Below are 56,862 nucleotides of genomic sequence, written 5' to 3'. Positions count from 1 at the left end.
GCGTTCACCTGCGAACGCAATCGCAGCGCGCGGGCAGGCCCCTCGCGACGCAGGTCGAGGTACCGGTAGTGCAGACGGGCCTCTTCGCCGGGGGCCTCGTCGAGCTGGAATGGCAGCGGTGCCGACGCGTTCAGCACCTCGAGGCCCACCGCGTTGATCTCGATCTCGCCCGACGACAGGTTCGGGTTCTCGCTACCGGCGGGCCGTTCCTCGACGACGCCGGTGACGGCCACGCAGAACTCGGCGCGGAGTCGGTGGGCCGCCTCGGCGACGGCCTCGTCACGGAAGACGACCTGGACCAGTCCGGAGCTGTCGCGCAGATCGATGAAGACCACGCCTCCGTGATCGCGACGACGGGCGACCCAACCGGCGACGGTGACGGTCTGCGAGGCGTCGGCGCGGCGAAGCGAACCGGCGAGATGCGTGCGGAGCACTCAGTGTCCTTCCCAAGCGGATACGTGGTGAATCTGCGCCAATCCTACTTTCGTGACCTCGGCCGACCTGCACCCGGCCATCCCGGCCTCCCACGGGGGATCGGCACCGTCGACACGAACCCGGCATCGGGTCCGATCAGGTCACCACCGGCGCGTCGGCGAATAAGCTCGACCGTGCCGATCTCCGACTCACACCGGCTGTGGGCGTGGGACGGTGCGGAGGCGGACAAGGAGCGACATGGTTTTTCAGGGCGACGGTCCACTCGACACGAGCGGCGTCTCCGGCGGCGGAGGTGGCGGGGTCGGTCGTATCGCTCTCGGCGGAGGCGCCGGGCTGATCATCACGCTGGTCGCGTTGTTCTTCGGCATCGACCCCGGCTCGATCACCGGGGGCTCCGGCCTCGGCAATGACACCGTCAGCAGCCAGAACGCCTCCGAGCTCGACGACCACATCCAGTCCTGCACCATCGAGAAGGCCAACACCGACGCCATCTGCCGCATCGTGGCGACCACCAACAGCCTCAACACGGTGTGGTCGGCAGAAATGCGCGGCTATACCCCACCCAAGACCAGGATCTTCACCGGTTCGACGAGCACCGGGTGCGGCGCGGCCACGTCGGCAACCGGCCCGTTCTACTGCCCCGCCGACCAGACGGTGTACATCGACCCGTCGTTCTTCGCCCAGCTCGAGCAGATGGGCGGCAGCGACGGACCTCTCGCACAGGAGTACGTGGTCGCCCACGAGTACGGCCATCACGTCCAGAACCTGACCGGCGCGCTGCAGAAGGGCAATCGGATGGGCTCGCAGGGCCCGTTGTCGGGTTCCGTGCGCGTCGAACTGCAGGCCGACTGCCTCGCCGGCGTGTGGGCCTATCACGCCGACAAGGGACCGGACGCGATGCTCGAACCGCTCACCCAGCAACAGATCGCCGGCGTCATCCAGACCGCGAAGGCGATCGGCGACGACACCATCCAGGGCGCGAACTCGAACCCCGAGGGCTGGACCCACGGCTCGGCCCAGCAGCGCTCGCGCTGGTTCACGATCGGTTACCGGTCCGGCGACCCCCGTCACTGCGACACGTTCGCGACCAACGATCTGTGAGCGCCCAGGCATCCGGCGCCGAGCGCCTCCCGACCCCTGTCGACCGTCTGGCCGAGGCCCACCTCGCCGACCAGGCCCGGCTCGACCCGCTCTTCGCGACCGAGATCGGTATCGACGGACACGATCACCTCCTGACCGACTTCTCCCCCGACGCCTGTGCGGCCCGCGCCGCCCAGGCACGCAGCACGATGCACGCGTTGGCCGATGCACCCGTGACCGACGACGTCGACCGGGTCACCGTGGCGACCATGACGGCATCGTTGCGCCGGGAGATCACCCTGGCGGACGCCGGTGAACGTGTCGGCGAGTGCAACGTGATCGCGTCGCCACTGCAGGCGATCCGCGACGTCTTCGACCTGATGCCGACGGAGTCGCCGGAATCACGGGAGATCTTCGTCGCACGACTGCAGGCGGTCCCCGGATGCGTCGACACCGTGATCGACGGTATGCGCCACCGCATCGAACACGGCCCGCCTGCGACACGACGACAGGTGGGACTCGTCGCCGACCAGGCCCAGGGCGCGGCCGCCGCCATCGGAGCCGACACCACGGCCCTCGCCGACGACCCGGCTCTCGCCGGTCCGCTCCGAACGGCTCTCGACGACGCCGCCGCGGCGTTTGCGACCCTGGCAGCGGTTCTCCGCAGCGAGGTGATGGCCGCCGCGACATCCGCCGATGCCGTCGGGCGCGAACGGTATCTGCGGTTCCTGCCCGCCCATCTCGGTGCCGACGTCGACCCCGACGAGGCCTACGCGTGGGGACTGGACCATCTCGCCGCCATCGTCGACGAGCAATCCACCATCGCCCGCGGTCTCGTTCCGAGTGGTGACGTACGCGAGGCGCTGGCACATCTGGACACCTTGCCGCAGTACGCCATCCACGACCGTCACGCGTTCGTCCGGTGGATGCAGGACCTCTCGGACCGGGCCGTCGAGGGGCTGGCCGGCTCGCATTTCGACATCCCCGCCCGGCTCACCCGCCTCGAGTGCCGTCTCGCCCCGTCGTCGACGGGGATCATCTACTACACCCAGCCGAGCGCGGATCTGTCACGCCCGGGCCGGATGTGGTGGTCGGTACCGCCGGAGCAGACCGTCTTTCACACCTGGCAGGAGACGACGACGGTCTTCCACGAGGGCGTGCCCGGCCATCACCTGCAGCTCGGTTCGGCCGTCGTCGGCGATCTCAATACGTGGCGCAAACTGGCCTCATTCACGTCGGGTCACGGTGAGGGGTGGGCGCTCTACGCCGAGCGCCTGATGGGCGAACTCGGCTGGCTCGACGACCCCGGCGATCGGATGGGCATGCTCGACTCGCAACGACTGCGGGCCGCCCGCGTCATCGTCGACATCGGTGTGCACTGCGGGCTACCCGCGCCCGCCGGCCTCGGCGGCGGCACCTGGGACGCCGACAAGGCGTGGCGGTTCCTCACCGACTCGGTCGCGATGGACCGTGCGGTGTTGCGGTTCGAACTCAACCGCTACCTCGGCTGGCCCGGTCAGGCGCCGTCGTACGCACTCGGACAACGGGTGTGGGAGCAGACCCGCGCCGCGGCGCGATCCGCCCACCCGGACTGGACCCTGAGAGACTTCCACGGGGCTGCCCTCGCGCTGGGCGGTGTGTCGCTCGATGTGCTGGCCGACGAACTCACCCGCATCTGACCCGCCCTCTGCCGCGCCGCCGGTTCGCTCGCCGGATGCGATCAGCGCAGGAGGCGCAGCACCTCGCCGGTGATGTCGTCGAGTGAGACCTGGTGCTGCTCGCCATTGCTCAGATCCTTGACCTCGATCCGGCGTTCGGCGAGCTCACGGTCGCCCAGCACGAGCGCGAGACGGGCGCCGGAACGGTCCGCGGCCTTCATCGCGCCCTTCAGACCGCGATCGCCATAGGCCAGGTCGACACTGATCCCGGCGGCGCGCAGTTGCCCGGCGACACCGACCAGTTCGGCTTTGGCGTCACCACCGAGCGGTACTCCGTACACCTGACAGCGGGCGGTGTCGGCATGGGCGACACCCTCCGCTTCCATCGCCAGCATGGTGCGGTCGACGCCGAGACCGAATCCGATACCGGACAGGTCCTGCTTGGCGCCGAGCAGTGACATCAGCCCGTCGTACCGACCACCGCCGCCGATCCCCGACTGCGCGCCGAGCCCGTCGTGGACGAACTCGAAGGTGGTCTTGGTGTAGTAGTCGAGCCCACGAACCAGCCGCGGATTCGGTTCGTAGTGGACGCCGAGCCGTTTGAGGTGTGTCAGCACGGCATCGAAATGTGCGCGCGCATCATCGGAGAGATGGTCGATGAGCAGCGGTGCGTCCGCGGTGGCCGCCTTGATCTCGGGGCGCTTGTCGTCGAGCACCCGCAGTGGGTTGAGTTCGGCGCGTTTGCGCGTCGCCTCGTCGAGATCGAGCCCGAACAGGAACTGCTGCAAGGCTTCCCGATACGGCCCTCGGCTCGCGTCGTCGCCGAGTGAGGTGACCTCGAGGCGGAAGCCGGAGAGACCGAGACGCCGGTACCCCTCGTCGGCGACGGCGATGACCTCGGCGTCGAGAGCCGGGTCGTCGACGCCGATGGCCTCGATGCCCACCTGTTGCAACTGCCGGTAGCGGCCGGCCTGCGGCTTCTCGTACCGGAAGAACGGACCGGCATAGCAGAGCTTGACCGGCAGCTGACCCCGGTCCAGTCCGTGCTGGATGACCGCCCGGACCACCCCCGCGGTCCCCTCGGGTCGCAGGGTCACCGAACGGTCGCCACGATCGGCGAAGGTGTACATCTCCTTGCTGACGACGTCGGTGGATTCACCGACGCCGCGGGCGAAGAGCGCGGTGTCCTCGAAGACGGGCAGCTCGATGTGGCCGTAACCCGCGCGGCGCGCCGCATCGGTCAGGGTGTCCCGGACCAGCCGGAAATCCGCCGAGTTCGGCGGGAAATAGTCGGGGATGCCCCGCGGCGCGGCGAAGTCGGCGCTCACAGTCCGTATCGTCCCTTCTTCACTGTGCCCGAGATGTCGGCCAGGAACGGATTGCCCGCCCGCTCCGCACCGATCGAGGTCTGCGGTCCGTGGCCCGGCAGCACCTGGGTCTGGTCGGGCAACGGGAGGAGTCTGGCCGCAATCGAGTCGAGCAACTGCTGATGATCACCACCGGGCAGATCGGTCCGCCCGATGGACCCGGCAAACAGTACGTCACCCGAGAAGCACACCGGCACCACCTCCGGCAACGCCTCGCCCTGATGGTCGGGCTCCGCGTCGACGGGGACCTCGATGCCGAGCAGCACCGACCCCTGCGTGTGTCCGGGTGCGAGGTCGACCGAGATCCGGATTCCGGCCAGATCGACATCCTCACCATCGACGAAATCGACGACCTTCTCCGGTTCACGGAATTCGAGGGTGCCGATCACCGATTCGAGGGCCCGTCCCAGGCCGCGGCCCGGGTCGGCCAGCATCGGGCGGTCGGCCGGATGGATGTAGGCCGGGATGGAGTACTCGTCGCACAGCTCGGCCGCATTCCAGGTGTGGTCGAGGTGGCCGTGGGTGAGCAGCACGGCAACGGGCGTCAGGTCGTGTTCGGCCAGCAGTTCACGTACCCGCACGGCGGCGTCCTGCCCGGGGTCGACGATCACTGCCTCCGAGCCCGCCTCGGTGGCGAGCAGGTAGCAGTTGGTCTGGAACATCCCCGCTGCGAATCCGGTGATCAGCATCCGTCCATTGTGACAAACGGCCCGTCCAGGGTGTGCGGCCCGCCCGTACGGTCGCGCGCCCCGGCCATGGATCTCTCAGGTTCGGCTGGCACACTGGCCTGTCGACGTAGCATCAGCGACGACCGCATGCCTCGACACCACGTCCGGCGTGCCATCTCCCGGGGGGAGTCACGGCACACGAGTTCAGGAGGGTCTAACCGCGTGTCCACCAACGAGGAACGCCGCGAAGCCGCCAAGCGCAAGCTCGAAGAACGCCTCGAACGGGAACGGCAGCAAACACGCCGTCGCAAGATCATCATCGCCTCGGTCTCGACCGTGGTGGTCGTGGCCATCGTGGCGACCGCGACGACCCTCATCGTGAAGAAGGTCCTCGACGACCGTGAGGCCGCTCGCTGGACGGCATGTTCGTACCAAGACCAGCCGAGTCGTTTCGAGCAGCTCCCCAAGGAGGTTCCGGCCGAGGTCCCGGCGAATCAGCGCGCACAGGCGCAGGCCTACCTCGACGAGATGAAGGCGGGCGAGGCGAAACAACGGACCTCCCCCAAACCCGACTCGAAGCAGCTGAAGGAGGGCACCGCCGACATGGTGCTCGACACGAGTCAGGGCGCCATCCCGATCACGTTGCAGCGCACCGGGGCACCATGCAACGCCGGCGCAGTGATCTCGTTGGCCGAGAAGAAGTTCTACGACGCCACGCCGTGCCACCGACTCACCAACAGCCAGACCCTGAAGGTTCTGCAATGCGGCGACCCGACCGGGACCGGAGCCGGCGGCCCGGGGTGGTCGAGCCCCGACGAACTGCCCACCGACCTCAAGCCCGCCGGGCAGCCGGATCCGAGTTCCGGTGAGGCACCCGTGATCTATCCGCGCGGGACCGTGGCCATCGCCAACAGCAACAATCCCCAGACGGGTCAGTCGAACACCGGCTCCAGTCAGTTCTTCCTGGTCATGCAGGACAGCCAGCTGGCAGCGAACTACTCGGTCGTCGGCAAGGTCGACCCGGACGGCCTGACGGTGCTGGACAAGATCGCCAAGAACGGCCTTACCCCCGGCCCCAATGGCAGCGCAGAGGACGGCAAGCCGAAGCAGCCGGTGGACATCACCACCGCCACCGTCGACAGCGGCTCCGCCGCCTGACGCGGACGCGAGGGGGTCAGGCGGCCGAGGTCACCCGGTACACGTCGTAGACCCCCTCGACGTTGCGCACCACGTTCAGCACGTGCCCGAGATGCTTCGGGTCACCCATCTCGAAGGTGAACTTGCTGACCGCCACCCGATCACGGCTGGTGGTCACCGACGCGGACAGGATGTTCACCCGCTCGTCGGCGAGCACCTTGGTGACGTCGGAGAGCAACCGGTGACGGTCGAGCGCCTCCACCTGGATGGCGACGAGGAAGACCGATGACGGTGAGGGTGCCCACGACACCTCGATGATGCGTTCGGACTGTTCCTGCAGGGACGTGGCGTTCGTGCAGTCGGTGCGGTGCACGCTGATCCCGCCGCCACGCGTCACGAATCCCAGGATCTCGTCGCCAGGCACCGGTGTGCAGCACTTGGCGAGCTTCGCCATCACGTTGTCGAGACCCTCGACGACGACGCCGGCGTCGCCGCCTTGTCGGCTGCGGGTGGGCAGGGTCGACGGCGTCGACCGCTCGGCGATCTCGTCGACCGCATCGTCGATGCCGCCGAGCGATGCGACGAGGCGGTTCACCACATGCCGGGCCGAGACGTGGCTCTCCCCGACCGCGGTGTACAGGGCGGTCAGATCGGTGTACCGCAACTCCTTGGCGACGGCCGCCATGGATTCGGCACTCATCAAGCGCTGCAACGGTAGTCCGCCCCGCCGCACCTCCTTGGCGATGGCGTCCTTGCCCGTCTCGAGCGCTTCTTCCCGGCGTTCTTTGGCGAACCACTGGCGAATCTTCGCCTTGGCTCGAGGCGACACGACGAAGTTCTGCCAGTCCTTCGACGGTCCGGCGTTCGGCGCCTTGGAGGTGAAGACCTCGATGACCTCGCCGTTCTCCAGCTTTCGTTCCAGCGCCACCAGCCGGCCGTTCACCCGGGCACCGATACAGCGGTGTCCGACCTCGGTGTGCACCGCATAGGCGAAGTCGACCGGGGTCGACCCGGCGGGCAGGGTGATCACGTCCCCCTTGGGGGTGAACACGAAGATCTCCTGGACCGCCAGGTCGTAGCGCAGCGACTCGAGGAACTCGCCCGGATCGGCCGCCTCACGTTGCCAGTCGAGCAGCTGGCGCATCCAGGCCATGTCGTCGATCTCGGCGGCGTCGGTGGACCTGCGTGGATTCTTGCCCTTGCGTTCCTTGTAGCGCCAGTGCGCGGCGATGCCGAACTCCGCGGTCCGGTGCATCTCGTGCGTGCGGATCTGCACCTCGAGCGGCTTACCCTCCGGGCCGATCACCGTGGTGTGCAGGGACTGGTAGACCCCGAACCGGGGCTGGGCGATGTAGTCCTTGAACCGACCGGCCATCGGCTGCCACAACGAATGCACCACGCCGACAGCGGCATAGCAGTCGCGGACCTCGTCGCACAGAATCCGGATGCCGACCAGGTCATGGATGTCGTCGAAGTCGCGACCCTTGACGATCATCTTCTGGTAGATCGACCAGTAGTGCTTGGGCCTGCCCTCGACGGTCGCCGCGATCCGCGAGCCCCCCAGCGCATTGTTCACATCGGCGCGCACGCGGGCGAGATAGGTGTCACGCGAGGGCGCGCGGTCGGCCACCAGCCGGACGATCTCCTCGTACCGTTTGGGGTGCAGGATCGCGAACGAGAGATCCTCGAGTTCCCACTTGACCGTCGCCATGCCGAGTCGATGTGCCAGTGGCGCAATGACTTCCAGGGTTTCCCGGGCTTTTCGGGCCTGCTTCTCGGGCGGGAGGAAGCGCATGGTCCGCATGTTGTGCAGCCGGTCGGCCACCTTGATCACCAGCACCCGCGGATCCCGGGCCATGGCGATGATCATCTTGCGGATCGTCTCGGCCTCGGCGGCGCTGCCGAGTGCCACCTTGTCCAGCTTCGTGACGCCGTCGACGAGGTGCATCACCTCGGCGCCGAAATCCTTCTCGAGTTGTTCGAGGGTGTACCCGGTGTCCTCGACCGTGTCGTGCAGCAGCGCCGCCACCAGGGTCGTGGTGTCCATACCGAGGTCGGCGAGGATCGTCGCCACCGCCAGTGGATGTGTGATGTAGGGGTCGCCGGACTTGCGCTGCTGCCCCTCGTGCTTTTCATCGGCGACGTCATAGGCGTGTTGCAGCAACGCCACGTCGGCCTTCGGGTAGATCTCCCGGTGCAGCGTCACCAGGGGTTCCAGGACCGGACGGACTGTGCTGCGGGTGGCGGTCATCCGGCGCGCCAGCCGCGCGCGCACACGTCGGGACGCCGACGACGACGGGGTCCCGACCGCATCGGCGCCGGGGAGCGGCTGGTCCGACGGGTTCCGTACATCGGGCACAGCCGGTCCCGTCGTCTCAGCGGATTCCCGCCGGGCATCGGTATCGACCTCGTCGTGCATCGTGACCTCCTCTCCTCGTCCGGGCGTCGCCGCATCTCAGCGGCGGGTTGTCAACCATCGGTGTCCTCGACCACTCTGGACAACGCCGGATGAGGGCGAGTCTAGTCCGCCCGATACGGACCGCGGTTCGCTCAGCCGCTGACGACGGCATGGACCGGCAGATCCGCGCCGAGGCCCTCGGCGATGGTCGCCCGTCCGCCCAGACCGTCGAGCTCCATGATCACCGCGACGCCGACCACCTCGGCGCCGGCCCGATCCAGCAACTGCGCGGCCGCCACGGCGGTGCCACCGGTCGCGAGCACATCGTCGACCAGCAACACCCGCATACCGCTGATGTCGATGCCGCTCGCCGGGATCTCGAGGACCGCGGTCCCGTATTCGAGCGTGTAGCTGGTGCTGTGCACCGGCGGCGGCAGCTTGCCACCCTTGCGGACGGCCAGCACCCCTACCTCGAGTTCACGGGCGACCGCGCCGCCGAGGAGGAAACCCCGTGCATCGATGCCGGCCACCAGATCGATGCCGCGGCAGCCGTGGGTGAGCGCGGTGACGACGGACGACAGTCCCACCGGGTCCGCCAGCACCGGCGTCAGATCTTTGAAGTCGATACCGGGCGCGGGGAAGTCGGCCACCATCCGGGCGTGTTCGTCGATGGCCCGACGGGCCCGGTCGAGCGCCCGCGTGGTGATGTCGTCGTCGGGAGCGGACCCCGGCTGCTGCGCGTCGTCAGTCACGTACTGTCCACCGATCCATGTTCCAGCCGGTTCCGTTACGGCCCAGCCCGGCCACCACATTATCGACCCGGCCGCCCCACCGCTGCACGCGCGGGGCCGCGAACAGCGGGATCGACGGCACCGCCGCCCAGGCAGCGTTCTCGATGGTGCGGACGAGTTCGAGCCGGTCGGCGGCCAGGTCCGCCGCCGCCAGCCGGTCGATCGCGGCACTCACATCCGGATCCTGAAATCCACCGAGGTTCAACGGGTCCCCGCCGTGCAGCTGATACGCGTCCCGGGACGGATTGGCCGCTCCGGCCGCGGCGAACGAGGCGCCGGCGGCGACCAGCAGCGCATCGACATCCTTGCCCAGCGCGGACGGAGCGAGATCGGGTGAACCAGCGTCCACCACGTCGATGCCGGCCCGACGACACGACTCGGCGATCGTCGCGACCATCTGCTGCCGCCGCGCCGCCGGCGCGAGATATCCGACCCGCACGCGCAACGGACCCGAACGGGTCGATGCGGTGGTCTCGGCCAGCGCGCGGGCGCGGCCCACATCCGGCCTCGCGTAGGCACGGCCGAATGCACCGTTGAGTTGGCCTGCGAGGTTGTCGGCCGGGGCGAGGACACGCAGATTCCACAGTTGCGCACCCTGACCGAACTGGCGTGCCAACACATCTCGGGGCACACAGGAGGCAAAGGCCTGCCGGGTCCGGACATCGCCGAACACCCCGCGTTGAGCAAGCACCAGTTCCTCGACGGCCAGCGCCCGATTCGGTTGCGGCAGCGGCTGGATCGTCTCGTCTGTCGATCCCGACGGCGCCACCTCGTCGGTCGTCATCCCCCCGGTCAGATCGGCGACATCGAAGGATCCGTCGGAGATGCGCTTCTCAGCGTCGGTTCCGCGACCCCAGATCGCGATCCGAGAGGTCTTCGGCGCGTCGCCCCACCACTTGTCGTTGGCCACCAGCACGAGCCCACCGGATTGCGAATATCGGTCTATCCGATACGGTCCCGACGACGGAAAACGCTGTTCATCGACCGATCCGGGGGTCAGCGCGAACCCGGTGTTCCAAGCCCGGGCGAGCTTTCCCACGACGGCCTGATCGCCGGTGCGGATCGGATCGACGATGTCTGCGACGCCGGCCATGCGCGCCACCACATGCGCAGGCAACATCGTGCCCGCGCCGAACAACGACAGCCAGTCCCGGTAGTCGCGCCCGCGGGCGAATGCAACGGTCGCGGTTGCCTCCCCCGGAGCGCAATCCACCCGTTCGATGTCGCGGTAGCCCGCGGTCGTCGCCGGACGGAACCCGGGGAACCGACCACTCATCGCCGCCCACGCGAGAACCAGATCGTCACAGTCGACGGCCTGGCCGTCCGAGTAGCGGGCTGCCCGGTTGAAGTCGTAACGCAGGGTCAGCGACGACCCGGGAACCGGTGTGACGGTTCCGATGTCGCGGTCCGGGGTGACCTGGCCGTGTGCCCCCAGGTAACTGAAGCCGGGCAACATCCGGGTGGTGGCCATCAGCACGCCGTTGGCGTTGCCCTCGACGGTGTTGGCGTTGTAGCTGTCTATCCGCGCGTCGACCGCGTAGTCGATCGTGGGCGGGCCGTCCTCACCGCAGCCGGCGAGCAGTCCGGCGAGGACCACCACCACGCCCACCAGGGCGATCGTTGTCAGGGGCAGGCCGATTCGTCGCCGGGCATCCGACCCGGTGCGCACAGTCACGACCCGTAGACTAGCGCGACCGTCGACGTTTTCCGGTCGGGCTCGTCGGTGCGTCCTCGTCGGACCGTTTCGCCGACCGGCTCCCCGCCGAGCGGCCGCGGACCGGTCGATCGTCCGAGACATCCTGCCCGGCCGCCACCCGCGCACGCCGGTCGAGGACCCGCTTGGTGTGGCGCGCGATCTCGGAACGGCGCTCCTTGAGTGTGACGAGTAGCGGCGCCGCCAAGAAGATCGACGAGTAGGCGCCGACGACCACGCCCACGAGCTGGATGAGCGCCAGGTCCTTGAGCGTGCCGACGCCCAGCAACCACACGGCGATCACCATCAGCGCGATGATCGGCAGCACCGAGATGATCGTGGTGTTGATCGAGCGCATGAGGGTCTGGTTGATCGCCAGGTTGGTCTGCTCGGCGTAGGTTCGTCGCGTCGTCTGCAGCACCGATCTGGTGTTCTCGGCCACCTTGTCGAACACGACGACTGTGTCGTACACCGAGAAGCCGAGGATGGTCAGGAGGCCGATGACGGTGGCCGGGGTCACTTCCCATCCGACCAGCGAATAGATGCCTGCCGTCACGATGATGTCGAAGAACAGCGACGCCAATGCGGCCAGCGACATCTCCCGGTCGAAGCGCACCGCGATGTAGACGAACACGATGATCAGGAACACCGCCAGCGCGATCAGCATCTTCTTGGTGATCTCGCCGCCCCAGGTGGAACTGACATCGGATGAGCTCACCTCGGCCGCGGTCAGCTCGGGTGCGAATTTGTCCGCGAGGGCACTCGTCACCTGCTGGGTCTGCTGAATGGTGAGGGTCTCGGTGCGCACCTGGACGGTCTCGGAGCTGCCGGAGCCCGCGGTCTGGACGGACTCGGGCTCGCTGCCCAATGTGTCTGCGAAGACCTCCTCCACGGAATCGCTCGTCACACCGGCCGAGACCGGGATGGAGACCTGCGTGCCGCCCTCGAAGTCGATGCCCAGGGTGAAACCGCGGATGGCGATCGAGGCGATGCAGATGGCCAGGATCACGGCGGTGACGATGTACCACGCGCGACGGTGACCGGCGAACTCGAATGCGCCCGTACCCGTGTAGAGCCGGGACAGGAACGACCGGTCGGATTCCGCGACGAAATTCGCCTCCGACGTCGGGCTCATCTCTCTCGTCACATCGGTGTCGTCGACCGCCACGTCGGGCTGCGCCGCGCCGCGGGAGCCGTCCGATCGACCGGAATTGGGGCGTTGCGTACTGCTCATTTCGCCGTTCCTTCCGACGCCTCGACCTTGGCCGTACGGGCCGACAGTCTCCGCTGCCGCGCCACCTCACTCACGGCGCCGAGCCCGTTGACCTTCGGTCTGGACAGGAACTCGGACCGGCTCGCGAGGACGACCAAGGGATGGGTCACCAGGAAGACCACCACGACGTCGAGGATCGTGGTGAGACCCAGCGTGAATGCGAATCCGCGTACCTCGCCGATGGCCAGGACATAGATGACGACCGCGGCGATGAAGCTGACCGCGTTACCCGACCAGATGGTGCGCCGCGCGCTCGCCCAGCCGCGCGGCACCGCGGACCGGAAACTTCGGCCCTCCCGCATCTCGTCCTTTATTCGCTCGAAGTAGACGACGAAGGAGTCGGCCGTCATGCCGATACCGATGATCAGACCCGCGATGCCGGAGAGATCCAGGGTGAAGCCGATCCACCGGCCCAGCAGGATGATGATGCCGTACACCATCAGTCCCGACAGCACCAGCGACAACATCGTCAGGATGCCGAGCATCCGGTAGTAGAACAGTGCGTACAGAAGGACTGCGATCAGTCCGACGAGGCCGGCGATGAGTCCGGCCTGCAGTGACGCGAGACCCAGTGTGGCCGAGACCGTCTCGGCGTCGGAGGCCTCGAAGGAAAGCGGCAACGAACCGTACTTGAGGACGTTGGCGAGATCCTTCGATTCCTGCTGGCTGAAGTTGCCGCTGATCTCGGTGGACGGAGTGGTGATCGCGCCCTGGATCTGAGGTGCGGAGACCACCTTGGTGTCGAGGGTGAACGCGGTCTGTTTGCCGGTGTTCTGGGCGGTGTAGGTCGGCCAGAATTTCTGCGCCGCGCCCTTGAACTCGACCTGCACGATCCACGATCCGGCCTGCTGCGTGGTGCCCGCCGTCGCGTTCTTGATGTCCCGGCCGTCGATGATCTCCGGCCCGAGGAGGTAGACCTCCTTGCCGTCCTGGGAGCACGCCACCAGGTTCTGGTCGGGCAGATCGTTGCCCAGCAACGGATCGTTGGCGCCCGGCGAGCAGTCCATCTTGGTCATCTGCGCCGTCAGCGCGTCGAGATTGGCCCCGGCGGGCGCCTGCCGAAGCTTGCGCTGCTCGGCGATCGCGGCGGCCGAGGTGTCGCCGGACTGCTTGTCTTCCTGCTGCTTCTGCTCATCGGTCTTCGGCTGCGGGGTCGCGGGTTGCACCTTCTCGACCGGCCGCACGAACAGTCGGGCGGTCTGGCCCAGCGAGCGCGCCTGCTTGCCGTCGTCGCCCGGCACCGTGATGACCAGGTTGTTGCCGTTGACCACGACCTCCGAGCCGGACACACCGAGCCCGTTCACGCGCTGCTCGATGATCTGCTTCGCCTGATTGAGCTGGTCACGCGACGGCGGTTGACCGTCCGGGGTACGGGCGGTCAGCGTCACGCGGGTGCCGCCCTGCAGATCGATACCCAGCTTGGGTGTCGGCGATCCGCCTCCGGTGAAGAAAACCAGCCCCCAGACGACGGCCAACAACACGAAGAAAGCGGTCAGGGGTCTCCACGGCGGAATCTCACGTGGAGGTCCCGACCGCTTCGCCGACGCCCGGCGAGGTGTGGTCACTGCTGTTCTGGTCTCCTAGGGAATGCGCGCCGGGCACCATGCGGCCCCGCCGCGCGGTCGTGGCGGTCGGTCGCCCACTCTACTGACTGCGCGGTAGCAACCGTCCTCCGGTGCCACCGCGCTCGGTGGCCTGCGGGCGCGTTCACGCGCCCGCAGGTTGATCACTTCTCGTCGGAGGGGGTGTCGCCCGGACGTTCGGTCCACACGCTGTCGTCGGTGCTGGAATCTGCACCGAGCGACGGCGACGGATCGTCGACGATCTCCTCGGGCCGCCCGATCAGAGCGCCCGGATAGGTCTCGGCGGCGTCCTCGGTCGGCACCACCCGCACCACAGCGGCGCGATTGAAGCGGGCCACGACACCGGTCGCGATCTCGAGGTCGACGAAATCGCCGGTTCCTGCCTCGACGACGGTGGCGAACATTCCCGAGGTCAGCTGCACACGCGCACCGGTGGCCACGGAGTTCTGCATGTCCTGCATCTCGGACACGCGCTTCTTCTGCTTGCGGATGCTCAGGAACATGAAACCGGCCAGCAGGGCCAGCAGAAGGGGGAAGAAGAGAGACTCCATGATTACAGCAACAATCCTTGTCGGTTCGGTCGTGTTGTGGGCGTTATGTCGGGTTCGGCCGGTCAGCCGAGTGCCGCTCGCAGGCGCGCGTGATCGCACCAAGTCCTCCGGCGGGCTCTCCCCAGTGTGCCATGCCCGGGAAAGTCGCCACGATCCTCGGGTTCGCGGCAGGTCTAGAGATCGTCGAACAGGCTCTCGGTCAGGGTGTCGCGGGTGCGGACGCCGAAGCTTGCGTTCATCGCGCCGGCCGGCGGTGTGAGACCGAGGTGATGCCAGGCCGCGGCCGTCGCGACGCGGCCACGCGGGGTCCGCGCCATCATCCCGGCGCGCACCAGGAACGGTTCACACACCTCCTCGACGGTGGTGGGCTCCTCACCCACCGCGACCGCCAGTGTGGACACCCCGACCGGTCCGCCACCGAACCCTCGGACGAGAGCGTTGAGGACGGCGCGGTCGAGGCGGTCGAAACCCAGCTGATCGACGTCATAGACGGTGAGCGCTGCCCGTGCGATGTCCAGGGTGATGACACCATCGCTGCGCACCTCGGCGTAGTCGCGGACCCGGCGCAGCAGCCGGTTGGCGATGCGGGGGGTGCCGCGTGACCGACCGGCGATCTCGACCCCGGCGTCCTCGAGCAGCCGGATACCCAGAATCCCCGCCGACCTGCGCAGCACATGCACCAGCTCGTCGTTCTCGTAGAACTCCATGTGCGCGGTGAACCCGAACCGGTCACGCAACGGACCCGTCAGCGACCCGGATCGGGTGGTGGCGCCAACGAGGGTGAACGGTGCCACGTCGAGCGGGATGGAGGTGGCACCGGGCCCCTTCCCCACCACCACGTCGACCCGGAAATCCTCCATCGCGAGGTAGAGCATCTCCTCGGCCGGGCGGGCGATCCGGTGGATCTCGTCGATGAAGAGCACATCGCCGTCGACCAGGTTTGACAGCATCGCCGCGAGATCGCCGGCACGCTCGAGCGCCGGACCGGACGTCACGCGGATCGCGGCGCCCATCTCGCCGGCGATGATCATCGCCAGTGACGTCTTGCCGAGCCCTGGTGGTCCGGACAGCAGGATGTGATCCGGGGTACCGCCGCGCCCCTTGGCACCGCGCAGCACGAGCTCGAGTTGCTCGCGGACCCTGGGCTGGCCGATGAAGTCGGCCAATGACCGTGGACGCAGCCCGGCATCGAATTCGCCGTCCGAGTGCAACTCCGCGGCGCTCATGTCGCGCTCCTCGGGCCCGGGCACCTGATCGTCGGTCATGCGGTCTTCCCCAAGAGCGCCAACGACTTCCGGAGAAGGGTGGAGGCATCCACATCGGGCGCGTCGGCGAGTACCGCGGCCAGGGCCCGGTCGGCGGGTGCGGCCGTGAACCCGAGACCCAGCAACGCTTCGGCCACCTGGTCCCGCACCGTGCCGCCGATCGCGGTGGTCGACGCCACACCGTCTCGTGCCGCAGGCGCCTCGACCTTGTCCCGAAGTTCCACGACAAGTCGTTCGGCCACGCGTTTCCCGATCCCCGGAACGGTGGTCAGCGCCTTCACATCGGACTCGGCCAATGCGCGGCGAAGCGCGTCTGGCTCCAGGACCGCCAGGGTCGCCATCGCCAGGCGCGGGCCGACCCCGGTCACCGTCTGCAGAAGGGTGAACAATGACCGCGCATCGGCATCGGTGAAACCGTAGAGCGTCATCGAGTCCTCGCGCACGATCATCGAGGTGAGCAACGTCGCCTCCTCGCCGCGCCGCAGCGACCCGACGGTTCCGGGCGTCACGAGGACGCGGTAGCCGACGCCCGCGCAATCGATCACCACGTGGTCGAGGGCGACGTCGACGACGGGACCCCGCACCGAGGCGATCATGCCGCTCCCCCGGCCCGCGACCGTCGTCGCGACGACGTCGCACGATCGGCGGACGCCTGCGCCACGCGCTCACGATGGCGCCGTGCCAGTTCCTCGGCCTTGCGTTGTGCCTCGATCATCTTCTCCGTGGTGGCTCCTCGCCAGCAGTGGCAGATCGCCAGCGCCAGGGCATCGGCGGCGTCTGCCGGTTTCGGCTTCGTCTGCATCCCGAGGATGCGGGTGACCATCATCGTGACCTGCGCCTTGTCGGCCCGGCCACTCCCCGTGACGGCCGCCTTGACCTCGGACGGGGTATGGAATCGCACGGGCACATCGCGTTGACCGGCAGCCAACGCGATGACCCCGCCCGCCTGTGCGGTCCCCATCGCCGTGGACACCTGATTCTGTGCGAACACCCGCTCGATCGCGACCACGTCCGGCTGGTGCACATCGAGCCAGTGACTCGCAGCCGTGTAGATGGCCAGCAACCGGTTCGCGAGTTCCATGTCGGTGGGCGTCCTGACCACGTCGACGTCGAGCGCGGTCACGTTCCGTCCCCGACCCGACTCGACCAGGGCGATCCCACAGCGCGTCAGGCCGGGATCGACTCCCATCACACGCACGTACACCTCCACCGTGCAAGCATTTCCGAACAGTTGTTCGAGATTCTATCGGCAGGCGCCGACGACGACGGACAACAACACGCGACAATCGAAGGTGCCATGCCCACGTACACGCCGACCACGCCCGACGGGCTCGTCGAACTCTGCCTCTCCCACGTCGCCGCCCGCGACGGCCGTGTGGTGGTGGTGATCGACGGTGCCGACGCCGCCCGGCCCGACGACCTCGCCGACCGTCTCGCTGCCCGGCTCCGGGTCGTCGGACGTGCCGCGGCCGTCGTCAGGATGGCCGACTATCTGCGGGCGGCGTCGCTGCGGTTCGAGTACGGACATACCGACCCGGAGAGCTTTCGATCCACGTGGTTCGACTACCCGGCGCTCGATCGGGAGGTCGTCTCCGCGCTCCGCGTCGCAGGCCGATGGCTGCCGCGTCTGTGGGATGCCGAACAGGATCGTTCCTTCCGCGACCGACGACAGGACGCGGCGTCCGACCAGGTGCTGATCCTGGCCGGGCCGATGCTCGTCGGCAGGGATCTCGACGTGGATCTGGCGATCCGGCTCCGGATGAGCGAGGCCACCCTCCGCCGGATCTCGTCGCCGGACGCGCAGTGGACCGTCGAGCCGATCCTGCGATACGCGGAGGCATCGGGCGACGCCGACATCGAGGTCCGTTACGACCACCCGGACCGCCCGGCCGTCGCCGTCGACCATCCACGCACGACACGCCACCGGGACCGGATGTCCTGACGTCCGCCGAACGATTCGCGACGGTCCTACTCGTCGAGTTCGGCGAGCACCTCGTCACTCACGTCGACGTTGCTGAACACGTTCTGCACGTCGTCGGAGTCCTCGAGCGCATCGATGAGCTTGAACACCTTGCGCGCGCCGTCGGCGTCCACCGGCACCTCGACCGACGCCCGAAAGTCCGCCTCGGCGGAGTCGTAATCGATGCCGGCCTCTTGCAACGCCGTCCGGACCGCGACCAGATCCGTCGGTTCGCTCACCACCTCGAAGGACTCTCCGAGGTCGTTGACCTCCTCGGCACCGGCATCGAGGACGGCCATCAGCAGGTCATCCTCGGACTGGCCGTTCTTCTCCAGCGTGACCACACCCCGACGGGTGAAAAGGTATGCCACCGAACCGGGATCGGCCATGTTGCCGCCGTTGCGGGTCATCGCGGTCCGCACCTCGCCTGCGGCGCGGTTCCGGTTGTCGGTGAGGCATTCGATGAGGATCGCGACGCCGTTCGGGCCGTACCCCTCGTACATGATGGTCTGCCAGTCGGCGCCGCCCGCCTCTTCACCGCCACCACGCTTGCGGGCCCGCTCGATGTTGTCGTTGGGCACCGACGACTTCTTGGCCTTCTGGATGGCGTCATAGAGAGTGGGATTGCCGGCCGGATCACCACCTCCGGTGCGCGCCGCCACCTCGATGTTCTTGATCAGCTTGGCGAACATCTTGCCGCGCTTGGCGTCGACGACCGCCTTCTTGTGCTTGGTGGTGGCCCACTTGGAATGGCCGCTCATGAGACTCCCACATCCTTCTCGACGTCAGTACCACGTGGCGCGACCATCCGATGACGATCGGCCCAACGTCAAGATCTTACCGGTGCGTGCCGACTCAACTGCCGCTACGCTCCCGGCGCCGTGATGATCAGGCCCGCACCATGTCGACGAAGTACTGGTGCACCCGCCGGTCGCCGGTCACCTCCGGATGGAACGACGTCGCGAGGACGTCACCTTGCCGCACCGCGACGATCCGTCCCTCGGCGGGACCGTCCGGCACCTGTGCAAGTACCTCGACCTCCGGGGCTATGGACTCCACCCACGGCGCCCGGATGAACACCGCCCGCATCGGGGCATCCCCCGGCCGGTCGGTAATACCGGTGAACTCCAGGTCTGTCTCGAAGCTCTCCACCTGCCGACCGAAGGCATTGCGCCGCACCGTGATGTCGAGGGCGTCGAGGTGGCGGGCGTCGGCGCGCGTGTCCAGGATCGTGCTCGCCAGCATGATCATGCCGGCGCAGGAACCGTAGGCGGGCATGCCCGCGGCCAGCCGCTCCCGCAGTGGGTCGAACAGATCGAACACGTTCAGCAGATGACTCATCGTGGTCGACTCCCCTCCTGGGATGACCACCGCGTCGACGGCCGCGAGTTCGGCCGGGCGGCGAACGGCCTCGGCCTGCGCGCCCGCCTCGGTCAGGGCGGCGAGATGCTCCCGGACGTCACCCTGGAGTGCCAGGACCCCGATCCGCGGAGTGTCGACGCCGCTCACCGCGCCTGCCCGTCGTACCGATCCGCGGGCGCTTCCCGCCCGATGCGGGTCAGTCCCTCCTGGGTGACCGCGGCGACCATCCGCCCGGCGTGGTCGAAGATCCGGCCCTGGGTGAGCGCTCGCCCACCGAAGGCCGACGGTGAGGTCTGGTCATAGAGGAGCCACTGATCCGCCCGGAAGGGACGCATGAACCACATCGCATGGTCCAGGGAGGCCGCCTGCAGATCGGCATCGGGATGCGGCACCTTCGAGGAGCCGAGCAGGGTCATGTCGCTCATGTACGCGAGGGTGCCCACGTGGAAGACCTGGTCGTCCGGGAGCCGGTGACGGTAGCGGAACCACACCCGCTGCTGCGCCGCGAAGTAATCGGAGGTGGCGAGGCGGTCCGGTGGCACCAGCCGGATGTCGAAGTTCTTCCACTCTCGGAAGATCGCCTTGGCATCCTCCGGGAGTTCGTTCGCCTCATCGGGCAACTCCTCGGGAGCCGGCGCGGGTGGCATCCGGTCCTGATGTTCGATGCCGTGATCGGTGCGCACGTGGAACGACGCCGACATCGTGAAGATCGCGACGCCGTTCTGGACCCCGGTCACGCGCCGCGTGACGAACGACCGGCCGTCCCGGATCCGGTCGACGAGGAACAGCGTCGGCTTCTCCGGGTTCCCCGGCCGCACGAAGTAGCCGTGCAACGAATGCACCGCGTACTCGGCAGCCACCGTGCGGGTGGCCGACATCAGTGCCTGCCCGGCCACCTGACCACCGAAGGTCCGCTGCATGAGCGTGGGAAACGCCAGCCCTCGATAGATGTCGGTCTCGATGGGCTCGACCTGGAGGATCTCTTCGATGGTTGCCACGGCCCCAGTATCGCGCACCAGGCGGTCTGCGAGCGTGCTGCCCGCGCGGTCTGATCGGCCGTGTTGCCGACCTCACGTCCCGCGGCGCAGGTGATTCGTCAGAGTTCGTCGAGCAAGATCAGCCCGTCCTGAACGGCGCGTGCCACCAGCGCGGCCTTGGTGGACGCGGTCCGCCCGGCCTCCGAGTACTTCGCCCGAATTCTTGTCAGGTGCGTGTTCACCGTGCCGAGCGAGATGAACAGCGCTTCTGCCACTGCGGTTTTGGAGTCGAGCATCAACCAGGTGCGCAGCACCTCGATCTCGCGGATGGTGAGCGCCGGATGTTCGGTGTCCGCGGAGTCGGTGCCGCACGAGCAGTGCGGACGATTCGAATCCGCGCGTACCTCCGACGTCACCAGCGTCATGTGCGCACGGCCGGGCCGGGTGCGGCGCGGAGTGACCACGGTTCCATCGAGCGGCTGACCGGGGAGCGGCATCCGTCGTTGTGCGAGGCGCGCGAGCGCCTCCTGCCGACGACGTGTCGCCTCGGTGTGTCGGCCCGCATCGTGCACGGGCCGATCGTCGGCAGCGACAGACGAGTGACGCTGCGAAGCGTGCTGTGCGGTGACCGTCATGGTTGTCCTCACTCATTCGAGGGGCATCCGGTGTGTGCCCTGCTGTCGTGAGTTAGACGCGACGAGTCGCCGCAAGGTTCCGCGATTCTGACAGGGAAATATCGACGCGTCGAGGCGGCGGGTCAGTCGGTGACGTCGGCGTCGGTGTCGGTGTCGCCGACCTCGCTGTCCTCGACGTCACAGCCATCGACAAGACCGCCATCGACTCGGCTCCCGTCGACCGCTGCGCCGTCCCGACCGGTCCCGTCGACGTCACCGGCGTCGGTCGCCGCCTCGTGGACGACGATGACGATGACCGTGACATTGTCGTGTGCACCGAGCGCGAGGGTCGCCTCCACCAGCGCCTCGGCACCGTCCTGCGCGGTTGCCGCACTCCGGAGGAGGTCTGCGATCTCCTCGTCGGGCAATTCGCCGGTGAGGCCGTCCGAACAGATCAGGAGCGTGTCGCCGGGCAACGCGCGTAGCGAGAAGAAGTCCGCCTCCGGCTCTGCCATGCCGGCCCCGAGCGCACGTGTGATCACGTTGCGCCGCGGGTCGACCCGGGCCTGTTCGGGGGTGAGGAAGCCCGCGTCCACGAACTCCTGGACCTGCGAGTGATCGACCGTGAGTTGCTCGAACTCGCCGCTCTGGAGGCGATAGGTCCGTGAGTCGCCGATGTTGAGGACCAGCCAGTGTGGCTCACCGTCGTGGGTCACCAGCACGGCTCCGGTCGCGGTGGTACCGGCGCGGCGCTCGGACTCGGTGTCGATCTCCCCTATCCGGATCTGGGCGTCCGACAGCAACTCGATGAGTGCCAGCTGGGTCTCGGTCTGGTCTCCCAGTGCCTCGACCGCGGCCAGCGTCTCGAGGGCGGCCTCGCTGGCGAGTTCACCGCTGTCGTGACCGCCCATGCCGTCGGCCAGCAGGTAGCGCCCCGGTTCCACCAGCGCGGCATCCTCGTTGGCCTCGCGTACTCGGCCGACGTTGCACACCGCCGCCCACTCGAGCTGCAGGCCCGCCAGTGTGTCGGTGCCGCAACGGGATGCGTCCCGAACGATCGTCGCCGCGTCCATGATCAGCAGATCCTACGGCAGATCGGACTTACCAGCCCCGCTCTGCGAGTCGGTGTGGCTGCGGGATGTCGTCGACGTTGATCCCGACCATCGCCTCTCCCAGGCCGCGCGAGACCTTGGCCAGCACATCCGGATCGTCGTGGAACGTGGTCGCCTGCACGATCGCGGCCGCCCGCTGCTCCGGATTGCCCGACTTGAAGATGCCCGAACCGACGAACACGCCCTCGGCGCCGAGCTGCATCATCATCGCGGCGTCGGCCGGGGTGGCGATACCGCCCGCGGTGAACAGCGTGACCGGCAGCTTGCCTGCCTCGGCGACCTCGACGACGAGATCGTAGGGCGCTTGCAGTTCCTTTGCCGCGACGAACAATTCGTCCTTCGGCAGCGACGTGAGCCGCCGGATCTCGTCGCGGATCTTGCGCATGTGCGTCGTCGCATTCGATACGTCGCCGGTACCGGCCTCGCCCTTGCTGCGGATCATCGCCGCGCCCTCGGTGATCCGTCGCAACGCCTCACCGAGATTGGTGGCACCACACACGAAAGGCACCGTGAACTGCCACTTGTCGATGTGGTTCGCGTAGTCGGCGGGTGTCAGGACCTCGGACTCGTCGACGTAGTCCACGCCGAGACTCTGGAGGATCTGCGCCTCCACGAAATGACCGATCCGCGCCTTGGCCATCACCGGGATGGAGACCTTCGAGATGATCTCGTCGATCATGTCCGGGTCGCTCATGCGCGACACGCCGCCCTGCGCCCGGATGTCGGCGGGCACGCGCTCGAGGGCCATGACCGCGACCGCTCCGGCGTCCTCGGCGATCTTCGCCTGCTCCGGGGTGACGACGTCCATGATGACGCCACCCTTGAGCATCTCCGCCATGCCGCGCTTCACCCGGGCCGTTCCCTGCCCAACGGTCGGTGCCGGATCGCGATGTCCGTTCCCGTCCGTGCCGTTGAGGGTGTTCGGGGCGTCCGGTCCGGGAGTGTTCCCTGACTGGAATTGACTCACTGTGATGTCTCCTGATGTCGTCATTCCGGCACCGGGTGCCGGGTCCGCATGACGCGGTTGCCCCACAAGTCTAGGCGAGCCACAGGACAGCGGTCATCGTCGGTCACCCATCCGACCTGGTACGGCCGCACACCCCCTGCGCCGCCTCTCAGCCGGGGCCGCTGGGGGTGACGCGTTCGATGATCTCGAAGTACTGCGGCAGCTCGGCGGTACCACCGAGGCGCAACCACCGGACCAGCCGACGTTCGGCCAGGTTGCGGGTGTCACGCACGGCGTCGTTGTAGAACCGTCGAGCCATCATCACGCGGGTCTCGGAATCGGCCAGCTCCACGACCAGGCCCTGCGGCCTGGTCTGTGTGTCGGTCTGCGCGAGGAGCGCCGACACCCGGTTCTCCGACTGTTCACGGGCGTGCGCCGGCGCATGCTCGGCATGGTCGGCCGCCGCGGCCAGCGCTTGTCCTGCCGACCGTGTCTCCTCGTCGTAGCTGACGACCATTCCCGACGCGATCGCCCGCGCCACCACCGCCCGCCTCGCCAGCGCCGCATCGAGCGCCTGACGTGCGAGATCCACCCGGACGTTGAGCCGGTCGAGACGATTCGCGGTCTGGAACGCCCACCCGCCGGCCAGGACGGCAAGCAAGATGATCACCCCGATCACGAGGATCGTGAGGCCCGATATCGTCATCTGCCCACCTCCTTCAATCGGACACGACGACCGGCCCGGTGCCGACCGTCACCGTGTCGTAGACACGTAGGATCTGGTCGGCCACCCGCGACCAGTCGTACCGGTCGGCACGTCGTCGGCCGGCTCTCACCAACTCTTCCCGGGCCTCGTCGTCGCCGAGCAGTTCGATGACCGCGGCGCCCAGCGCATCCGGTGATCCGGTCGACACCAGTCGTCCGGCCCGACCGTCGTCGAGGACGCGCCGGAACGCATTCAGGTCGCTGGCCACCACGGCCGCCCCCGCGGCCATGGCTTCCACGAGCACAATGCCGAAGCTCTCCCCGCCGAGGTTGGGGGCGCAGTAGACATCCGCCGAACGCAGCGCACGCGCCTTGGTCGCATCGTCGACCTGGCCGAGGAAGACGAGATGTGACGCCAGTGATCCGGCACGGCGCCGCAGTGCGCGCTCGCTGCCGCCACCGACAATCAGCACCCGCACGTCGGGGAACTCCACCACGATCGACGGCAGCGCGCGCATCAGGATGTCGATCCCCTTGCGCGGCTCGTCGTAGCGCCCGAGGAACAGGATCGTGTGCCCTGGCCACGGATAGCCGTCCAGCGGTTCGGCATCGGCGAACCCGCCCACGTCGATGCCGTTGGGGATCTCCACCGCGTCGGACCCCAGCGACTCCATCTGCCAGCGGCGCGCGAGTTCGGAAACGGCGATCTTTCCCGAGATCCGCTCGTGGTACGGCCGAAGGATGCCCTGGAAGACGGTCAGCCACATCGAACGCGTCGTCGATGTGTGGAAGGTCGTCACGATCGGGCCGGACGCGACCATCAACGACAACATCGAGATGCTCGGTGCGTTCGGTTCGTGCACGTGCAAAACGTCGAAGCCGCTCTCGTCGACCCACTTACGCAGGCGCAGATAGCCCGTCGGGCTGAAGCTCACCCGGGAGACGGACCCGTTGTACGGGATCGCGAGCGCGGGACCCGCCGAGACCACGTAGTCGGGCAGGCGCCCCTCGTCCGCTGACGGCGCCAGCACGCTGACCTCGTGTCCGCGTCCGATGAACACCTGCGCGAGTTCGACGACATGCGCCTGCACGCCACCGGGGACGTCGAAGGAGTACGGGCAGACCATCCCTATTCTCACCGGCCCGACTCCTCGGTCGCGGAGTCGCCCTCGATACGCGCCCGTCGTTCCGACGACCAGTCGGCCTCCCACAGCGGCTGGAGCATGTGCCAGTCCTGCGGATGTGCGGCGATGTTCTTCTCGAACACGTTCGCCAACGCCTGCGTCGCCGGTCCCACACCGCCCGACACGTCGATCGGGGTCCCGACGGAGATCATCGAGTTCGGTGCGTCGGTGAACCAGTGGTGCACCGGTAACAGCGCCGCGCCCGTCTCGATGGCCAGCTTCGCCGACCCCGCGGGCATCCGAGTCTTCTCACCGAAGAAGGTCACCGGCACCCCGTGCCGCGCGAGATCCCGTTCGCCCAGCAGGCAGATGACGCCACCCGCCCGCAACCTCTCGGCGAGGCGCGCGAACGGTGGCTCCTCGCCGCCGCTGAGCGGGAAGATCTCGAATCCCAGGGATTCCCGGTATTCGACGAACCGTCTGAACAGCGACTCCGGTTCGAGGCGCTCGGCGACCGTCGCGAAGTCTCCGCGGTTCTGCACGAGCCAGACCCCGGCCATGTCCCAGTTCCCAGTGTGCGGGAGGGCCAGGATCACCCCCTGCCCGGCCGAGATGGCGGCATCGAGGACGACCTGGTCGGGTCCGGGGACCGTCACCGTCGCCGCCGTCGCGGCGAGATCCTGGACCGGCAGCCGGAATGCCTCGCACCAGTACCGGGCATAGGAACGCACCGCGGCGGCGACGAGGTCGTCGGGCACTTCCTCCGGCGTGGTGCCCACCACCCGGGCGAGATTCCGGCGCAGTTGCGCGGGCCCGCCCTTGCGACGTCCGGCGAGATCGCCGAAGCGGTCGAACAGCCCCCGTGCCACCGATTCCGGCGCATAGCGCACCGCTGCCCAGCCGGCCGCGTACCCCAGGCCTGCCATCGTGCCCGTGACCGAGCTCATCGGGCCCTCTCCCCCGTCACCATGTGTGTCAGTGCGCTCCGGCCTGCGGCTGCGTGCCCGTCGTCGGCGGTTCGTCGTCGTCGGCGTTCTGGGTGGCGAGCGGGATCAGATCCCGCGCGCCCGGCGAGGAGTAGATCGACCACATCCGCTGGCCGACGGTGATGACCGACAACCCGGCGAGCGCCCAGACCGCCACGTGCACAGCCCAATCCAGCCCCAGCCCGGTGAGGCCGGTGCCGACCAGGACGATGATCAGCCGGTCGGGACGCTCGATCCACCCACCGTCGCCGTTGAGCCCGCTCGCCTCCGCCCGCGCCTTCGCGTACGAGATGACCTGGGAGGTGACCAGACAGATCAGGGTGGCGATCAGCAGCAGTCGATGCGGCTCGGTCACCGCGCACCACCATGCCAGTCCGGCGAAGATCGCTCCGTCGGCGACACGATCACAGGTGCTGTCCAGCACCGCACCGAACCTGGTGCCGCCACCGCGGGCACGGGCCATCGCGCCGTCGAGCATGTCGAACATCACGAAGAGCCAGATCACCAGGGTGCCGGCGAAGAGATACCCCATCGGGAACAGTGTCAGCGCCGCCGCGATGGTGGCCGCGGTGCCGATCAGGGTCATGATGTCCGGACTGAGGCCGGTACGAAGCAGTGCGCGTCCGAGGGGCAATGTCACCTTGGATACCGAGGACCGGCCCCGGATGCTCAGCATCTGACCGCTCCTTTCCTCCCCCGCCCGGCCGGAATCGACGCTGTCGGTGTCACGGCTGGTCCAGCCACGCGTCGGCGAGCAGCGAACGGGTGTCGCGCAGCAACTGTGGCATGACTTTCGTCTCCCCGACAACCGTGATGAAGTTCGCGTCGCCGATCCAGCGCGGCACGATGTGCTGATGGAGGTGTTCGGCGAGTGAGCCGCCTGCGGCGTAACCGAGGTTCAGACCGACGTTGAACGCGTTGGGATTCGACACCGACTTGATGGTGCGGATCATCCGCTGCGTGAACGACATCAGTTCGTCGGACTCTTCGGCCGTCAGGTTTTCGAGGTCGGCCACCTGGCGATACGGGACGATCATGGTGTGGCCCGGGTTGTACGGATAGAGATTGAGCACCGCGTAGACCGCGGCCCCCCGTGCCACCACCAGCCCGTCCTCGTCGGACATCAGCGGGATGTCGAGGAACGGATGTCCCGTCGATTTCGCCGAGGGCGGCGGATCGGACGTGATGTAGGTCATCCGGTGCGGGCTCCAGAGACGCTGCAGCCGATCCGGGTCCCCGGTTCCGCAGTCACGGATCTCCCGATCGCCGGCGGCGTCGGCCTGCTCAGCCATCGGCGGCATTCGATCCGTCGACCCCGTGGTCGAGGCTGTCCGACGTGGGTGAGTCGTTGCGGCGCTCGGTCACCCAGACCGCGATGAGTTCGACGGCACTGGCCACCGGCACCCCGTTGACCTGGGAGCCGTCGCGGAACCGGAAACTCACCGCGTCGGCGTTCACGTCGCGTTCGCCCGCGAGGAGCATGAACGGCACCTTGCCCGTGGTGTGGTTGCGGATCTTCTTCTGCATCCGGTCGTCGGAATGGTCGACCTCGGCGCGGATGCCCCGCTTCTTGAGCTCGTCGACGACGGCCTGCAGGTGATCCGCGAAGGCCTCGGCGACCGGGATACCGACCACCTGGACAGGCGCCAGCCACGCCGGGAAGGCGCCCGCGTAGTGCTCGGTGAGGACTCCGAAGAAGCGCTCGATGGAGCCGAACAGGGCGCGGTGGATCATCACCGGCCGATGCTTGGCGCCGTCGGAACCGGTGTACTCGAGTTCGAATCGTTCGGGCTGGTTGAAGTCGAGCTGGATGGTCGACATCTGCCAGTTGCGCCCGAGCGCATCTTTCACCTGAACCGAGATCTTCGGGCCGTAGAACGCCGCGCCGCCGGGATCCGGCACCAGGTCGAGGCCCGATTCGCGGGCCACCTCGGCGAGCGTCTCGGTGGCGATCTCCCACGACTCGTCGTCGCCGACGAACTTCTTCGGGTCCTTGGTGGACAGCTCGAGGTAGTAGTCGTCGAGGCCGTAGTCCTTGAGCACATCGAGCACGAACGTCAGCAGTGACCGCAACTCGTCGCGCATCTGGTCGCGGGTGCAGTAGATGTGCGCGTCGTCCTGGGTCATGCCGCGCACCCGGGTCAGACCGTGGATGACGCCCGACTTCTCGTATCGGTAGACCGACCCGAACTCGAAGAGCCGCAACGGCAGTTCCCGATACGACCGACCGCGCGACCGGAAGATCAGGTTGTGCATCGGGCAGTTCATCGGCTTGAGGTAGTAGTCCTGCGCCGGTTTGCGCACGGTGCCGTCGTCGTTGAGCTCGGCGTCGAGCTGCATCGGCGGGAACATGCCGTCGGCGTACCAATCCAGGTGGCCGGAGACCTCGTAGAGATGACCCTTGGTGATGTGTGGGGTGTTGACGAACTCGTAACCGGCATCGATGTGGCGCCGACGCGAGTAGTCCTCCATCTCGGTGCGGATGATGCCGCCCTTGGGATGGAAGACGGGCAGACCGGAACCCAGTTCGTCCGGGAAGCTGAACAGGTCGAGCTCCGCGCCGAGTCTGCGGTGGTCCCGTCGTTCGGCTTCGGCGAGCAGTTCGAGATAGGCGTCCTGGGCTTCCGCGGACTCCCAGGCCGTGCCGTAGATCCGCTGCAGATCGGCGTTGTCCTGATCACCTCGCCAATAGGCCGCGGAGCTACGGGTCAGCTTGAAAGCGGAGATGTACTTGGTCGTCGGCACATGCGGACCCCGACACAGGTCGCACCAGATGAGTTCGCCGGTGCGCGGATTCAGGTTGTCGTAGGCGGTCAGTTCCGCCCCGCCGACCTCCATGACCTCGCTGTCGGCGGCGGCGCCCTTGTCGTCGATCAGTTCGAGCTTGTACGGCTCGGCGGACAGCTCCATCCGCGCCTGGTCCTTCGACGAGTAGACCCGCCGCGAGAACCGCTGTCCCGCCTTGATGATCTGCTTCATCTTCTTCTCGAGGGCGGTGATGTCCTCGGGGGTGAACGGCTCAGCGACGTCGAAGTCGTAGTAGAAGCCGTCTTTGATCGGCGGCCCGATCCCCAGCTTTGCGTTCGGGAACAGTTCCTGCACGGCCTGTGCCAGGACGTGCGCGCACGAATGCCGGATCACGCTGCGCCCGGCCTCGGTGTTCGCGGCGACGGGCTCGACGTCGGTGTCGAGATCCGGGGTCCACGAGAGGTCGCGCAGTTGCCCGGCCGCGTCGCGGACCACGACGATCGCGTCCGGCCCCTTGTTGGGCAGGTCGTGATCGCGAAGCGCCGTACCCGCGGTGGTCCCGGCCGGCACACGGATGGTGGCGGGGGTGGTCACCTGGAGATCGTCGGGCACGAGGACGCTCCTCAGCAGTCAGAACACGATGGACGTGTCGAGGCGGGTTGGTTGCGCCTCTGATCGTATCTGCGCCTGTTCGACGACCCGCATCCGCCGACCCGTTCGGCGCGGCGCACCCGCGTCGTCAGGACAGGATGGGGCTCGCGAGCCAGTCGGCGTCGATGTTCACCCAACCGGCGACCATCCCGATCGCGCCCAGCAGCCACAAGGTGACGACGACGATCGCGGCGGTCCCCAGCCACGCGACGGCCTGCACCGACCAGTGCTGACGCTGCATCCAGTCCATGAATGCGTCGTACTTACCCCGGGCGAAGGTCAGCACGCGGTGCGCCCAGGCGAACTCCGAGGCCAGGATGCCGAGCCCGAGGAACACGATCAGCCAGCCGGGACCCGGATACGGGATGGCGACGATGCCGCACGCGAGCACCAACGTGCCCACCACACCCACTGCGAGGCGATACACGCGGTGCAGTTTCGGGTTGCGACGGATGATGTAACGCCGCTGGCGGCCCCACAGACGCAACCGCTTCCAGGCCGACATTTTCCCCGCTTCGCTACCGCCCGACCGAATTTGCCCGTCAAGCCTACGCGACGGCTACCGGCGCCGGCGCGTCGGCGGACCCGCTACCTGACCTGCGCCGGGTGGTGACCGCCCGGGCTGCCTCGAAGCGGACAGTCGGGCAGCGATTCCAGGGGGGGGTCTACCGGCCGTGCGCCGCAGGTTATTTCACTCATCCGGTCGACTGAGCCGCGAGTCACCCACACGTAGGATCTGGGTCATGTCGGGACGGTGCGATCGGTGGGGCGCCAGAGGCCGGTTGGTGGGATCGTTGATCCTGATCGTTGCGGTCGTGGGCGGTGGCTACTGGCTCAAGACCCGTGACAACGGCGAGCACTGGGACGACGTCGAGGTCGGTCAGTGTGTGAGTGGATTCGACAACCCGGTCGTCGCGAACATGATGCGCGGCGGCCATGCCGCCAACACCGCCCTCAATTGTTCCTCACCCAAGGCCGGATACGTGGTGGTGTCGCACACGTTCGAGAGGACGACCACGTGCGCGGACCGGGACAAGGGCAAGACCGCCTTCGGACGCTACGTGATCAAGGACTTCGACGGTCGACATACCTCGACGATGACGTTCTACGGCGCGATGTGCCTGGCCCCCAATCTGCACGTCGGGAGTTGCTACTCGCCCGGTAGTGAGCGCGGGAACCTGGTGGCGGTCTCGCCGGAATGCGATCTGACGACGTGGCAGGTGACCCGCCGCATCGCCGTCTCTGACATCAACCGATGTTCACCCGCCTCCGGACTCGTACTCCGTCAGCCGCCGGTGACCTACTGCGAAATCGTCCACAGCGATCCCGAAGCACCGGAGTTCGAGCGTAAGCACATGGTCACGGGGCCGCCGCCGGGCGGGTGATTTACGGCGACGGCGTCGGAGCGCCGCACTCTGCGGCAAGTGGGCGTGGTGTCACATCGAGCGGACGTGAATCCAGCGCCCGCGGTCACACATGAGGCCTTTGCCCTCTGGGTCGCGTGCGAGGCGGAAGGCCTTGCCAGAGCACGCGGTTCCCGCGTTGCGCAATGTCGGATCGACCGCCACGGTACATACCCACTGATATCCGCCGCGGTGTCCCACATAAGCGCAAAGGGTCGGTTTCCTGGCCTGGGTGCCGACCCCGGCCCGGAAGACAGCCGACGTAGTGCAGATGTTGTGCGCGACAGCGCAATGACGCCTTTGACTCGGTGGTCCCGGCTGGGATCGAACCAGCGACCTTCCCGGTGTGAACGGGACGCTCTTCCACTGAGCCACGGGACCGCGCTCGGCGCGCTCGGCGCCAGTGCACGAGGAGGAAGATTACACGGGTTGGCATGCGGAACCCAAATCCCCACCCTGTCGTCGTGTCGTCATGTTTCACCGGCATGACGCGATGCGCTGACCAGGCGATTTGGCTAGGTGTGGAGTGGTCCGATAGTGTTCTGCTTCGCGTCGAGAGCAACAAAAGATCCACAAGATCAGCTCCCGACCATGCGGATGTGGCGCAGCTGGTAGCGCATCACCTTGCCAAGGTGAGGGTCGCGGGTTCGAATCCCGTCATCCGCTCGGCGAGCGAGTCCTCTCGCAATTGGCGGTGTGGCCGAGTGGTGAGGCAACGGCCTGCAAAGCCGTGCACACGGGTTCGATTCCCGTCGCCGCCTCCAAAGAACACCAACTTCATAGTCACGCGCGATTAGCTCAGTGGGAGAGCGCTTCCCTGACACGGAAGAGGTCACTGGTTCAATCCCAGTATCGCGCACCACTATTTACACAGTTCAGACGCGGTTTCCGAGATGATCGGGGGCCGCGTCTCTGCTGTCCGGCCGTTGCGCGTTGCCACTCGGTTACGGCAGGTAGTCCCTGGCTTGCACGCCGAGCACATTCAGAAGCGCCAGGGCCTCGGCGGACGGGGACCCCGGGGGTGCGCTGTAGAGCACGAGCGTCTGGTCGCGGTCGGTGAGTGTGAGTGAGTCGCAGTCGACGGTGATCTCCCCGACGACCGGATGACGGAAAGTCTTCGTGAGCATCGGCGCAGCCTGCACGTCATGGCGTTCCCAGAGTCGGGCGAACTCGGGGCTGGCATTGCGGAGCTCCTCGACGAGGGCTGACACGGCGGGGTCGGACGGGTACCGGGCAACGGTCGAGCGAAGCTCCATGACAACGTGATGCCGGAACTCTGCGGCGTCCGAGACCCCGTACAGCGCCGTCTCGGCGTGGGTCGGCGGGAGAAATGCTCGGCGCGCGAGATTGCGGTCGCCCGGCGCGAGTGCGGCAAAGTCCTCCATGAGGGCGGCAGCGAGGTCGTTCCACGCCAGCACCTCGAAGACCGCGGACGTCACGAAAGCGGCCGTCTGGGGTAGCCGCTCGAGGAGCGCGAGGACGCTGGGGCGGACGTCGCGTCGATGCAGTGCGGTACGGCTCGGAGCGGTCCCTGCGAGGACGTGGAGATGATCGGACTCGGTATCGGTGAGCCGCAACGCGCCTCCGATCCCGGCGAGGACCTCACTCGACGGTCGCGGCGCCCGGCCCTGCTCCAGGCGGACGTAGTACTCGGTCGAGATGTGCGCGAGGACCGCGACCTCCTCGCGACGAAGACCTGGTGTCCGCCGGCGCGAACCGGACGGGAGGCCGACGTCCTCCGGGCGGAGTCGCTCGCGACGGCTCCGGAGAAACTCCCCGAGCTCCTGCTTGTCCATACCCCGAGTATGGACGCTCGTGCGCCGATGGATCCTGGTACTGACTGTGCCTGTATCCGGCGTGAAGGCTGCCTGACGCTGTCACCATGACGAACAACAAAGACATCGCACCCATCGGCATGCTCGCCGGAAAGGTCGTGTTCATCACCGGCGCGAGCCGCGGGATAGGGGCGGCCGCGGCCCGGCTCTTTGCGCAGGAAGGCGCTCGCGTCGTGCTCGCTGCCCGCAGTATCGATGCACTGCAGCAGATCGTCGAAGAGATCCGTGCCGACGGTGCCGAGGCGGATGCCGTGCCAGTGGACCTCGCCGACCGCGCAAGTATCGGCGCTGCGATCGACCGCATCGAGCACTTTCACGGACAGCTCGACGGCGCGTTCAACAACGGTGCTGCGATCCAGCAGCCCGGCCCACTCGACATGACGAGTGACGAGGACATCGAGGAGCAATTCACGGTGAACTTCCGGGCGCACTGGACTGCGATGACCGCCGAGGCCGCGCTCATGCGACGAGGCGGCGGCGGGGCGATCGTCAACACCTCGAGCATCGGTAGCCGGCGCGCGAACCCCGACCTGCCCGCGTACGGTGCCATGAAGCGCTCACTCAACAGCATCACCGAGAGTGCCGCCGTGAGCTGGGCCCCTCACAAGATCCGCGTGAACGGGATCGCCCCCGGCGGCACGGCCACGGAGATGATCGACACGTGGGAGGCAGCGACACCTGGCATCATCGAGCACATCAACGCGTCTATCCCGCTCGGCCGGATGGCCGAGCCCCGCGAGGTGGCGGAGGCGGCCGCGTGGTTGCTCAGTGACCGCGCCTCGATGGTGACCGGCGCGATCGTGCCGGTCGACGGCGGCGCCGGTGCCTGAGGAGTGACCCGGTTTCGCACGACTGTCATCGCAGGTCAGGCACCCTTGCGAGAGTACCTTTCTTGTTGTTGCGCACCACTGCCCGCACGGACGTCCGCCTCCAGCCGCCACCGCCCTACCCTGGGGCAGTGGGAAAGATCGTCGACACCGAGGAGGTCGCATTGTGAGCTTTCAGGTCCCGGGTCCGTCACATTCCAAGATCGAGGAACTGAACGCGCTCACGCGGCCGCACGGTTTCCATGTCACGACGCCCGGCAGGTCCGCACGGGTGGAAATCGGCGGGGTCGTACACAACCTGGACAATCCCGATCGGTACCGGCTCGTCGTCGCCGCCGATGCCTCGCCGTACATCGACCCGGACACCGGCGCGGACCTCTTCACCGAGCAACGCATTCGCGATCTGATCGCACGCTGGGCCGGATCGATCTAGGCACTGGATGATTCTCGCGACGAAGACGATGTGGCGTCCGCGTCGCGCGGCCCGTCAGCGGCCGACGCGCAGAGCTTTGGCCAGCGTCGGCCACGCGCGGTGGAGATCCTGATCCCAGTAACCCCACGAGTGCAGTCCGGCACGGAAGTCGTAGGTCGCCCTGACGCCGGCCCGGTCCGCCTTCTCCCGGAAACTCATCGTGCATCGCAGAGCAACACTCTCGAGGATGCCGCCCACGGGCGACGCGATACCGGCGAGCCCGAGTGAGGGATCAGGGAGCCCGTTGCCGACCGCGACATAGATCGGCTTTCCTTTGAGCGCGGAAACACGAGCAGCAGGATCATGCGCCGCCCAGTCCGAGTCGCCCGGCGGTCCCCACATGTTGTCGGGGTTACCGCCGCGGGTGGCCACCGTTGCCGCGGTCGCCTGGCGGAGTTCGGTACTCCCCTGGTCGAGGCAACCGCTGAATGCCGCGACGCCCGAATAGAGCTCGGGATTCCGTACGGCAAGCGACATTGCGCCCAGAGCCCCCATGGAGAGCCCGCCGATGGCGTTCACCCCGTTTCCCCGGAAGCGGGAATCGATGAGCGGCGGCAATTCCTTGGTCAGAAACGTCTCCCAGCGGTTCAGTCCGAGCACCGGATCCCGCGACGTCCAGTCGGTGTAATACGAACCCGTTCCCCCGATGGGCAGCACGACGTTGACATCCTTGTCGGCCATGAATCGCGCGACGTCGGTCTGGCGAGTCCACCCGCTCTCGGTGTAGTTCGTATACACACCGCCGTCGATACCGTCGAGAAGGTAGAGCGTCGGCCGCGGCGTCCCCTGATCCCGCGGAAGAAGCACCGACAGGTTGATGGGCCTCCCCATCGCGGCGGAATAGACCGTCACCGTCGCGCGTGCCGGCGACGACATCGTGACGGCGACGAGTCTCGCCCCGCTCGCGGCGGGAGTCGACACGTCCGGTACCGGTGCCGGTACCGCCCCCGCGGACGGGGCTCCCGTCAGCGCGCCCACGATCGCGATGCACACGGCAATGCCCACGACGACAGGTTTCCGCCACATGAAGGTCCTCCCCATTTCCCCCAGCCCACCCGGCACTCCCCCAACCTGCGCCCGTCAGGGACGGCGATGCGACGACGTATGACTGTCCAGGCGCGGACATCCACCGGCACAGGCTGACCGCGACAAGTGAACCACGATTGGCGCGGTCACGGGCACTGATTGTGGGTGTCTCCGCCGCCACAACCGACACCATCCGACCACGGGGTCCCGGCCGTTGTGGACCTCACGCCGTCATCAACGATCGAAATGACGGGGATTCGCAACCCGAAGACGAGCGAGCACCGCCGCCGACATCGCGGGACGGACACCGGCCGCCGCCGGATCGACGTCTCCGGCGCGGATCGCCTGTGCGAGCGTCACCTCGTCGGCGAAACCCAGTGCCGCCAAACCATCCGTTACGACGACTTGATCTGCGCTGCTGTCGATCTCACGATCGACCATGCCGAGCAGATTCAGGCAGATCCTCAGCAGGTACTTCTCTCGTCCGCTCTCGGCCGGCAACGCACCCAGGACGTCGTCTCGGAGCGTCTCGGACACGAGGTCCAGGATCTCCGTCAGCGCGGGCCGATCGTGCAGTCTGTTGGCCGCAGCGGTGGCATGCGCATCGTGCCCGGGCTCGTCGAGCAGGCCCAGTGCGAGGAGCAGGTCGTACTCCGATTCGCAGACCCGGCGACCGACCGCCGCCAGTTCCAGCGAGTGTTCGGCGCCGCTGAGGTGCCGGTAGGCCTGAAATCGGCTGAGCACCAACCATCGAAGTGTTCCGTAGACCTCCCACCAGTGCAGCTCCTCGAGGTCGGGACGGTCGCCGGTGACGTCGCCATAACCGTCCAGCAGGTCCTCGCGTGAGCCGACCCCCGCCACCGGCGGCGATTGGCCAAAGCGCCACGCGCGCACACACAACCACCCCAGATCCTCGATCGGGTCACCGAGATGAGCGAGCTCCCAATCGAGCACACCCCGGATGCCCGAGTTGTCGATCAGCAGGTTTCCCATGCGGAAGTCGCCGTGCACCAGGGTGTCCGGCCGTCGGCCTGGTCGATGGTCGCGAAGCCATCGCAGGCCGGTCTCGACCGCGGGTCGCGGGTCGTCGACGTCCCGATAGATCGTCTCGATGAGGTCGACCGGATCGCGGTCGTCGAGCATGTCGAGCGTGTCGGTAGGAGTGCGATGGATCAGCCCCAGCACCCGGCCCATCTCCCGGGCGAGGTGGCCACGCACCGTGGCGAACTCCTCGTCGCGCTGTATCTTCCGGGCGATCGCCTCGCCGGCCACCATGTCGGTCACGAGATAGGGGGCGTCGATCCCCGGCGCGTCGTCGCCCGCGGCGATCAGGGTCGGGACCGGAACGCCCGCATCGGCCGCGGCACGCAGACAGGCGGCCTCGGCACGCATCCGGGCGGGTTCGCCATGACCCGGTGGGTCGCGCCGCAGCACCACGGTGCGCTCCCCGACACCGGAGTGCGTGCGCGCCGCCCAGGTCTCACGGCTGGCTCCGCCGGTGAGCCGGCGGACGCCGTCGACGACGATCTCCGCGCCGGTGGCCTTCGCCAGCACGGCGCCGATCCCGGCGGCCAGCGCCTCACTGCTGTCGGTCATCGTCGTGCTCACCGCCACGGCGCGGCGTCGGGGTCGCGGAGCAACCGGCGCGCGGTCGACATCCGATGCACCTCGTCCGGACCGTCGTAGATGCGCGCGTAGCGGGCCTGTCGGTACATCCGCTCCAGTGGCGTGTCGGCGGTCAGGCCGAGAGCGCCGTGCACCTGGATCGAACGGTCGATCACGTTGTGGAGCATACGTGCACCCCAGAACTTGATCAGGCCGATCTGGACGCGCGCATCGTCGCCGGTGTCCATCACCCGGGCAGCATCGAGGGTCATCAGGCGGGCCGCCTGGATCTCCGCCGCCGACTCCGAGATGTATCGGTGGATCTCACCCTTCTCGGCCAGCAACGAGCCATGGACGAAGCGGGAATTGGCGCGCTCACACATCAATTCGTATGCGCGCTGGGCCTGGCCGAGCCACCGCATGCAGTGGAAGATCCGGCCCGGACCGAGCCGGTCCTGGGCGATCACGAAGCCCTTACCCCGTTCGCCGAGGAGGTTCTCCCGCGGAACCCGGACATCGGTCAGACGGACCTCGAAGTGGTCACTCGGGTCATGACCCATCGTCGGGATCGCGCGGACGATCTCGAATCCCGGAGTGTCGGTCGGCACGATGATCGAGCTGATCCGCGAATGTCGGGGCGCCGACTCGTCTTCGGTCCGCGCGAACACGGAGCAATACGCCGCGCGGTTGACGCCGGTGGTGAACCACTTGTGGCCGTTGATCACCCAGGTCTCGCCGTCGAGCTCCGCACGGGTCGCGATCAGTGTCGGATCGGATCCGGCGACCTCTGGCTCGGTCAGCCCCACCGACGGGAGCAGGTCACCGGCGACCATGCCGGGGATCCACCGACGCTGTTGTTCCTCGGTGCCGTGCTTGTGCAGCATGATGGTGTCCTGCATGGTCACCGAACCGACCGCGAGCTGACCGAACTCCGATCGTCCGATGATCTCGTTCAGGTGGACGAAGTCCATGAACGGCACACCACCACCGCCGACGTCCGACGGGTGGCCGAGTGCCCACAGATCGAGTTCCTTTGCACGGGAGCGTAATCCGCCGAGAACCTCGGTGGAGGCATCCTCGTCGCCGGTCAGCTCGCGCTCGCGCGGGATCACCTCGTCGTCGATGAAGGCGCGCATGCGAGCGCATAGCTGGGCCAAGTCGTCGCCCGGTACGGAAGTCGCCAGGTCGGTCATCATGTGCTCTTTCTCATCGGGTCATCATTGTGTCCAGGTCGCGCGGCGTCGAACCGCCACGGCATGCAACGGGCCGATGTACCCGGAATCGACAACTCCGTGGCGTCGGCGAGGGACCCGGTCAGCGCGCTCCGGAACGAATCCGCCGTCGTGGAGGATCCGCGAACTCGTCGATCGTCATCGATCTCCCCGTTCGTCTCCGGCCGCCCACGCGTGGACGACCGTGGTCTCAATCGTCGAGGCCCAACGCGCCCAGACACATCTGGTCGAGGGTGTCGAGCAACTTCGTCTCGTCGGCGTCCTCGCCCTGGACCAACCACAGGTACAGGCTGTGGTCGACCATCGCCGCCATCGCCCGCGCAGCCATGGTGGGGTCGAGCGCGGCCCGCGCGCGACCCTCGTCCTGCCATCGTGCGATCGCGGTGGCGGTCCGCTCGATCCACTGCGCCCGATGCCGATGCCGCAACTCTCGGAACTCGGAGTTGAAGGTCGCGACCTGTTCGACGATGGCCATCATGCGAGCGTTGCGGCGATACGCCTGGTAATAGGCGTGATTGGAGGCGATCAGCCGCTCGGCCGGCGTCCGGCCCGGTGCCGACGGTTCGCGGAGATGGACATCGGTGAACAGCCGCGTACTCAGCTCGCGGAAGACCTCTTCCTTCGATTCGAAGTACCGGTAGAAGGTGCCGTACGAGACGTCGGCCTCCTGCGCGATCAACTCGACCCGGGCGTCGAGGAAGCCGACGCGCTCGAAGACCCGGGTGGCGGCGTCGAGCAGCGAGTCACGCGTCGCCCTCCCCCGCGGCGACAGCGAATCAACCGGTGCTGTCGGGGTGTTGACAGACGACTTCGCCACGTTCAAGACTATCCAAGAAGATGACATGACAGTCAAGTCATGTTCGGGAAGGAGCTCCATGTCGACCACGAACCCCAAGTTCGAACTCCGCGGCATCAATCACCTGGCATTGGTGTGTGCCGACATGCGCCGGACGATCGACTTCTACTCGGGCGTGCTCGGCATGCCCTTGGTCAAGACACTCGACCTGCCGGCGGGACTCGGCCAGCATTTCTTCTTCGACTGCGGCGGCGGCAACACGGTGGCGTTCTTCTGGCTGGCGGATTCCCCCGAGGCCGCACCCGGGATCGCCGCACCCAAGGGACGGCCCGACGAAGGCGAACTCGCCAGCGCCGTCGGGTCGATGAACCATGTGGCCTTCGCCGTGCCGCCGGAACAGTTCGACGAGTACCGGTCCCGACTGGAGGCCGAGGACGTCGCGGTCAGCCCGGTGCTCAACCACGACGACAGCCCTGCCGGCGTCTCGCGCCACGTGCACCCGGGTACCTTCGTGCGGTCGTTCTACTTCCAAGATCCCGATGGCGTTCTATTGGAGTTCGCCTGCTGGACAAGAGAATTCACCGATGCGGATGTTTCCCATGAACCAAAGACGGCGGCCGACCGCCACGTTCACGCATCCAACTGACCTGCACCGCCGAGAAAGGAACCCGATGCCACGCCTGCCCGAGGTCCACCGTGCCGACGTCACCGATGAGAAGATCCTCTACTTCTACGATCACCTCTTCGGAAAGGACAAGGACCCGGCCGTCGACCACGGCACCATCCACGCGACGCCGGGCGACTGGTGGACCGTCTTCGCCCAGTCCCCCGCCGTGTTCGGTCACGCGGTGCGCGGATTCGCCCTGTACCGCAACTCGACCGTCGATCCGCTGCTGCGTGAGCTCGGCCAGGGCCGGGCGGGGTATGCGCGCGGCAGCCAGTTCGTCTTCTCGCAGCACTGCAAGCAGATGCGATCGCTCGGGATGCCCGAGGACAAGATCGCGGCCATCCCGGCGTGGCAGGTCAGCGACCTGTTCTCCCCGCTCGAACGAGCGGTGCTCGCCTACACCGATGCGCTCGTGCTCGACGGCGGGCGGGTACCGGACGGCGTGTTCGACGTGCTCGCCGAACACCTGCCGCCGGACCAGATCCTCCAGCTGACCTACATCACCACGATGTACGACATGCACGCGACGATGAGCAAGGCACTGAAACTCGAGTTCGACGATGTCCCCGAACGGATCACCGAGGTGCAGGTGCCCGAGGGCGTGGAGGTGGCCGACCTGTCCGCCGATCTCGCAGGCGAGTAGACCCCTCCTCACCGTTCGCTGGTGCGTAGGCTGACGCCCATGGATTTCGAGTCCGTGTTCACCGGCGTCGCAGTGGCGTTCGAGGTGATCGGTGCGCTCGCGATGATCGGCGGATTCGTCATCGCGGTGGTGCTCGGCGCCCGATCGTTGCTTCGCGACGACGGCGGGCGGGTCGCATTCGGCATCCTCCGGAACACCCTCGGCGCAGCGATCCTCCTCGGGCTCGAAGTCCTGGTCGCCGCCGACCTCATCCGCACCATCACGTCCAAGCCGTCCATCGAGGACGCGTTGATCCTCGGCCTCATCGTGCTGATCCGGACGGTCCTGTCCATGTCGATCCAGATCGAGATCGACGGTGTGGTGCCCTGGCGGCGGGCAATGCTCACCAGCGGTGGACAACTCATCGGCGACGCGGTGGCCCGGGACATACAGGCCGGACGACGCTCCGGTGGGCTTCCGCCGGCTGCCGCCCCGACGACCGGCGAGTGACGCTCTCACGACCCGGGCGTAGATTGCGAATGTGCCCGTCGCAGCATTGATCGAGACCGTCACCGACCCGGCCCAGGCGAGTGCCGTGGCCGAGGTCGCGGCAGCCACCTTCCCCCTGGCGTGCCCACCCCACTCGACGCCGGACGACATCGCGGGGTTCATCCGAGAGAACCTGCGCCCGGAGCGGTTCGCCGGGTACATCCACAGCCCCGACAGCGACGTACTCACCGCGCGGGACGGCGTCCAGGGCCCGATCGTGGGCTACGCGTTGATCCACCACGGCGCCCCGACCCACCCCGATGTGGCGGCGGTGGTCACCGCCCGGCCGGTCACCGAGATCTCCAAGATGTATGTCGCACCCGATCATCACGCGCTCGGGCGCGATACTCCACCGTCGCACGATTTGATGCGTGCCGCACTGGATCTGGCGCGGGAGCGCGGCAGCGTACTGGCGTGGCTCGGCGTCAACCAGGAAAACGTTCGCGCACTTCGCTTCTACGCGAAAATGGGCTTCACCCGAGTGGGTGTGAAGACCTTCGACCTGAACGGATCGATCGAGCACGACTTCATCATGGCGCAGCCGTTGAACTGACCGGGAATGCCCGTCAGACGGTGGATTCCGCGAACCGCGACAGCGCGAGCAGACGCGACGTGGCACGCAGATACTTCTTGCGATACCCGCCCGCGAGCATCTCGTCGGTGAAGATCTCGTCGAGTTTGCTCCCTGACACGGTCACCGGGATGTTGGCGTCGTAGAGGCGGTCGGCCAGCACCACCAGACGCAGCCCCACCGACTGGTCCTTCGCCGGATGCACACCCTCGATGCAGACCAGCGAGACACCCGCGACCAGATCCTTGTATTTGGACGGGTGCAGCGTGCTCAGGTGATCACACAGCGCGTCGAAGTCGTCGAGAGTGGCGTCCGGCGTCGAGGCGGCCACCTCCTCGAGTTCCGCGTCACTGCGCGGTTCCGGAGCGGGCGGGAGGTCGCGGTGCCGGTAGTCGGGGCCGTCCACCCGGATCGTCTCGAAAACTGCCGACAGCTTGCGAATCTCCCTCAGGAAGTCCTGCGCGGCGAATCGCCCCTCGCCGAGCTGACCGGGGAGCGTGTTGGAGGTCGCGGCGATCGAAACCCCCTTCGCGGTGAGCTCGGTCAGCAGTCGTGACACCAGCATCGTGTCGCCCGGGTCGTCGAGCTCGAACTCGTCGATGCACAGCACGGTGTGATCGGAGAGCCGCTCGACCGCGTTGACGAATCCGAGTGCACCCACCACGTGGGTCACCTCGACAAAGGTCGCGAACGCCTTCGGTTCCGGCATGGAGTGGTAGATCGAGGCCAGCAGGTGGGTCTTGCCGACACCGAACCCGCCGTCGAGGTAGAGGCCGACGCCCTGACCGGTCGATTTACGTGAGAAGAGGCCACGCTTGCCGCCCCGGACCTTGCTCGCGCGCGCGACGAAATCCCGTGCCTTCGACACCGCCTGCGCCTGCGAGGGCTCGGCGGGATCCGGGATGTACGAATCGAAGCTGACCGTATCGAAGGTCGACGGTGGCACCATCTCGTCGATGAGCGCCTCGGGGGCGACCATCGGATTCCGATCGCAGAGTCGTGCCGTCATAAGGGGAGGGTAGCCACCTCGGACATGATGGAGTCATGTTCGGTCTTCAGAAAGCGACCCAGGTCACATCGACGCAGGACGAGGCCACCACCCTGCGGTGGCTCGCCGAGCAGTATCCCTATCCGGATCGGCCCGCCTCGCCACCGTGCCTCCCCCGCCCGTATCTCCGGGTCAACATGGTCAGTTCCATCGACGGTGCGGTCACCCACGACGGCCGCTCCGGTGGCCTCGCCGGACCCGGCGACAAAGCCGTCTTCCGGGTGCTGCGGGCGCTGGCCGACGTGATCATCGTGGGCGCCCGGACGGCCGTCGTCGAGGGGTACCGTCAGCCATCGCCCGACGAGGTGTTCACGGCCGTGCGCGCTGAACGCGACCAGGCCCCGGCGCCGGCCCTCGCCCTGCTCTCACGCACCCTCTCCATCCCCACCGAGTACGCCCCCCTCGCCCAACCCGACACCGTGGTATTCACCTGCCGGGCCGCGTCCGCGGACCGGCGCGCCGCACTCCGCGACGTCGGTGCCACCCTGATCGACTGCGGCGACGATGACGTCGACATGAACGCGGTCCTCGATGTGTGCGCCGAGCGGGGCTGGGTGCGCGCTCTCAGCGAAGGTGGCCCGACGCTGCTCGGATCGTTCATCGACGACGACGTCCTCGACGAACTCTGCGTCACCACCAGTCCGAACGCGGTCGCCGGCGACGCCGGCCGCATAGCGCATCACCCCGCGCAGGCGGCCCTGCACCGGATGCGCCCGGTCACGATCATCACCGACGACGACGGCTTCGTGTTCATCCGCTGGACCCGCGCATCCCCGGAGGAGGCATGACAGGCATGCCCCGCCGGGATGACTAGGCTCGCGGACATGCGACGAGCACCCCGGCGGCCCGCCGGCATCGGATCACGGTCCGCCGCGATGCTGTTCGCGGCCGCGGCGATGGCGGCGGTGATGGGCCTGTCGGGATGCGCGATCGGGCCCGACCTGGGTCCTGACGCCGTGACGGGCGGCGGCGGTGGCGACGCCCCACCGTCGTCGTCGAAGGCCGCCCCCGCCCTGCCAGCACTCGGTGCACCCAGGACCGACCTCGACTGGAAGGGCTGCGCCCGGCCGTTCGCAGCCCGTTTCGGCGTACCGGTGCCCGGCGGGGTCACCCTCGAGTGCGCCGAACTCGACGTCCCCGTCAATCCGAACAATCCGACCGGCGACACGCTGGCGGTCGCGTTGACCCGGGCACGCGTGGCCGCCACGCCCAAGGACGCCGCACCGCTCGTGCTCACCTCCGGTTCGGACCTGCCGTCGTCGCGCACGCTCCTCATGCTCGCCACCGGACCCGGCCGAAGCCTGCTGTCGCAGCACCCGGTGGTGGCGATCGACCGTCGGGGCACCCCGACAAGCGGCGACCTCGACTGCATGACGCGGATCGAGCGGTCGGCGATGAGCCGTAACGGACTCCCCGAGGCCGGGGCCGCCGACCAGTCCAAGCGCATCAACCGGCTCGCGCGGGCCGCATCGTCGGCGTCGGACGGCTGCACCGAGACGCTGACCCCACACCAGCTCGACTTCGGCGCGGGCTTTGCCGCCGCCGACATCGAGGCCCTGCGCATCCGATGGGGCGTCGAGCATCTGGGTCTGATCGGGGTCGGCGAAGGGTCCGACGTGGTGCTCGCCTACGCCAGTAACTACTCGGGACGTGCCGGACGCATCGTCCTCGACACCCCGACCGCGTACGGGGCCAACGCGCGCGACCGTGCCGCCGCCCAGGCGACCGGGGTGCAGGCCGCCCTGCGGTCGTTCGCGCAGAGTTGCGTCACCGCCGGATCCTGCCCGCTGGGCGCCGATGGGGCGTCGACCATCGGCGACGTCCTCGCCAAGGGCCGCACCGGGCGTCTCGGCGGTATCTCGGACACGGAGGCCCTGTCGGCGATCACCACCGCACTGGCGCTGGCCCCCAACCGCCCGCAGGCGGTGACCGATCTGGCCTCGGCTATCTCTGCCGCCGACCGTGGCGACACCGCCGCGCTGAGTGCGCTCGCCGAGCGCGCGGAGGGACTGCGAACCGGTGACGGGCAGCTGGTCTCCCGCTGCAACGACGTCAGCGGCCCGATCGGCCAGAACGAGATCCCGGGGCTGGTCGATGCGTGGACCAAGCAGAACCCGCTCACCGGCGCCGACAGCGCACTCTCGATGCTGCGGTGCAACGGCTGGGCCTCCTCGACGCCGACCAATCCGCCCAATGCGCTCCCGATCGATCCGCTGGTGCTCGCGGGCGCGAACGATCCGATCAACGGCACCGGTGGGGCGGACGCCCTCAAGGCCCTGTTCATCAAGGCCGGCGTCACACCGACCACCGTCTCGTGGGACGGTCTGGGCTACTCGGTGCTGGCGCGCAGCGCATGCGCCGCCGACACGGTGACGCAGTACCTCGGCAATCAGCCCCTCGGGGAGCCCACCGAACGCGGCTGCCCCACCTGACCGACCTGCACCGGCGCACCGCGAAGGGCACAGGCTGTGCGGATGTGGGCGCGCCGACGTAGTACGGTTCGCGGGTGGCGATTCTCGACAGGTACCTCCACCCGCAGATGAGTGCGCAGCGAACCATCCCGCTGGTGTTGTGGCCGATCACCATCATGATGATCTTCCACCGCTCGGTGATCCTCGGCGTCAACGGCGACCGCACCGACGATTTCAAGCCCGTCTACCAGGCGGCGCTGCAGTTCCTGAATCGTCAACCGGTCTACGGCGAGAACCTCAACACCGTCGATCCGCACTACCTGTACCCGCCGTCGGGAACCCTGCTGATGGCCCCGATGGCCATCATCGATCCCGAGCGCGCACGCTGGCTGTTCATCGCGCTGAGCGTCATCGCGCTCGTCGCCAGTGCCTACCTGCTCGCCAAACTCTTCGGATACTCCGCGCGGTCGTGGGTCGTGCCGGTGGTCCTGTTCTTCTTCTTCAGTACCGAGACCGTCGCGCACACACTGATCTTCACGAACTTCAATTCCTTTGTCCTGCTGGGCATGCTCGCCTTCATGTTGTTGATGATGCGGCGCCGAGATCTCTGGGCCGGAGTCCCGATCGGGCTCACGATCGCGGTGAAACCCGTGTTGTTGCCGCTGCTGCTGCTGCCGTTGCTCAACCGGCAGTGGCGGGTCCTGGTCACTGCCATCGGGATTCCGGTGATCCTGACCGTGGTGGCCTGGCCGCTCGTGGTCGATCCGAAGGAATTCATCACCCGGACGATGCCGTATCTCAACGAGGCCCGGGACTACTACAACAGCTCGATCGCCGGCAACGGCGCCTACTTCGGGGTGGCGGACTGGCTGATCATCCTGCTCCGCGTCGCGTTCTTGGCCATGGCGGTGTTCGCCCTCTGGTTCCTCTACCGGTACTACCGGCGCACCGACGAACTGCTGTGGCTCACCACGTCGTCGGGGGTGCTGCTGGTGACCACCTTCCTGGTGGGCGCACTGGGCCAGGGCTATTACTCGATGCTGCTGTTCCCGCTGCTGATGACCGTCTTCCTGACCGGCTCGACGATGCGCAACTGGCCGGCATGGCTGGGCGTGTACGGCTGCATGAGTTTCGACTCGTTCTACTCCGTGCGGTGGGAGGCCTTCGGCCGACAGCTGGAGTTCAACAAGGTCACCTGGGGCTGGTCGTTGCTGATGATCGCGGTCTTCTGCTCGCTGCTGTTCCGGTACCTCGACATGCGTCGCGCCGGCGTCACGTCGCTCGACGACGGTGCCGGTGCCGGTGCCGACACTGCGGTCCCGGTGCCGCCTGCGCTGTCCGGCGACGGTGGCGAGGGCCGGGGCGCAGTGGCTACCGTGGAGAAATGACCTCGAACCCTCCTGCCGATTCCGACGCTGCCGAGATCACCGACGAGCAGTGGCGGGAACGGCTAACCCCTGCGGAGTATCGCGTCCTGCGGCAGGCAGGCACCGAGGCACCGTTCACCGGCGAGTACACCGACATCACGACCCTCGGCGTGTACCGCTGCCGCGCCTGCGACGCCGAGTTGTTCCGAAGTGAGCAGAAGTTCGAGTCGCATTGCGGGTGGCCGTCGTTCTTCTCCCCACTTGCCGGGGAGTCCGTCATCGAACGCGTCGACACCACACTGGGCATGCGCCGCGTGGAAGTGCTGTGTGCCAACTGCGGCAGCCATCTGGGGCACGTCTTCGAAGGCGAGGGCTACGACACCCCGACCGATCTCCGGTACTGCATCAACTCGATCAGCCTCACGCTCGAGCCCGCCGAGGACTGACAGCGATGTCGATACATCTCCGCACTCCGTTCGATGGCTACTCGATCAGCAGAACCACACCGCCGATCGAGTAGCCGGAGGTATATCGAGACCACGCAATACTCAGGGCAAAATACTCAGGGCAATGCGTCGATGAGCGCGGTCGGTTCGACCCGCGGGCCGGTGAAGAACGGGGTCTCCTCACGTACGTGCAGACGCGCCTCGGTGGCGCGCAGGTCACGCATGAGGTCGACGATCCGATGCAACTCGGGCGCCTCGAACGCAAGCAACCACTCGTAGTCGCCGAGCGCGAACGACGACACGGTGTTGGCCCGGACGTCTTTGTAGGCACGGGCGGCCATGCCGTGGTCGGCGAGCATCTTGCGGCGTTCCTCGTCGGGCAGCAGGTACCACTCGTAGGACCGGACGAACGGGTAGACGCAGATGTAGTTGCCGGGCTCCTCGCCGGCCAGGAACGCCGGAATGTGACTCTTGTTGAACTCGGCCGGACGGTGCAATGCGACGTTGCTCCACACCGCATCGCAGGCCTTCCCGAGGATCGTCTCTCGACGGAACCGCGCATACGCCGCCTGCAGTTGCTCGACCTCCTCCGCATGCCACCAGATCATGAAGTCGGCATCGGCGCGCAGGCCCGAGACGTCGTACACGCCGCGGACCACCACCCCGGAGTCCTCCAGCGACTTGACGAAGTCCGTGGCGTCGGCCTTCGCCTGATCGCGGTCGGTCCCGAGCTCGCCGGGCCGGACCGCGAAGACCGAAAACATCAGATAACGAACGGTGGAATTGAGGTCTGCATAGTCCAAGCGGCTCATGAGTTCATGGTGCCACCGGACGAATCCATCCGGCCAGCCAGGTACGGCCGGTCGAGGTCGGCTCGGTCAGGTGAGATCCGCGAGCAGGTCGGTAACCGCACGCCCGGCCTGGCCGATACAGGCGGGCACGCCGACCCCGGCGTAGGCAGAGCCCGCGAAAGTGAGGCGGGCGGGCCGCGACGCCAGCACGTCGGCCATGGCCGCGAGGTGTCCCGGGCGATAGACCGGCAACCCGTTCGTCCAGTGCTGCACGAACGCATCGGTCACGCGTGCCGACGGCGCCGGGACCCCCGCCGCCCGACAGACCTCGTCGAGATCCTCGAGAGCCTCGTCACGTATCCGGGTGTCGACTCCTCCTTCGATGCAGTCGTCGGGTACGGGAGCGCCGAACCTGCCGAAGGATGCCCGCACAGACACCGGACGGTCGTCGCCCGACAGATGCGGCCACTTCTGCGAGCTGAACGTGAAGGCCTTGGCGCGCAAGCTGTCTCCGGTGGCAACCAGCACCCCGGAATGGTCCGGCAGCGGCGTGCCCGGCGCGAGCGCGATGGACACCACCACCGATGAGGCGCGCTCGACGGCGATCAGCGGAGCGGCGAGGTCCGGCAGCGAGCGGCGCAGGATGTGACCGGCGAGCCAGGCCGGGGTCGCCAGCACGACCCCGTCGTAGTCGGTGGCCCGGTCACCGAGGTCGAGGGTCCAGCCGTCAGACCGTGGCGTCGCTCCTCTCACGAACGAGCAGAACTGCGGCTCGATCCCGGCGGCGTCGACCAGGGTGTCGAGCAGTACGGAGTAACCGCCGGTCAGCGTCCCGAACACTGGGCCGGAGCCCGTCGCCCGGGAGGTCAGATCGGCGACCGCCGCCGACAGACTCGGTGCGCCGGCATCCAGGCGGGCCGCCAGGGCCGGGATCGACTCGCGCACGCCGATGTCGCCCGCCAGACTCGAGTAGACGCCACCCAGCATGGGGTCGACGCTGCGCGCGACGACCGACGGGCCGAAGCGGTCCGCCACCAGCTCCCCCACCGTCGGCGCGCTGTCCGCATTCCAGCCGAGGGCCCGCTCCGGTTCGGCCCGAATTCGGTCCAGATCGGCCGGATCAGCCAGTCCGGCAACGGCTTCCGCGTCGACGGGGATACCCATCAGAGCCGGCGTGGGCATCGGGTGCAGCCGCCCCCCGGCCCAGACGGCGGGCCGACGCGGTGTCGGCGAGACGACCCGATCGGACAGTCCCAGTTCGGTGATCAGTGCCAGCGCCTCGGGCCGGCGCACGATGAACGCCTCGGCCCCCACGTCGACGTGTTGACCACCGACCTCCAGGGTCCGCAGATCGCCGCCGAGTCGCTCGCCCGCTTCCAACAGATCGATCTGCGCGTGGTGGCCGAGTGCCCGGCGCAGCCGGTATGCGGCGGTGAGTCCGGAGATCCCGCCGCCGACTACCGCGACCCGGGTCATCAGATGGTGTGGATCAGCTCGACGGCCCGGGTCAGCACCTCGGGGTCGGTGTCGGGCAGCACACCGTGGCCGAGATTGACGATGTGCCCGGTCGCGCCCGCGCGGACCGCCCGCTCGCCGTCGGCGATCACCCGGCGTACCTCACGGTCGACCACGTCGGGTCCGGCGAACAGGAGCGTCGGGTCGAGGTTGCCCTGGACGGCCTTTCCGGGTCCGACGCGGCGCACCGCCTCGTCGAGGGGCACCCGCCAGTCGACCCCGATCACGTCGGCGCCCGCGTCGGCCATCGCGGCCAGCAGTTCGCCGGTACCGACGCCGAAGTGGATGCGGGGCACACCATAGTCGGCGACCTCGGCGAACACACGCGCACTGTGCGGCGCCACGTAGGTCTGGTAGTCGGCGAGCGACAACATGCCGGCCCAGGAGTCGAACAGCTGGACGGCATCGACGCCCGCGTCGAGCTGGACGCGCAGGAATGCGATGGTGATGTCGGCGAGCCGGCCCATCAGGGCATGCCACGTCTCGGGTTCACCGTGCATCAGGGCCTTGGTCCGCGCATAGTTCCGGCTCGGTCCGCCCTCGATCAGATACGACGCCAGCGTGAACGGCGCGCCGGCGAAACCGATCAGCGCCGCGGCCTCGGGCAGTTCGTCGAGGAGCAGCTCGATCGCGCCCGCGATCGCGCCAACGGATTCGGGCTCCAGTCGCGGCAGCGCCGTGACATCGGCGGCCGTCCGGATCGGTTGCGCGATCACCGGGCCGGTACCGGCCACGATGTCGAGGTCGATGCCCGCTGCCTTCAACGGCACCACGATGTCGGAGAACAGGATCGCGGCATCCACGTCGTGCCTGCGCACGGGCTGCATGGTGATCTCGCAGACCAGTGCCGGATCGAAGCACGACTCGAGCATGCCGTGGTCGGCCCGGATGGCGCGGTACTCCGGTAGGGATCTTCCCGCCTGGCGCATGAACCACACCGGTCGGCGGCTGGGTGTCTCGCCGGTGGCCGCGGCGACCATCGGACGATGGTGCGCACGACGGGCCTGGGATCGCGTTGTCTCGGACATCACTGCCTACTCTGCCATGTGTCGGCGCGCCTCCGACGACGGTGGGGTGGCCCGCCCTACCGTCGAACGGTGACCTCTTCTGGAGCTCCGACGGAGCCTGCTGACTTCCGCACCGCGGTCGAGTCATTGCACGCCGCGCGGATCCGGCCGGAAATCGAGGTCGGTCCGATCCGCCCACCGCAACGGTTGGCCCCCTACAGCTACGCGGTGGGTGCCGAGGTCCGGCCCGGTACCGACGATCCCGACGAGATCCCGGTCGACTCGACCGGCAGTTCCTTCGGGCGTCTGATCCTCCTCTACGACCCGGCAGGCCAGGACGCCTGGAACGGGACGATGCGCCTGGTCGCCTACATCCAGGCCGAGGTGGAGGCGGCGCTCGCGATGGACCCGCTCCTGCCGGAGGTGGCCTGGAGTTGGCTGTCCGATGCCCTTGGCGTGCCGCCGGGCGAGACCGCCACCACCGAGGCGTCGTCGCCGGAACGTGTCGTCGACGTGACCGCACTAGGCGGCACCGTCACGTCGACGACGTCGGTGCGCTATGGCGACATCGCCGGGCCGCCACGGGCACATCAGCTCGAACTGCGCGCCTCGTGGACCGCGACCGGCCTCGACCTCGGTGCGCACCTCGAGGCGTTCTGCGACGCCCTGGCCGCGGCCGCCGGGCTGCCACCGGCAGGCGTCACCGAACTGGGTTCGGTCTGAGTCGCCACGGATTCGGCCATGACCACCGGTGACGATCAGCCCGCGGGCCCACCACCGGGTGAGTCCGACGACACGTCCGCGGGTGAACCTGCCGGACCGCCCACGACGCCGCTCCTGAACCCTGTCGACGGCGTCCCCGCAGTGCTGACCACGCCGTCGGAGTTCGCCGAGGCGGCCGCGCTGATCACGGCCGCCGACGGGCCGATCGCGGTCGATACCGAACGGGCGTCGGGCTACCGCTACTCCCAGCGGGCCTATCTGGTGCAGATCCGGCGACTCGGCGCAGGCTCATTTCTACTCGACCCGATCGAACACCCGGACGCGCTCGCACCTGTCATCGCCGCGCTCGACGGCCCGGAATGGGTCCTACACGCCGCCGACCAGGACCTGCCGTGTCTGCGTGAACTCGGTTTCGTCTGCCGGGAGCTCTACGACACCGAGCTGGCCGGGCGTCTGCTCGGCCTGGCCAAGGTGAATCTGGCGGCCATGGTGGCCGAGTTCCTCGGGCTCGGCCTGGTCAAGGGTCACGGCGCCGCCGACTGGTCGCGACGCCCGCTTCCCGACGACTGGCTCAACTACGCCGCACTCGACGTCGAGGTACTGGTGGAATTGCGCGACGCGATGGACGCCGCACTCGTCGAGGCCGGCAAATCGGACTGGGCCCGCGAGGAGTTCCGTGCCGTTCTCGAGCGTCCGGCGCCGCCACCGCGGACCGACCGGTGGCGCAAGACATCCAACATTCACACCATCAAGAACACCCGCACCCTGGCCGCGGTCCGGGAATTGTGGGCCGCCCGCGAAGAACTCGCGCAGCGCCGAGATGTCGCCCCTGGACGAATTCTGCCGGACTCGGCGATCGTCACCGCGGCCAACGCCGACCCGACCACGCAGTCCGAGCTCACCCGGCTGCCGGTGTTCGGCGGCCCCCGGCAGCGCCGGCAGGCACACATCTGGCTGGCGGCGCTGCAGCGGGCCCGCGAACTGCCGGACAACGAACTGCCGTCCCGCAAGTCACCATCGGTCGGTCTGCCACCGGTGAACCGATGGGATCAGCGCAATCCGGAGGCAGCCGCCCGTGCCGCAATGGTTCGACCTCTGGTCCGCGACATCGCCGAAGCGCACGACCTACCGGTCGAGAATCTGCTCGCCCCCGACACGGTTCGCCAACTGTGTTGGGACGGTGTCGATCTGCCCGCAACTGCGGAGGCCGTCGACCACCGCCTGGCCGCGCTCGGCGCCCGGCAGTGGCAACGGGACCTGTGCGCGGCGACCATCGCCGAAGGGCTCAACGACGTCACCGTCGACCCGACGGACTGACTCCGACCACATGGCTCAGGCGTCGGGGTCGACGCTCCGACTCGACGGTTCGACATTCGCGTTCTCGGCGTGTTCCGTGTGGTCACCGAGGTCGGCCGTGTCGTCCATGCCCGGAACAGCTTGCATACCGGCCACCGTTGCGGTGATGGTGCGCGCGAGATCCTGTGCGGTGAGGCCGAATTCGGCGAGCAACTCCCCGCGCGACGCATGCGTGACGAAGTCCTGCGGTATCCCTCGGTGCTGCACCGGAACCGCGACGTCGGCCATCGAGAGCGCATCGCTGACCGCCGACCCGACGCCACCGCGCACACCGCTGTCCTCCAGCGTGACGACCAGCCGATGCCGCGCCGCGAGAGCGGGTATCGACGCCGGAACCGGCAACACCCACCGCGGGTCGACCACGGTCGCGTCGATACCCTGCTGCCCCAACCGTTGTGCCGTGTCGATCGCGAGCCCGCAGAACGCACCGACCGCGACGATCAGCACATCGCCGGACGCGTCGCCCACCCCCGGTGCGGCCCGGTACAGCACGTCGAGGCCGTCGTCGAGACGCTCGACCGCCCGGATATCTTCCGGCACAGCACCCTTCGAGAACCGCAACGCGGTGGGGCCATCGGTGACGGCCAGCGCCTCGTCGAACTCCTCACGCAGACGCACGGCGTCACGGGGCGCTGCCACACGCAGACCGGGGACGAGTGACATCAGCGACAGATCCCACATGCCGTGATGGCTGGGACCGTCGGGTCCGGTGATGCCCGACCTGTCGAGAACCAGCGTGACCGGCAGCCGCAGCAGCGCCACATCCATCAGTAGCTGGTCGAACGCGCGGTTGAGGAACGTGGAGTAGATCGCGACCACCGGATGCAACCCGCCCAGCGCCAATCCGGCAGCCGAGGTCATCGCGTGTTGCTCGGCAATCCCGACGTCGAACATGCGCTCCGGGAATTTCTCGCCGAACGGCGTCAACCCGGTGGGCCCCGGCATGGCCGCGGTGATGGCGACGACGTCGTCGCGGTGCGCGCCGGCCTCGACCAGGGCGGCCGAGAACACCGACGTCCAGTCCTGCGGCGACACGCTGGTGGCGCGGCCGGTCCGCGGATCGATGATGCCTGTCGAGTGCATCTGGTCGGCCTCGTGGTTCTCCGCCGGCGCATAGCCCATCCCCTTACGGGTGACGGTGTGCACGATCACCGGGCCGCCGAAGGCCTTCGCATGACCCAATGCCGACTCCAACGCCCCGATGTCGTGCCCGTCGACCGGACCGACGTACTTCAGTCCGAGATCGGTGAACATCGCCTGCGGCGCAATCAGATCCTTCAACCCGCTCTTCATGCCGTGCAGGACGGCGTAGGCCGGCGGACCGACGACGGGCAACTGCTTGACCACCTTGCGGCTCTCGTCCAGAAAGCGCTCGTAACCCGGTTGCAGACGCAGCCCCGACAGATGCCGCGCCAGCCCGCCGATCGTCGGGGCGTAGGAGCGCCCGTTGTCGTTGACGACGATGACGAGAGGCCGGTCACCACCGGCGATATTGTTCAGGGCCTCCCAGCACATGCCGCCGGTGAGCGCGCCGTCGCCCACCACCGCGACCACGGTGCGCGTGTCCTGCCCGGTGAGTTCGAAGGATTTCGCGAGCCCGTCGGCGTAGGACAGCGCCGCCGATGCATGCGAGGACTCCACCCAGTCGTGCTCGCTCTCGGCCCGGTCCTGATAGCCGGTCAGTCCGTCTTTCTGCCGCAGGGTGTCGAACCCATCCATGCGGCCGGTGACGATTTTGTGGACGTAGCTCTGGTGACCGGTGTCGAAGATGATCGGATCGGTCGGCGAGTCGAAAACGCGGTGCAACGCGAGCGTCAGCTCCACCACTCCGAGATTCGGGCCGAGGTGGCCACCGGTGGCCGAGACCTTCTCGATGAGGAATTCCCGAACCTCCCCGGCGAGAGCGATCATCTCTTCCGACGACAGCGTCCGCAGGTCGGCCGGCGAACCGATCGTGTCCAGCACGCCCATCGAATCCTCCATCACAATTCCACGGTCCGGCTCATGAGCGCACCGGGGCTGTCGGCGCGATCGGCATACCGGGCCCTACGGCACACACGGTCATGTTCTCAACAGTCTACGGACCCGACCATCGGCTCCTCGCCCCGCAAGGCGGCGCCTGCGCGACGAATCCGTCACACCCCGCGATGGGCGGGCACCAGGCAGGCGATGGCCTCCACGTGGTGTGTCAGCGGAAATGCATCGAACGAGCGGATCGCCCGAGGCCGGTAGCCGTGTTCGGCGAAGAGCGCCAAATCACGGGCGAAGCGCCCGACATCGCAGCCCACATGGACGATCACGGCCGGATCTGCATCGGCGACGACGTCGATCACGGTCGGCCCGGCGCCGGTGCGCGGTGGATCGAGGACCACCAGATCGGGCGGCGGCAGACCGGCCGCCACACCGGCCACCTCGCCACGGTGAAGGGTGACGCGGTCGTCGTCGGCGAACGTCTGCTCGGCGGCAGACAGGGCGGCCGGATCGGACTCGACCACATGAACGGAACCGAGGGCGTCGAGTACATCGTTCCGGGCGTCGAGCATCGCCGCCGCGAAGACGCCGGCGCCGCCGTAGAGATCCCACGCGACGAGCGGATCGGGCCGGGCCGGGAGTTCCGCGTCGGCGAGCAGTTCGATCACGGTGCGCGCATACGCCGATGGCGCCGCCCGGTGAGCCTGCCAGAACGCGGCGACCGGGATCTGCCAGATCCGGTCCCCGACGCGATGGGCGGCGACGGGATCACCGTCGACGACCCGGTGAGCGCGGGGGGCGTCGCGGCCCCGGCGCGCCGATTGTGTGCGCCCCCGCGCGCCGGGACGGCGCCCGCGGACGCGCGCCCGGGGCGGCGCGAGTTCGGTGATATGGCGACGGCCTGCCATGTCGGCCACCACCGCGACATCCGCACCTGGAGTGAAGGAGTACGCACCGAGTCCGTCGACCATCCCGGGTTCCGGTGCGGCACAGGAATGATCTGTGATGATCGACGAACCGTGAAACGCGTGCATCCCGGCGCGCCCCTCGGCGTCGACACCGAGTCGGGTGCGTACCCGCCAGTGGGTGCCGTCGTCCCCGAGTGCGAGGACCTCGCCCGCGCCGACGCCTTCGAGATCGGCTGCCGAGAACCCGCCGATCCGGGCCAGCGCATCGAGGACGACCCGCCCTTTCAGATCCCGTGCGTGCGTGAGGTCGACGAAACCGAGGTCACAACACCCGGCCCCGTGACGGGCGGCGTCGCACAGCGGATCGATCCGGTGCACCGACGGTTCCAGGACCTCGATCACCTCCCCGCGCAGGAAGCTCTCCCGCCGGTCGTCGGTGACCCGCACGCGGACCACCTCGCCGGGGATGGCCCCACGAACGAACACGACGCGCCCGTCCACGCGGCCGACGGACTCACCGCCGTTCGCCGGGCGGTCGGGCCGGACGATCAGTTCGGCACCCACACCGCCGGCGCCGGATTCGTTCACGGCTGATCCGAGTCGCCACCGAGGGCGCGACGGGTGTCACCGGGAGCCGAGTATGCGAGGTCGCGGTTCTTGAGGCGATCCGACGACGTCAGCTGCCACGGGACGGAAGTGACCATCACCCCGGGCTCGAAGAGCAGACGTCCCTTGAGACGCAAGGCCGATTGATTGTGGAGGATCTGCTCCCACCAGTGCCCCACCACGTACTCGGGGATGAACACGGTGATGACGTCCCGAGGGGATTCGCGCCGGACCCGGCGGACGTATTCGATGACCGGGCGGGTGATCTCGCGGTACGGGGAGGCGATCACCTTGAGCGGCACGGTGATGTTGCTCGCCTCCCACTGCGACACCAGCTTGCGGGTGTCGCGATCGTCGACGTTCACCGTGATCGCCTCGAGGACGTCGGGCCGGGTGGCGCGGGCGTAGAGAACCGCACGCTTCGTGGCCAGGTGCAGCGTCGATACCAGCACGATCGAATGAGTCCTGCTGGGCAGTACCGGTTCGTCTTCCTCGAGTTCGAGTTCGCGTTGCACGGTCGCGTAGTGCCGGTGGATCAGCTTCATGATCACGAAGAGGGCCACCATCGCCAATATCGCGATCCACGCGCCCGCACGGAACTTCGTGATCAGCACCACCACCAGGACGGTGGCCGTCATCACCAGGCCGATCGAGTTGATCACGCGCGACTGCATCATCCGCCGCCGGGCCCGCGGGTCGGTCTCGGTGCGCAGATGACGCGTCCAATGCCGCACCATGCCGGTCTGGCTGAGGGTGAACGACACGAACACACCGACGATGTAGAGCTGGATCAGCGAGGTGACCTGGGCGCCGAATGCCACCACGAAGATGATGGCCGCCAGCGCCAGGAACAGGATCCCGTTGCTGAACGCGAGGCGATCGCCACGGGTGTGCAGCTGCCGCGGCAGGAAACGGTCCTGCGCGAGCACCGAGCCGAGCACCGGGAACCCGTTGAACGCGGTGTTCGCGGCCAGCAACAGGATGAGGGCGGTGGCCGTCGCGACGAAGTAAAAGCCGGGCGTGAAGGAATGGAAGACGGCGTGGGCGAGCTGGGCGATCATCGCCTTCTGCTGGTATCCCTCGGGGGCGCCGATCAGGTCGGTGGCCGGGTTCATCACATATTTCGCGCCGATGCGCTGGGCGAGCAGGACGATACCGAGCAGCAATGTGATGGAGAACGCACCGAGCAGGAACAGGGTGGACGCCGCGTTGCGGGACTTCGGCTTGCGGAAGGCCGGCACTCCGTTGCTGATGGCCTCCACACCGGTGAGCGCCGCACAACCCGACGAGAACGCCCGCGCGATCAGGAAGACGAAGGCGATCGCGGTCAGGTGATCTTGCTCGGGACGGATGCCGAAATCTGCGGCCTCCGACCGGACCGGCTCGTCCAGGATGTACAGCTCGGTGAATCCCCAGATGAGCATGACGAGAACACCGATGATGAACGCATACGTCGGGATGGCGAGCACCGAGCCCGACTCCTTGATCCCGCGCAGGTTCACGGCGGCCATCAGGACGATCGCGGCGACGCAGAACCACACCCGATGCTGGGACACGAAGGGGATCGCCGAGCCGATGTTCTCCGCTGCCGACGAGATCGACACCGCGACCGTGAGGACGTAGTCGACCAGCAGCGCACTGCCGACCGTCAGACCCGCATTGGGCCCCAGGTTGACCGTGGCCACCTCGTAATCGCCGCCGCCGGACGGATACGCGTGGACGTTCTGCCGATAGCTGGCCACGACGACGACCATCACCACGGCGACGGCCAGGGCGACCCACGGTGTGAAGGCCAGTGCACTCAGACCCGCGACGGACAGGACGAGGAAGATCTCCTGCGGCGCGTAGGCCACCGACGACATCGCGTCGGAGGCGAACACGGGAAGCGCGATGCGCTTGGGCAACAGGGTGTGACCCAGTTTGTCGCTACGGAACGGGCGGCCGAGCAGCAGACGTTTTGTCGCCACGGACGCCTTGGACACGGTGTACACCAGGCAACACTAGAGCGTGTAGTAGACAAAGGC

At 67.8% G+C, this 56,862-nt stretch carries 54 protein-coding genes and 4 tRNA genes (1 of these 58 running past the window's edge); 20 read left to right on the top strand and 38 right to left on the bottom strand.

The window, feature by feature from the left end; genetic code table 11:
* Positions 1–434 carry the beginning of an aspartate--tRNA ligase gene (gene aspS, locus ACPXCG_RS20180; protein WP_425793901.1) on the bottom strand. The gene continues 1,390 nt to the left of window position 1, outside the view, so the window shows 434 of its 1,824 coding nt (coding positions 1–434); it begins with the start codon at positions 432–434; its stop codon lies off the left edge, out of view.
* Positions 435–672: 238 nt separating this feature from the next.
* Between aspS and ypfJ the strand changes: the two genes are divergently transcribed.
* Both ypfJ and ACPXCG_RS20170 read left to right on the top strand, forming a co-directional pair.
* On the top strand, positions 673–1,536 hold the full coding sequence (gene ypfJ / locus ACPXCG_RS20175; protein ID WP_425793899.1) for a KPN_02809 family neutral zinc metallopeptidase: 864 nt from the start codon (positions 673–675) through the stop codon (positions 1,534–1,536).
* Positions 1,533–3,194: a DUF885 domain-containing protein gene (locus ACPXCG_RS20170; RefSeq protein WP_425793898.1), complete on the top strand. Its 1,662-nt coding sequence runs from the start codon at positions 1,533–1,535 to the stop codon at positions 3,192–3,194. Before ypfJ ends, ACPXCG_RS20170 begins: the two co-directional genes overlap by 4 nt.
* Positions 3,195–3,235: 41 nt before the next feature.
* On the opposite strand, the gene hisS is transcribed toward ACPXCG_RS20170, so the two are convergent.
* Positions 3,236–4,501, bottom strand: coding sequence for a histidine--tRNA ligase (gene hisS / locus ACPXCG_RS20165; RefSeq protein ID WP_425793897.1), 1,266 nt, complete (start codon positions 4,499–4,501; stop codon positions 3,236–3,238).
* On the bottom strand, positions 4,498–5,229 hold the full coding sequence (locus ACPXCG_RS20160) for an MBL fold metallo-hydrolase (protein ID WP_425793895.1): 732 nt from the start codon (positions 5,227–5,229) through the stop codon (positions 4,498–4,500). The genes hisS and ACPXCG_RS20160 overlap by 4 nt, the downstream gene beginning before the upstream one ends.
* Positions 5,230–5,430: 201 nt before the next feature.
* Here ACPXCG_RS20160 and ACPXCG_RS20155 point away from each other — a divergent pair, with 201 nt between their 5' ends.
* On the top strand, positions 5,431–6,366 hold the full coding sequence (locus tag ACPXCG_RS20155) for a peptidylprolyl isomerase (RefSeq protein ID WP_425793893.1): 936 nt from the start codon (positions 5,431–5,433) through the stop codon (positions 6,364–6,366).
* A gap of 16 nt (positions 6,367–6,382) precedes the next feature.
* Here the strand turns inward: ACPXCG_RS20155 and ACPXCG_RS20150 are convergent, their stop codons facing one another.
* The 9 genes from ACPXCG_RS20150 to ruvC form a co-directional block, all read right to left on the bottom strand.
* Positions 6,383–8,764: a RelA/SpoT family protein gene (locus ACPXCG_RS20150; protein ID WP_425793891.1), complete on the bottom strand. Its 2,382-nt coding sequence runs from the start codon at positions 8,762–8,764 to the stop codon at positions 6,383–6,385.
* Positions 8,765–8,895: 131 nt separating this feature from the next.
* Positions 8,896–9,495, bottom strand: coding sequence for an adenine phosphoribosyltransferase (locus ACPXCG_RS20145; protein WP_425793890.1), 600 nt, complete (start codon positions 9,493–9,495; stop codon positions 8,896–8,898).
* Entirely contained in the window at positions 9,488–11,203 is a 1,716-nt protein-coding gene (locus tag ACPXCG_RS20140; RefSeq protein ID WP_425794019.1) for an ABC transporter substrate-binding protein, read from the bottom strand. Before ACPXCG_RS20140 ends, ACPXCG_RS20145 begins: the two co-directional genes overlap by 8 nt.
* Positions 11,204–11,219: 16 nt before the next feature.
* Complete coding sequence (secF, locus tag ACPXCG_RS20135; RefSeq protein WP_425793889.1) at positions 11,220–12,461, bottom strand: protein translocase subunit SecF; 1,242 nt, start codon at positions 12,459–12,461, stop codon at positions 11,220–11,222.
* A complete protein-coding gene (gene secD / locus ACPXCG_RS20130) occupies positions 12,458–14,065 on the bottom strand; it encodes a protein translocase subunit SecD (RefSeq protein WP_425793888.1) in 1,608 nt (535 codons plus the stop codon). The genes secF and secD overlap by 4 nt, the downstream gene beginning before the upstream one ends.
* Positions 14,066–14,226: 161 nt before the next feature.
* Entirely contained in the window at positions 14,227–14,634 is a 408-nt protein-coding gene (gene yajC, locus ACPXCG_RS20125; RefSeq protein ID WP_425793887.1) for a preprotein translocase subunit YajC, read from the bottom strand.
* Between the two features lie 173 nt (positions 14,635–14,807).
* Complete coding sequence (ruvB, locus tag ACPXCG_RS20120; RefSeq protein ID WP_425793886.1) at positions 14,808–15,899, bottom strand: Holliday junction branch migration DNA helicase RuvB; 1,092 nt, start codon at positions 15,897–15,899, stop codon at positions 14,808–14,810.
* The gene (ruvA, locus tag ACPXCG_RS20115) at positions 15,896–16,495 is read right to left on the bottom strand and encodes a Holliday junction branch migration protein RuvA (protein ID WP_425793885.1); all 600 of its coding nucleotides are present in this window, start codon (positions 16,493–16,495) and stop codon (positions 15,896–15,898) included. Before ruvA ends, ruvB begins: the two co-directional genes overlap by 4 nt.
* Positions 16,492–17,097, bottom strand: coding sequence for a crossover junction endodeoxyribonuclease RuvC (gene ruvC, locus ACPXCG_RS20110; RefSeq protein ID WP_425793884.1), 606 nt, complete (start codon positions 17,095–17,097; stop codon positions 16,492–16,494). Before ruvC ends, ruvA begins: the two co-directional genes overlap by 4 nt.
* Before the next feature lie 99 nt (positions 17,098–17,196).
* On the opposite strand from ruvC, the gene ACPXCG_RS20105 reads away from it, so the two are divergent.
* Complete coding sequence (locus ACPXCG_RS20105) at positions 17,197–17,841, top strand: hypothetical protein (RefSeq protein WP_425793883.1); 645 nt, start codon at positions 17,197–17,199, stop codon at positions 17,839–17,841.
* Positions 17,842–17,867: 26 nt separating this feature from the next.
* Here the strand turns inward: ACPXCG_RS20105 and ACPXCG_RS20100 are convergent, their stop codons facing one another.
* The 13 genes from ACPXCG_RS20100 to ACPXCG_RS20040 all read right to left on the bottom strand — a co-directional run bounded on the left by ACPXCG_RS20100 (position 17,868) and on the right by ACPXCG_RS20040 (position 29,589).
* Positions 17,868–18,620 (bottom strand): YebC/PmpR family DNA-binding transcriptional regulator, encoded by a 753-nt coding sequence (locus tag ACPXCG_RS20100; protein WP_425793882.1) that lies wholly within the window; start codon positions 18,618–18,620, stop codon positions 17,868–17,870.
* A 127-nt stretch (positions 18,621–18,747) separates the two neighbouring features.
* Positions 18,748–19,368, bottom strand: coding sequence for a pyridoxal 5'-phosphate synthase glutaminase subunit PdxT (gene pdxT / locus ACPXCG_RS20095; protein WP_425793881.1), 621 nt, complete (start codon positions 19,366–19,368; stop codon positions 18,748–18,750).
* Positions 19,365–20,219 carry an acyl-CoA thioesterase gene (locus ACPXCG_RS20090; RefSeq protein ID WP_425793880.1) on the bottom strand — a complete coding sequence of 285 codons (855 nt, stop codon included), beginning with the start codon at positions 20,217–20,219 and terminating at the stop codon, positions 19,365–19,367. Before ACPXCG_RS20090 ends, pdxT begins: the two co-directional genes overlap by 4 nt.
* A gap of 98 nt (positions 20,220–20,317) precedes the next feature.
* Positions 20,318–20,833, bottom strand: a complete 516-nt coding sequence (locus tag ACPXCG_RS20085) for a response regulator transcription factor (RefSeq protein ID WP_425793879.1) — start codon at positions 20,831–20,833, stop codon at positions 20,318–20,320.
* A gap of 122 nt (positions 20,834–20,955) precedes the next feature.
* A complete protein-coding gene (locus tag ACPXCG_RS20080) occupies positions 20,956–21,885 on the bottom strand; it encodes a PP2C family protein-serine/threonine phosphatase (RefSeq protein ID WP_425793878.1) in 930 nt (309 codons plus the stop codon).
* A gap of 28 nt (positions 21,886–21,913) precedes the next feature.
* A complete protein-coding gene (gene pdxS / locus ACPXCG_RS20075) occupies positions 21,914–22,891 on the bottom strand; it encodes a pyridoxal 5'-phosphate synthase lyase subunit PdxS (RefSeq protein ID WP_425793876.1) in 978 nt (325 codons plus the stop codon).
* 148 nt (positions 22,892–23,039) lie between these two features.
* Positions 23,040–23,576 (bottom strand): NUDIX hydrolase, encoded by a 537-nt coding sequence (locus ACPXCG_RS20070; RefSeq protein WP_425793875.1) that lies wholly within the window; start codon positions 23,574–23,576, stop codon positions 23,040–23,042.
* Between the two features lie 13 nt (positions 23,577–23,589).
* Positions 23,590–24,714, bottom strand: coding sequence for a glycosyltransferase family 4 protein (locus ACPXCG_RS20065; protein ID WP_425793874.1), 1,125 nt, complete (start codon positions 24,712–24,714; stop codon positions 23,590–23,592).
* Positions 24,711–25,646 (bottom strand): phosphatidylinositol mannoside acyltransferase, encoded by a 936-nt coding sequence (locus tag ACPXCG_RS20060; RefSeq protein WP_425793873.1) that lies wholly within the window; start codon positions 25,644–25,646, stop codon positions 24,711–24,713. Before ACPXCG_RS20060 ends, ACPXCG_RS20065 begins: the two co-directional genes overlap by 4 nt.
* A gap of 28 nt (positions 25,647–25,674) precedes the next feature.
* Positions 25,675–26,361, bottom strand: coding sequence for a phosphatidylinositol phosphate synthase (gene pgsA, locus ACPXCG_RS20055; RefSeq protein ID WP_425793871.1), 687 nt, complete (start codon positions 26,359–26,361; stop codon positions 25,675–25,677).
* Between the two features lie 49 nt (positions 26,362–26,410).
* Positions 26,411–26,986 carry an HIT family protein gene (locus ACPXCG_RS20050; protein WP_425793870.1) on the bottom strand — a complete coding sequence of 192 codons (576 nt, stop codon included), beginning with the start codon at positions 26,984–26,986 and terminating at the stop codon, positions 26,411–26,413.
* Positions 26,970–29,045, bottom strand: a complete 2,076-nt coding sequence (thrS, locus tag ACPXCG_RS20045) for a threonine--tRNA ligase (protein WP_425793868.1) — start codon at positions 29,043–29,045, stop codon at positions 26,970–26,972. Before thrS ends, ACPXCG_RS20050 begins: the two co-directional genes overlap by 17 nt.
* Before the next feature lie 127 nt (positions 29,046–29,172).
* Complete coding sequence (locus tag ACPXCG_RS20040) at positions 29,173–29,589, bottom strand: TIGR02611 family protein (protein WP_425793867.1); 417 nt, start codon at positions 29,587–29,589, stop codon at positions 29,173–29,175.
* Positions 29,590–29,827: 238 nt separating this feature from the next.
* Here ACPXCG_RS20040 and ACPXCG_RS20035 point away from each other — a divergent pair, with 238 nt between their 5' ends.
* Complete coding sequence (locus ACPXCG_RS20035; RefSeq protein ID WP_425793866.1) at positions 29,828–30,469, top strand: hypothetical protein; 642 nt, start codon at positions 29,828–29,830, stop codon at positions 30,467–30,469.
* A gap of 327 nt (positions 30,470–30,796) precedes the next feature.
* On the opposite strand, the gene ACPXCG_RS20030 is transcribed toward ACPXCG_RS20035, so the two are convergent.
* Positions 30,797–30,868, bottom strand: a tRNA-Val gene (locus tag ACPXCG_RS20030).
* A 212-nt stretch (positions 30,869–31,080) separates the two neighbouring features.
* On the opposite strand from ACPXCG_RS20030, the gene ACPXCG_RS20025 reads away from it, so the two are divergent.
* The 3 genes from ACPXCG_RS20025 (at position 31,081) to ACPXCG_RS20015 (ending at position 31,349) form a co-directional block, all read left to right on the top strand.
* A tRNA-Gly gene (locus ACPXCG_RS20025) sits at positions 31,081–31,153 on the top strand.
* Between the two features lie 24 nt (positions 31,154–31,177).
* Positions 31,178–31,251, top strand: a tRNA-Cys gene (locus tag ACPXCG_RS20020).
* A gap of 23 nt (positions 31,252–31,274) precedes the next feature.
* Positions 31,275–31,349 (top strand) — tRNA-Val (locus tag ACPXCG_RS20015).
* An 82-nt stretch (positions 31,350–31,431) separates the two neighbouring features.
* Here ACPXCG_RS20015 and ACPXCG_RS20010 read toward each other — a convergent pair.
* Positions 31,432–32,283 (bottom strand): helix-turn-helix transcriptional regulator, encoded by an 852-nt coding sequence (locus tag ACPXCG_RS20010; RefSeq protein ID WP_425793865.1) that lies wholly within the window; start codon positions 32,281–32,283, stop codon positions 31,432–31,434.
* An 86-nt stretch (positions 32,284–32,369) separates the two neighbouring features.
* Between ACPXCG_RS20010 and ACPXCG_RS20005 the strand changes: the two genes are divergently transcribed.
* Both ACPXCG_RS20005 and ACPXCG_RS20000 read left to right on the top strand, forming a co-directional pair.
* Positions 32,370–33,152, top strand: coding sequence for an SDR family NAD(P)-dependent oxidoreductase (locus ACPXCG_RS20005; RefSeq protein ID WP_425793863.1), 783 nt, complete (start codon positions 32,370–32,372; stop codon positions 33,150–33,152).
* A 163-nt stretch (positions 33,153–33,315) separates the two neighbouring features.
* Positions 33,316–33,582, top strand: coding sequence for a hypothetical protein (locus ACPXCG_RS20000; protein ID WP_425793862.1), 267 nt, complete (start codon positions 33,316–33,318; stop codon positions 33,580–33,582).
* A gap of 54 nt (positions 33,583–33,636) precedes the next feature.
* Here ACPXCG_RS20000 and ACPXCG_RS19995 read toward each other — a convergent pair whose 3' ends face one another.
* The 4 genes from ACPXCG_RS19995 to ACPXCG_RS19980 form a co-directional block, all read right to left on the bottom strand.
* Entirely contained in the window at positions 33,637–34,647 is a 1,011-nt protein-coding gene (locus ACPXCG_RS19995; protein ID WP_425793860.1) for an alpha/beta hydrolase, read from the bottom strand.
* 234 nt (positions 34,648–34,881) lie between these two features.
* Positions 34,882–36,243, bottom strand: a complete 1,362-nt coding sequence (locus ACPXCG_RS19990; RefSeq protein ID WP_425793859.1) for a phosphotransferase family protein — start codon at positions 36,241–36,243, stop codon at positions 34,882–34,884.
* Positions 36,244–36,251: 8 nt separating this feature from the next.
* Entirely contained in the window at positions 36,252–37,445 is a 1,194-nt protein-coding gene (locus ACPXCG_RS19985) for an acyl-CoA dehydrogenase family protein (RefSeq protein WP_425794018.1), read from the bottom strand.
* Between the two features lie 229 nt (positions 37,446–37,674).
* The gene (locus ACPXCG_RS19980; protein WP_425793858.1) at positions 37,675–38,301 is read right to left on the bottom strand and encodes a TetR/AcrR family transcriptional regulator; all 627 of its coding nucleotides are present in this window, start codon (positions 38,299–38,301) and stop codon (positions 37,675–37,677) included.
* 58 nt (positions 38,302–38,359) lie between these two features.
* Between ACPXCG_RS19980 and ACPXCG_RS19975 the strand changes: the two genes are divergently transcribed.
* The 4 genes from ACPXCG_RS19975 to ACPXCG_RS19960 are packed head-to-tail and all read left to right on the top strand — an operon-like array spanning position 38,360 to position 40,671.
* The gene (locus ACPXCG_RS19975) at positions 38,360–38,926 is read left to right on the top strand and encodes a VOC family protein (protein WP_425793856.1); all 567 of its coding nucleotides are present in this window, start codon (positions 38,360–38,362) and stop codon (positions 38,924–38,926) included.
* Positions 38,927–38,951: 25 nt separating this feature from the next.
* The gene (locus ACPXCG_RS19970) at positions 38,952–39,590 is read left to right on the top strand and encodes a carboxymuconolactone decarboxylase family protein (RefSeq protein ID WP_425793855.1); all 639 of its coding nucleotides are present in this window, start codon (positions 38,952–38,954) and stop codon (positions 39,588–39,590) included.
* 39 nt (positions 39,591–39,629) lie between these two features.
* A complete protein-coding gene (locus tag ACPXCG_RS19965; RefSeq protein WP_425793854.1) occupies positions 39,630–40,079 on the top strand; it encodes a DUF1622 domain-containing protein in 450 nt (149 codons plus the stop codon).
* A 31-nt stretch (positions 40,080–40,110) separates the two neighbouring features.
* Positions 40,111–40,671 (top strand): GNAT family N-acetyltransferase, encoded by a 561-nt coding sequence (locus tag ACPXCG_RS19960; protein ID WP_425793852.1) that lies wholly within the window; start codon positions 40,111–40,113, stop codon positions 40,669–40,671.
* 13 nt (positions 40,672–40,684) lie between these two features.
* Here the strand turns inward: ACPXCG_RS19960 and zapE are convergent, their stop codons facing one another.
* Entirely contained in the window at positions 40,685–41,698 is a 1,014-nt protein-coding gene (gene zapE, locus ACPXCG_RS19955) for a cell division protein ZapE (RefSeq protein ID WP_425793851.1), read from the bottom strand.
* 35 nt (positions 41,699–41,733) lie between these two features.
* Between zapE and ACPXCG_RS19950 the strand changes: the two genes are divergently transcribed.
* From ACPXCG_RS19950 to msrB, 4 genes are all read left to right on the top strand, one after another.
* Entirely contained in the window at positions 41,734–42,525 is a 792-nt protein-coding gene (locus tag ACPXCG_RS19950; protein WP_425793850.1) for a dihydrofolate reductase family protein, read from the top strand.
* Between the two features lie 108 nt (positions 42,526–42,633).
* Positions 42,634–44,169, top strand: a complete 1,536-nt coding sequence (locus ACPXCG_RS19945) for an alpha/beta hydrolase (RefSeq protein ID WP_425794017.1) — start codon at positions 42,634–42,636, stop codon at positions 44,167–44,169.
* Positions 44,170–44,243: 74 nt separating this feature from the next.
* On the top strand, positions 44,244–45,536 hold the full coding sequence (locus ACPXCG_RS19940; RefSeq protein WP_425793849.1) for a glycosyltransferase family 87 protein: 1,293 nt from the start codon (positions 44,244–44,246) through the stop codon (positions 45,534–45,536).
* Entirely contained in the window at positions 45,533–45,961 is a 429-nt protein-coding gene (msrB, locus tag ACPXCG_RS19935; protein WP_425793848.1) for a peptide-methionine (R)-S-oxide reductase MsrB, read from the top strand. Before ACPXCG_RS19940 ends, msrB begins: the two co-directional genes overlap by 4 nt.
* A gap of 116 nt (positions 45,962–46,077) precedes the next feature.
* Here the strand turns inward: msrB and hemQ are convergent, their stop codons facing one another.
* From hemQ to hemE, 3 genes are all read right to left on the bottom strand, one after another.
* Positions 46,078–46,773 carry a hydrogen peroxide-dependent heme synthase gene (gene hemQ, locus ACPXCG_RS19930; RefSeq protein WP_425793846.1) on the bottom strand — a complete coding sequence of 232 codons (696 nt, stop codon included), beginning with the start codon at positions 46,771–46,773 and terminating at the stop codon, positions 46,078–46,080.
* A 66-nt stretch (positions 46,774–46,839) separates the two neighbouring features.
* Positions 46,840–48,228 (bottom strand): FAD-dependent oxidoreductase, encoded by a 1,389-nt coding sequence (locus ACPXCG_RS19925; RefSeq protein WP_425793845.1) that lies wholly within the window; start codon positions 48,226–48,228, stop codon positions 46,840–46,842.
* Positions 48,228–49,295, bottom strand: coding sequence for a uroporphyrinogen decarboxylase (gene hemE / locus ACPXCG_RS19920; protein WP_425793844.1), 1,068 nt, complete (start codon positions 49,293–49,295; stop codon positions 48,228–48,230). The genes ACPXCG_RS19925 and hemE overlap by 1 nt, the downstream gene beginning before the upstream one ends.
* Before the next feature lie 69 nt (positions 49,296–49,364).
* On the opposite strand from hemE, the gene ACPXCG_RS19915 reads away from it, so the two are divergent.
* On the top strand, positions 49,365–49,997 hold the full coding sequence (locus ACPXCG_RS19915) for a DUF3000 domain-containing protein (RefSeq protein ID WP_425793843.1): 633 nt from the start codon (positions 49,365–49,367) through the stop codon (positions 49,995–49,997).
* Between the two features lie 18 nt (positions 49,998–50,015).
* The gene (locus ACPXCG_RS19910; protein ID WP_425793842.1) at positions 50,016–51,314 is read left to right on the top strand and encodes an HRDC domain-containing protein; all 1,299 of its coding nucleotides are present in this window, start codon (positions 50,016–50,018) and stop codon (positions 51,312–51,314) included.
* 15 nt (positions 51,315–51,329) lie between these two features.
* Here ACPXCG_RS19910 and dxs read toward each other — a convergent pair whose 3' ends face one another.
* The 3 genes from dxs to ACPXCG_RS19895 form a co-directional block, all read right to left on the bottom strand.
* Positions 51,330–53,324: a 1-deoxy-D-xylulose-5-phosphate synthase gene (gene dxs / locus ACPXCG_RS19905; protein WP_425794016.1), complete on the bottom strand. Its 1,995-nt coding sequence runs from the start codon at positions 53,322–53,324 to the stop codon at positions 51,330–51,332.
* Between the two features lie 164 nt (positions 53,325–53,488).
* On the bottom strand, positions 53,489–54,820 hold the full coding sequence (locus tag ACPXCG_RS19900) for a class I SAM-dependent RNA methyltransferase (RefSeq protein WP_425793841.1): 1,332 nt from the start codon (positions 54,818–54,820) through the stop codon (positions 53,489–53,491).
* Positions 54,817–56,832 carry an APC family permease gene (locus ACPXCG_RS19895; RefSeq protein WP_425794015.1) on the bottom strand — a complete coding sequence of 672 codons (2,016 nt, stop codon included), beginning with the start codon at positions 56,830–56,832 and terminating at the stop codon, positions 54,817–54,819. Before ACPXCG_RS19895 ends, ACPXCG_RS19900 begins: the two co-directional genes overlap by 4 nt.
* Positions 56,833–56,862 lie beyond the last annotated feature (30 nt).

The sequence above is a fragment of the Gordonia sp. DT218 genome, assembly GCF_049847105.1.
Lineage (GTDB): Bacteria > Actinomycetota > Actinomycetes > Mycobacteriales > Mycobacteriaceae > Gordonia.
The sequence above is the reverse complement of the archived record's forward strand: the minus strand, read 5'-3'. Positions and strand labels throughout refer to the sequence as shown.

Coding starts and splice junctions, on each gene's coding strand:
- ypfJ (WP_425793899.1), top strand. CDS start 673: ATGGTTTTTCAGGGCGACGGTCCACTCGACACGAGCGGCGTCTCCGGC.
- ACPXCG_RS20160 (WP_425793895.1), bottom strand. CDS start 5,229: ATGCTGATCACCGGATTCGCAGCGGGGATGTTCCAGACCAACTGCTAC.
- ACPXCG_RS20150 (WP_425793891.1), bottom strand. CDS start 8,764: ATGCACGACGAGGTCGATACCGATGCCCGGCGGGAATCCGCTGAGACG.
- secF (WP_425793889.1), bottom strand. CDS start 12,461: ATGAGCAGTACGCAACGCCCCAATTCCGGTCGATCGGACGGCTCCCGC.
- yajC (WP_425793887.1), bottom strand. CDS start 14,634: ATGGAGTCTCTCTTCTTCCCCCTTCTGCTGGCCCTGCTGGCCGGTTTC.
- ruvB (WP_425793886.1), bottom strand. CDS start 15,899: ATGACCGACGATCAGGTGCCCGGGCCCGAGGAGCGCGACATGAGCGCC.
- ruvA (WP_425793885.1), bottom strand. CDS start 16,495: ATGATCGCCTCGGTGCGGGGTCCCGTCGTCGACGTCGCCCTCGACCAC.
- ACPXCG_RS20105 (WP_425793883.1), top strand. CDS start 17,197: ATGCCCACGTACACGCCGACCACGCCCGACGGGCTCGTCGAACTCTGC.
- ACPXCG_RS20100 (WP_425793882.1), bottom strand. CDS start 18,620: ATGAGCGGCCATTCCAAGTGGGCCACCACCAAGCACAAGAAGGCGGTC.
- ACPXCG_RS20085 (WP_425793879.1), bottom strand. CDS start 20,833: ATGACGGTCACCGCACAGCACGCTTCGCAGCGTCACTCGTCTGTCGCT.
- ACPXCG_RS20080 (WP_425793878.1), bottom strand. CDS start 21,885: ATGGACGCGGCGACGATCGTTCGGGACGCATCCCGTTGCGGCACCGAC.
- ACPXCG_RS20070 (WP_425793875.1), bottom strand. CDS start 23,576: ATGACGATATCGGGCCTCACGATCCTCGTGATCGGGGTGATCATCTTG.
- ACPXCG_RS20060 (WP_425793873.1), bottom strand. CDS start 25,646: ATGAGCTCGGTCACGGGCACGATGGCAGGCCTGGGGTACGCGGCCGGC.
- pgsA (WP_425793871.1), bottom strand. CDS start 26,361: ATGCTGAGCATCCGGGGCCGGTCCTCGGTATCCAAGGTGACATTGCCC.
- ACPXCG_RS20050 (WP_425793870.1), bottom strand. CDS start 26,986: ATGCCGCCGATGGCTGAGCAGGCCGACGCCGCCGGCGATCGGGAGATC.
- ACPXCG_RS20040 (WP_425793867.1), bottom strand. CDS start 29,589: ATGTCGGCCTGGAAGCGGTTGCGTCTGTGGGGCCGCCAGCGGCGTTAC.
- ACPXCG_RS20035 (WP_425793866.1), top strand. CDS start 29,828: ATGTCGGGACGGTGCGATCGGTGGGGCGCCAGAGGCCGGTTGGTGGGA.
- ACPXCG_RS20010 (WP_425793865.1), bottom strand. CDS start 32,283: ATGGACAAGCAGGAGCTCGGGGAGTTTCTCCGGAGCCGTCGCGAGCGA.
- ACPXCG_RS20005 (WP_425793863.1), top strand. CDS start 32,370: ATGACGAACAACAAAGACATCGCACCCATCGGCATGCTCGCCGGAAAG.
- ACPXCG_RS19995 (WP_425793860.1), bottom strand. CDS start 34,647: ATGTGGCGGAAACCTGTCGTCGTGGGCATTGCCGTGTGCATCGCGATC.
- ACPXCG_RS19990 (WP_425793859.1), bottom strand. CDS start 36,243: ATGACCGACAGCAGTGAGGCGCTGGCCGCCGGGATCGGCGCCGTGCTG.
- ACPXCG_RS19985 (WP_425794018.1), bottom strand. CDS start 37,445: ATGACCGACCTGGCGACTTCCGTACCGGGCGACGACTTGGCCCAGCTA.
- ACPXCG_RS19975 (WP_425793856.1), top strand. CDS start 38,360: ATGTCGACCACGAACCCCAAGTTCGAACTCCGCGGCATCAATCACCTG.
- ACPXCG_RS19970 (WP_425793855.1), top strand. CDS start 38,952: ATGCCACGCCTGCCCGAGGTCCACCGTGCCGACGTCACCGATGAGAAG.
- ACPXCG_RS19965 (WP_425793854.1), top strand. CDS start 39,630: ATGGATTTCGAGTCCGTGTTCACCGGCGTCGCAGTGGCGTTCGAGGTG.
- zapE (WP_425793851.1), bottom strand. CDS start 41,698: ATGACGGCACGACTCTGCGATCGGAATCCGATGGTCGCCCCCGAGGCG.
- ACPXCG_RS19950 (WP_425793850.1), top strand. CDS start 41,734: ATGTTCGGTCTTCAGAAAGCGACCCAGGTCACATCGACGCAGGACGAG.
- ACPXCG_RS19945 (WP_425794017.1), top strand. CDS start 42,634: ATGGCGGCGGTGATGGGCCTGTCGGGATGCGCGATCGGGCCCGACCTG.
- msrB (WP_425793848.1), top strand. CDS start 45,533: ATGACCTCGAACCCTCCTGCCGATTCCGACGCTGCCGAGATCACCGAC.
- hemQ (WP_425793846.1), bottom strand. CDS start 46,773: ATGAGCCGCTTGGACTATGCAGACCTCAATTCCACCGTTCGTTATCTG.
- ACPXCG_RS19925 (WP_425793845.1), bottom strand. CDS start 48,228: ATGACCCGGGTCGCGGTAGTCGGCGGCGGGATCTCCGGACTCACCGCC.
- hemE (WP_425793844.1), bottom strand. CDS start 49,295: ATGTCCGAGACAACGCGATCCCAGGCCCGTCGTGCGCACCATCGTCCG.
- ACPXCG_RS19910 (WP_425793842.1), top strand. CDS start 50,016: ATGACCACCGGTGACGATCAGCCCGCGGGCCCACCACCGGGTGAGTCC.
- dxs (WP_425794016.1), bottom strand. CDS start 53,324: ATGGGCGTGCTGGACACGATCGGTTCGCCGGCCGACCTGCGGACGCTG.